Below are 56,105 nucleotides of genomic sequence, written 5' to 3'. Positions count from 1 at the left end.
GCCTGACGCTCGTTGATCGCGGCGCGCAGGGATATCGGTTCGTCTGGACCTATCACCACGGCATTCTCGACGGCTGGAGCGTTTCACTGATCTGGGCAGAAGTTTTTACTGCGTACGAGTCACTTCATGCGGGGTGTGCACCAACACTGCAGGCTGCGCAATCGTTCGGCCACTTCATCGAATGGCGACAGCGCCGATCGCAGGACGAAGACAGACGCTATTGGCGCGGTGTGCTGGGTAATCTGGCAAGCCGGACCACGCTCGGCATTGAACAGCACGAGCTTGAATCCCCTGCCGGCGAGTCGCCAGTACTGCGTCGTGAGCTCAACGAGCAAGACACACGCCGACTCGTTGACACTGCCCGTGCTTGCCATATCACGGTATCGGCAATGCTTCAGGCCGCATGGGCGCTATTGCTCCGCCAGTACAGCGGCGAACAAGACGTGGTGTTCGGCGTCACAGTCTCCGGCCGCTCGATTGATCTACTCGGCGTCGAAACCATCGTTGGGCCATTGATCAATACAGTTCCTGCACGACTGACGATCGACCCTAACCTGAGTCTGCGGGACTGGTTGCGCAGCGTTCACGACGCTCATATCGAGCGCGAAGAACATGCCAGCCTCGATCTGCTCCAGATCCAGCGCGAAAGCGCAATTCGAAACGGTCAATCGTTGTTCGACAGCGTATTGATCGTCGAGAACTACCCCGAAGTGTCGCTCGACTCGAACGAGCTGCTCGGCCTGACTGATTACGGCTACGCCGAAGAGACCCATTACGGCCTCACGGTGTCGGCCAAGCCGGGGACACGCCTCGGACTGGAAATAGCTTTCAACTCTTCGCGATTCCACATCAAGGATGTTCACACTATGGCTGATAAGTTTGAAACGGCTCTCCTCAACATACCCAATCGTCTTGACGAGCCGGTAGGCACAGCCCTTGGTCGTGGCGATACGGCCTTGGCTGCCTACGATATCGAAACTGATGGCGTGGAAGTCAGCCGTACGTTGCGACAGGGCGATCTTCGGTTGGGCAGGCTCCTCGTCCCGCATCTTGTCGAGGATCATGCGGCCGCCACACCGAGCAAGCAGGCGCTGGTTTTCAACGAGTATAGCTACAGCTACGACGATCTCAACTGTGCAGCGAATCGTCTGGCGAACAGCCTTCTGTCGTCTTTCCCGAACCTGGGCACGGACGCATTGATTGGCGTGCGCATCCCGCGAAGCGACAGACTTATCGTCACGATCCTGGCCATTTGGAAGGTCGGTGCGGCGTACATTCCTATCGACCCGGTACTACCGGAGCAGCGTGTGCGCGAGATGTTGCAGATTGCGGAGGCGACGCTGCTAATCGAGGACACGGATGTCGCAGCATTCGCGGCACCGATGACCGACGTTCGCACAGCGACCTACGGCGATCTGATAGAGGGAGCACAAGCATGCGACGAAAACCCGGATATCCATGTTTCCGCCCATGATCTGAGTTACGTGCTATTCACTTCCGGATCGACCGGCAAACCGAAAGGCGCGATGGTCGAGCACATCGGCATGCTGAACAATATTGCGAACAAGGCAATCGATCTGGAGATGAACGACGCGAGTCGCGTTGTGCAGAATGCCTCGATGAGTTTCGATGTGTCGGTCTGGCAGATGTTTATTGCATTGACCCAGGGTGGCACAACGTTTGTGTATGACGAGCGCGTTGTCAACGACATTGCCGGCTTTATCGGCCGTCTTGTGCAGGACCAGATCACGGTGCTGGAAGTCGTGCCAACGTACTTGCTGGTGCTGATCGAGTTCTTGGAGGAGCGGCCGCTACAACGACCCGCGTTAGACCTGCAGTTCCTGTTGGTCACTGGTGAAGCGGTGGATGCATCGCTTCTCAGACGCTGGTTCAAGCTGTTTCCGACCAGTAAAGCGGTCAATGCATATGGTCCGACCGAAGCATCGGACGACATCACACACCACGTGATGACAGCCGATGACGTCATCGTCAATCCAGTTCCGGTAGGCCGGGCACTCGCCAACTTTGACATCTATGTCGTCGATGACGAGTTGCGACCCGTGCCGTTCGGGGTGAAAGGAGAAATCGTCGTCAGCGGTGTCGGCATTGGACGCGGTTACGTAGGGATGGCAGGGGCGACAGCCAAAGCGTTTGTGGAAAGCCCGTTTCCGGATAAGTACAAGGGACGTCTGTATCGCACCGGCGACATCGGCGTGATGCGTCCGGATGGCGTGTTGCTGTATCACGGAAGAAAAGACAATCAGGTGAAAATCCGCGGCATGCGGATCGAATTGGGAGAAGTCGAATCGAATCTGCTCGAAATTGCGGCCGTGCGTCAGGCGGCGGTGCTCGACATCCGGCCCGAAGGACGCGAAGCGTTCTTGTGTGCCTATGTCGTGCCGCACAACGAGGGCGATCGCGAACACATTATCGATGAGCTGAAAGCCAAGCTCCCGCCGTCCATGGTGCCGTCGGTTTTCCGTTTCTCAACACACCTGCCTGAGCTGCAAAGCGGCAAGGTGGATCGCCGGGCGTTGCTCGCTCAGTTCCAAGATGATGCGCCGCGTTCGGAATACGTCGAACCAACGACCGATGTTGAACGGCATCTTGCGGATATCTGGTGTGGGGTGCTGGCCAATCCAGCGATAGGCATCCGCGACGACTTCTTCGAGCTCGGCGGTGATTCGTTCAAGGCGATCCGTATTGCGGCGAAATACGGCCCGCCGCTTGAAGTAACGGATATCTACAATTTTCCGACGATAGAGACGCTCGCCGCGCACCTTGCCTCGCGCAGCAGCGACGCTCAGCGCACTCTGGTGCCAATGAGCGGGGACCTGACGACAGCCGAAGCCGTTGTCGTCTGTTTCGCCAACTCGGCGGGCGGTCCCGTCAACTTCATTGAAACGGGTCGTGCGATGGCTGCACTTCCTCGCAAGTTGGCGTTGTACGCGGTGAAGTTTCCGCGCAACGACGTCGGCAACGAGGCGGCGATGATCGATGAAGTCGCACGTCTGACGAACGAGATTTGCGACGGTCTGCTGAAAGAAACGATGCTGCCGATTATCGTATTTGCCCAGTGCAATGGCTCGGCATTGGCAATCAGCGTGGCGCGCGAACTGAAAAGACGTTCGGCTGACTTGCGCGGATTGTGCATTGGTGGGGCACTAATGCGTACCGCCATTAGCGCCAAGGACTTGCGTACCGACAGGGAGGTCATCAATTTCCTGGGATCGGTAGGCTCAACACTGCCGGTGCAGCCAGACGAATTAGCGTTTTTCATGCACGACTTCCGCTACGACTGCTCGATGGCTGACGGCTACTACAACCACCTGGTCGCAGACATGGGGCGCAATGCTCTGGAGAACCTGCATATTCCAGTGTGGTGTCTGGTCGGCACAGAGGATCAACTGGTACCAAGCTATCAACAGCGATTCCAGGACTGGAACCACCTTGGGACCCAGACCCGACTCGTGGAATACCCCGGCGTCGGGCACTACTTACTGCGTGATTGCCCTGAGCGCGTAGCGAGCTCGCTGCAGGAACTATGGGAAAGCGTCTCCATTGGGGGGGCGCAATGAGCCTTGCGAATCCCCGGATCGCGTTTGTCCACATCCCCCGAACGGCAGGTACGTCGTTCGGCACTATGCTTGACGACCTGTATTGCGGAAGTCAGTCCGCGAAATTCTATGGCGACGAACAGAGCAGCGTGGTGAACGAGAAGATCGATGCGTTCCGTAACCTGAGCGCCAGCGAGAAAGCTGGGTTCGATATGTTGCGGGGCCATTTCGTCTACGGCTTCGATAGCGATCTGCGTGACATCCATCATGTGACGTTGTTGAGGGAGCCGATTCAACGACTGATTTCCTTCTATTTTTACGCGCTCAAAGACCGCAGCAACTATCTGCACTCCTACCTGTTACAGCGGCGCCTGGGGCTTGAGCAATTCCTGCAGAGCGATGCCAGCATCGATTTGGACAACTATCAGGTGCGGGCGATCTCAGGTGCCCGGTTCGGCTCGGTGCGCGAGCGTGTGTCGCAGCGGCATCTGGACGAGGCCAAGTACAACCTTGTTGAGCGCTTTACCGCGTTCGGTCTGACCGAGCAATTCGATCGATCGATGAATCGTTTTGCGCGCGACTTTATGTGGGATTTGCCGCAACTGGAGCGGCAAAACGAAGGTGCTTACGGTCCGGATGTGACGCTGTCCGAGTCGTGTCTGAGCTACGTCACAGAAAGAAATCAGTTCGACATGGAGTTATACGGCTTCGCGAAGGACCTGTTCGAGTCCACCGCTGATGCTGGTGATTGCAGTATCAATCAGGCAACAAGGAGTGCATGAAATGGCAACATTAGATATTCGCCCTCTGAGCGGGACGATTGGCGCGCAAGTTCGTGGATGCAACATTTGCGATCTGGTAGAAAGCGCAAATATAGAAGAAGTTCGACAGGCGATGCTGAAGTACAAGGTGTTGCTGTTCACCGATCAGCCGGCGCTGCCGACGCACACACAAATCGCATTCGGCCGCCTGTTCGGTACGGTAGAAACCGAGTTCCCGTCTTTCGCGGCCAAGCCTAAAGAGACGCCGGAGCTCACCATTTTCGACGGTGATGTCGCCAGTGGTCGGGCTTCTATCTGGCATACGGATCTGAGTATCGCGAAACGGCCTACAGCCATGGGCATTCTCTGTGTAAAAGAAGTGCCAGAGAGCGGCGGCGATACTATGTGGGCGGACTGTGAATCGGCCTATTCGACCTTGTCTGGCTCGATGCAGCAATTCCTTGAAGGACAGACTGCTGTCCACGACATGTTGAGCAAACAATACGCGGAGCGGCCTGGTGCGTTTCAGACCAAGGGTCGTAACGACATTGATTTTTCGAACGTCTTCGGCGCCGAACACCCCGTCGTTCGTGTGCATCCGGAAACCGGTCGCAAGTGCCTGTTCGTCAATCCATTCATGACCTCGCATATCGTCGGCTTCAGTTCCTCAGAGAGTGCCCACCTCCTCAACTTCCTCTATGCACACATGCAGAGGCCGGAGTTCGTCGTACGTTGGCACTGGTCCAAGGGCGACGTCGCGGTCTGGGACAACCGCTGCACGATGCATACGGCGGTGGACGACTACGGTTCGGGGCGGCGTCTGGCGCACCGTGTTTGCGTCAGGGGCGACGTGCCTTTGGGAGTGAGCGGCGTGAAAAAAACGGAACCTGCGACGGCGTAATTCAGCGTTCTTTAGCTTGGCCGCAATACTTGCCCATTCAAGGGAGAAGATGCGGCCAGATACCTGGGCTTTGGCCACTTTATTTAATCCTGTGCGAGTCAAGATATGTCGAGTCAATTGAGTGAACGAAGCATCGATTTTTCCAAATCAATTTTCTTAGAGTCGAGCAACGTCCGCGCGAACGCGCATCGTTTGAACTGGCGATCCGAAGTACTGCTGAGTCGATACGCGGACGCGCTCAAGGGCAAAAAAGTGCTCGATCTGGCGAGTCACGACGGACGCTTCATGCATGCCGCGCTTGCCCATGGCGCGAGTAAAGTCGTCGGAGTGGAGGTGCGGGCCGATCACACGATAAGTGCGCAGGAAAATCTGGCGCAAGGCGGTCACAGCAACGACAGCTATGAAGTGATCTGTGGGGATCTAGTCGAATACCTGAAAAGCGTCGAGCCCGGCGCATTCGATACGATCCTTTGCTTCGGCGTCTTGAGCCACTTGATTGAGCATATCGAGATTATGCGCGAAGTCAGTCGGATCGCTCCGGGCACCTTCATACTCGACACGTGGGTCGCGTTGGAGCAATGGAATCTGCGCGAACGCTTACGAAACTATCGCGTGAACTCGTTCGTGACACGAACCCAACAAGGTGGAACCCGTGGCGCTGGCCTGATGAAGCGGATACAGGGTTGGCTTGCCAATATCGTTCCAAGTTCTCATAGCCGCACAGGTAATCTGGTGTTCCTGTATGAAGACGCACAAGCGCCAGGCGCGACGGCTCGTCCAAGTGGCCTGATGGGCTGGGCAAATCCCTCGCTGGTCGAAATGCTTTTCGATCACTTCGGTCTTGAATACGAGCGCGTAGATTGGAAGTCACAGGGGATAACAGACTGGACCGAGCTCGACGATTACAAACGAGGCGCACGTGAAAGCTGGGTAGCGCGTACGCCGCAAAAGGGTGAAGTGAGCTAAAACCAACACCCGGTGCGTGGCGATTCAGGGACCACGCATCCTGCGACGACAGGAAACCCAGCGGGACAATCACAAACAGGCGTGTAGACGCAGCTCTAGGCGCGGCGGCACGGTCAGTATTGATGCGAAACAAAGCACGAGAAATCAGTCGGGTATACCCGATTGGACTCTTCACGGTGCGTATTATTTGCGGTTTTCAAACAATACGCAGTGATTGCATCAGAGCCGGCGCCCCGGAGTAAATTACAATCATTGGTTCGATATTATGATCAGTAACTCTGCACCTATTGGCGTATTCGATTCGGGTTTGGGAGGTCTCTCGGTACTGGAAGCACTTCGCCGGCGGCTCCCTGACGAATCGATAATTTATCTGGCGGACTCGCGCTATGCACCATATGGCGAGAAGACAAACGAGTTTATCCGCGAGCGTAGCGCGGCGTTGGCCAAATGGCTCGTGGAGCAGGGCGCGAAGATGTTGGTTGTTGCTTGTAATACTGCTACCACACACGCAATTGCGAGTCTGCGAGACCAATTGAAGGTTCCCATTGTGGGAGTTGAACCTGGGATCAAACCCTCAGTGCTGGTGTCCGTTACCGGTATTGTTGGAGTGCTGGCAACAGCCGCAACGCTACGCAGCGAGAAACTGCGGGATCTTCTTTCCTACTATAGCGGTCATTGCAGTTTTATTTGCCAAGCAGGCCACGGCCTTGTCGAGCTGATCGAACAGGGCGATATCAACTCACCGGACATCTCTACGTTACTTCAGAAATATCTGGTACCGATGATACTGGCGGGTGCCGATACGGTTGTGCTCGGCTCCACACACTTCGCTTTACTGGCCCCACACATAAAACATCTGTTCGGTGATCAATTGGAACTTATCGAGACTGGAACTGCGATCGCTAGAAGAGCTTATGATCTATTGACAAAGTCTGGAGTGAAAGCAGAGGAAGGGAGCAATACTTTCCTGCGTTTCTGTTCAACGACGACTGATAGCCAACAAATTGCGCTAATGAAGTTAGCCAATCGACTACTGAGCATAGAATGCCAAGTTCATGCTGTACGCATCGGAGGGGACTGCGAGAGATGATTGATTGTATTCAATGAGCATGGGCATTGCATTACAGCGCGCCCATGACTTTCGTGCGAGCCACGTTAACATGGGTCGGTAATAGACCATGCAAGCTGTGCAGCGTAATTTTTCGGGGCGTCGACAGGAGCAGCCGCATAGCAGCGTGTTACGCCGTTGTTAGGATGTAACCACTTTACACTGCGCTGTGAGCGCGGGTGAACTGATATACGTTTCATACCATACGAAATTCCAACGCCTACGCATTTAAGCAAAGCTTCTTTGGTCGACCAGTAATCGTAAAATGTAGCCAATTGATTCGGTGCATCTAGTTGGTCGATATGAGCAGACTCGTCGGTGCTCAGTGTGACGGCAGCGACTTCACGCCAATCGAGCTTAGTATGCTGCTGTATATCGACACCTACCCGGCGTTTCATTGACAAGGCGATCAGGCCGTACTCACCTGAGTGGGAAACATTGAAGTCGAGAAAGGGGAACTCCGCTTCGCAGCAAGGTATGTTTTTCACGCTCGGCCGCCCGTATGCGTCCACTGTGAACGATATTTGTCCAGGAGGCTTGCCCAGCTTTTCTGACAGCAGTATTCGTAAAGCCGCTCGAGTCGATGCAAAGCGAGCGGCATCAGCCGTTTGGTGGAAAGCCGCAAGGCGCATTTTTTCATCTGCGCAGAGCTCAGAGAAACAGCTGCTGTCTGGTGGTAGATCGAATCTGACATGAGCTAGCCATAGAGAGATATCAGCGGGGCAGTCTTCGGGCAACTTTATGCTTTTGATCGGGATATTCATTGTCTTCTTGCCAAAATTTAGAAGTCTTAAAGTGCTTAAATATTGCAACTCAATAGTGAGTCAATATAAACAGAAGAATTTACAACGCTCATTACCATGAAAGCGGCAATGACTTTTTATTTTGAGTAAACATTGATTTTCATCGATTGCGGTCTCCAGTCTTCGATAGCAGCATCCGGCGAATGCTGCCACGGAATTCAGTCAATATCATGGTAGGCGGCAAGCCCACTGGCACCTGTCCATGCCAGTATATTGCCTGGTTTGAAACGCCGAGACATATACATCTCTTTTGTCCCTGCAATACGCGACCTCACCCAGGCAGGATCATGAGGTGACAGTGATTGCGGTGAGCGATCCAGATACTCGATATCGATCTGCATCTCTCGTGAATCAAAGGCAACGACTCGAAAAATATATTGATAGGTGTTATCCGGCGAGTAGTGCACTCCCGGGATCATGAGCGGATCGATCAGAGAGTTGCAGATTTTTGCGATGTCGCGTGACACACCCTTATGTGCGGCAATGTCCACCCAAATACCTTTATCTTGAAGAGCTTGCACGAGTCTTACAAAATCACCATCTCCGCTCACGAGCACCACTCGCTCCAGTCGATCAGAATGCAGTAAAATATCGACAGCTATATCGACAGTGGTTTTGGTGATCGAAGCCTTTTCTGAGCTTTGATAGAGTTTGGGAGGCTTCGTATGCAACCTGAAACCTGACTCTTCAAGTCTGTATCGGCAACTACGACGCCAAGAAGCGTAATTCGGGTTCTCGTTTTCAGCTACCTCGTCCAATACCAAATAAGAGTGAAGCTGAGTGACTTGTCCGCAGTGCTCGAAATGCTGTTGCATCACCGATGAAGGAGAAGGCCCAAACATAAGGCTGAACGGGTCAGCATCAGAGGATTGGGCGCATCTAGGATCGTATGAGCTAGTTTGCTGGTTAACGCGATAAATCCCTACATCCCTTCAGCCAATCTGCTCAAACCGCCGCCTGGTCACGAACAGCCCCGCGCCCACCGGCACGGCAAGGACCGACATCAATCCCAAGTCAAAGCCCAGCAACTGGGTCTGGCTCAGTGCAACGCCGCCGATTGCGCCTGCCACCACCAGCGTCACCCCTAGCCACTTGCGCAGCGGGTACGGCTTAAGAAGCCGATCAAGTAGAAAGGCCAGCGCCACAGCGATGACCGTCTGGGTAATTTCGGACATGTGCAGCCCCACTCAGGTCTTGATGATCAGGGATTCGGAAGAGCGCTGTGGGCCAATCCCACCATTGACTTGCGCCTGGATGCTGACGATTACGTCGCCAGCATGGTAGGTGGGCAGAGCGTCATTGACGTACGAGCGCACACCCGCCGTTACAACAGTACCTGCGGCGACACTGCCTGCAGGTCCGGCTAAACCGCCCACAGTACCGGCAGCGCCACCGAAGGCGGAGGCGGCCAGGTTGGCGATCTTGGTGCGTTGGGCATTGAGGACATCGCCCTGTTGCCGGGTCAGCGGCTTGGAGATGCCGATCATCATCACGCACGGCAGGCTCTTGGCCTGCATCTTGTCGTACACCTCGACGACCTTGCTGTTGACCTCATAGTGGGCGCTTTTCGCCTCGCCAAAATGCAGCTCGCGCAGGCGTCCGCGTTCGCTGTCGGTAAGGGTGATATGCGAGACGTTGAAGACGATCCCGTGAGTGCCCATGTACTGGAAAGTCCCTTCGAACTTCATCGCGCGCATCCTTTCGAGGCAAAGACGGCGATTCTCTACAAGGAGCGAATTGGATTCAAATCATTTCGCCTTGCTGGCAAGGTGTGTTGGTCGGGCGCTTACACAACAACGTAAGAAAGATATGTCTATTCACGGGAAAAGTTGCTCCGCCGAGTCGTTCGAATTACCACTCCCCGTATTTGTTGATCGTTTCGTCAATCAAGGGTTTTTCCCCGAAATATCCCCTGACATTGAAAGACTTTGCCTCAGAAATTCCTCATCTACTCTGGTTTTGCAGGTCACTGACCTGTCGTAATCAGCCATCGCAAGGAGCGATCAATGTATTTTGAGATTTACAGGCAAACCCGTGGCACCGCACAGACCGGCAAGGGCCAATGGCGCTGGCGTTTGCGGGCGGGGAATCATGAAACGATTGCCAGCGGGGAGGCTTACGTCAACAAGTCTGATTGCGTGCACGCCATCAGTTTGATCAAGGGGACTCACGATCAGACCCCGGTCAAGGAAATCTAGGCTTCAGGCGGTGAAGCTGCTCAGTGAGAGCAGCTTCGTTTTTACCGGGCGGTCTGTGGGATAAGTGTCCCGGGTTTTTATGGAGCAGGTCGTTTGCCTGGCTGCATAGACGCCGATTGCGACACCTCCCTAAACTGTCGGCAGATTTGGGACCGGGGTGCAACGGATGAATCGCAACGAACTGCGCAAGGCCGACATCAACCTGATGGTGGTGTTCGAGACTTTGATGCTCGAACGCAACGTCACACGGGTGGCGGAGAAGCTGTTCCTCGGTCAGCCGACCATCAGTGCGGCGCTGAACCGCTTGCGGACGATGTTCAATGATCCGCTGTTCATTCGGGTTGGCCATCGCATGGAGCCGACGGCACGGGCCGAGGAGATTATTCAGCACCTGTCACCGGCGCTGGATTCGCTGTCGGTGGCCTTGAGCCTGACCCACGATTTCGATCCGCTCAGCAGCACCATGACGTTTCGCATCGGGCTGTCGGATGATGTCGAGTTCGGCCTGTTGCCGCCGTTGCTGCGCGCTTTGCGCCAGGAAGCGCCGAAGGTGGTGTTCGTGGTTCAGCATGTCGACTATTGGCGCATTCCCGATCTGCTGGCGTCCGGTGATATCACCGTCGGTATCAGCCAGACCCGCGGCTTGCCGGCCAACGCCAAGCGCAAATTGCTGCGACACATCCAGCCCAGCGTATTGCGCGCCGATGCCTCCGAGACGCCCCTGACGCTTGATGAGTATTGCTCGCGGCCGCATGTGCTGGTGTCTCACACCGCCAATGTCAGTGGCTACGCCGATGAATGGCTGGCGGAGATCGGTCGTACTCGCCACGTGGTGCTGTCCGTCCCGCAGTACAGTTCTTTGCCGGCCTTGCTCGCCGGCACCGATCTGATCGCCAGCCTGCCCGATTACACGGCCGAGGCGATGGCCGCGTCCGGCCAACTGTTCAAGGAACCGTTTCCGTTCAAAACACCGACCCTGGATTTGTCCATGGTCTGGCTCAGCCATGTTGACAGCGATCCAGCTGAACGCTGGTTACGTTCGCGCCTGGAAGCGTTCATGAGTGAGCGGCCGATCCTTCCGCTGTCCCGGTGAGCAGGGCGGCGCTGTGTTATATGTACGACCTTTCTGCCAATCTTCAGGAGTCCCGTCATGCCTCACCTGCACATGGAATACACCGCCAACTTGCCCGAACTGAATACCGATGTAGCGTTGATGCGACTCAACAATGCGCTGATGGCTTCCGGTCAGTTTGCGGCCGAGTTCGATATCAAGAGCCGTGCAGTGAAGGTCGAAAGCTTCAAGGTTGGCACCGCATTGGGCGAGCGCGCTTTTGTGCATGTCAAGCTGGCGCTGTTGAGCGGGCGTTCGCCGGAGATCAAAAAGCAGTTGTCTGAAAGCCTGCTGGCCGTGGTGCAGGACTTGTGCGAATGGCCGGCCAACGTAGAAGTGCAGTTGTGTGCGGAAATTCTGGATATTGATCGAGAGTCCTACACCAAGACTGCCATCGGCCTCTGACAGGTCAGGTCTTGGGTTCAGAGCAAACCTTGTTCACCACAGGCTTTGACCACTTGCTCGCGAAGCCAGGTATTGGCGCTGTCCTGATCCCTGGCTTCGCTCCATTGCATGTCGAGGGTAAATCCTGGCAAGCCATTCGGTGCTTCGCAATGACTGAATACCGCCTCATTGGCCAGCAGCGTTTGAATGCGCCGCGGTAGCGTCAGGATGAAGTCGGTGCCGGTGATCATCTTGAGGGCTGCCCTGTAGCTGTTGGATCGCGCGATAAGCTGTCGTTTGTGATCGACCCTGTGGGGGTCGAAGGTCTTGTGTGGAGGGGGCGCGTGACGATGTTCAACGAACGATCGCAAACCTGGACGCGATTCCAGCGGGGTTGCGCGTTTATCGAAGACGTAAATCAGCTCGTCTTCGATCAGCCTCCTGGATTTGAAGTCAGAGTGGCTGTGTTGAAAGTCGGGACCGAAGCAGATCACCAGATCGAGACTGCCATCGCGCAGTTCATCGACGGGCAGGGCGGTATCGAGTTTTTGCACATTGACGATCACCGGCAGGTTGGCGAAGTCGAAGTTCCTCAACAGCCGCGGCAGCACCAGCAGTTCGAAGTATTCCGACGCGCAAATGTTGAACGTGACGGCTTTTAGAGTCGGATCAAAGGCTTGAGCTCCGGAATGGCAGAAGTTGATGCCTTCCAGAATCTTCAGCACATGCTCGTGCATGGTGGTGGCTTTGTAGGTCGGACGCATTCCTGATCGGGTGTTGATGAACAAATCATCGTTGAAGCCGGTGCGCAGCTTTTTCAGCGAGTAGCTGACGGTGGACTGGCTGACCCCGAGGGTTTCGGAGACGGCGGTGACGCTGCTTTGTTCATACACGGCGACGAACACCATGAGGTCCTGCATATCGAGCTTTCTAAGTAAATTGCTGTTAAGCATCTGCCCCATCTCGATGAACTCCCTGTTCTGTTTTGAGCGCAACCTATCCACAAAAGGATAACGGAACGATAGTGCCAAGAGAATGCTTTGTAGGAAACTTCATTGTCAGATGTGGGACACAACGTGTAGGTGACACGACCTGCGCGTTCAAATCGCCAGCCATATCGCCCAGCGCGTTCTGGCCTGGAGGGGGTTCAGGGATTATCTGGATCAGCGCGGACCGCGCGAAAGTGATCGGTATCAGGCCACCAGGCGCTGAATATCCCACCCGGCCAAGCACTGAAGTTACGCCCGGACACTTGGCTGCGGTCGATCACTAAACTGAAGTTATATGTTAATAAGTCTTATTACAGAAAGCCGTCTTGCGCGCATACGCTGACAATTTGTTCGCGAAACCAGTTGTTGGCGCTGTCTTGACCTGGTTTCTCGTTCCACAACATGTCCAGTGTGAAGTTCGGTAAACCCATCGGCGGTTTGCAATGGCTGAATCTGGATTCATTACTGATCAGCATATGGATGCGTCGAGGCAGAGTGAGAACGAAATCGGTCCCGGGGATCATGTTGAGTGCCGCAACGTAGCTATTGGCCCGTGCGACAATTTGGCGGGTGTAGTCCCATTTGCTGAGCCAGCCATCCACCATATTGGTGTCTGAAGTCCATGGGGTGGGGAAGATATGCTGGCGTGCGACAAAGGTGTCCAGGCTGAACTCACCCTCTGGAGGCGCGAAGTTTTTATCGACGACGCAGACCAGGTCATCTTCCAGCAGTACTTGTGATTTCAAGTTTTTAGCGCTGTGATGAAAGTTGGGGCCGAAACAAATGACCAGATCGAAGCGGCCATCTATAAGTTCTTCGTTAGGAATGTCTCTGTGGAATTTCTGGATGTTTACAATGACCGGAAAACTACTGCCGATAAAGCGTTTCAATAAATTTGGAAGTATAAGAAGTTCAAAATATTCAGGTGCGCAAATATTGAAAGTGATCTCTTTTTGCGCTGGGTCGAATGAGTGTCGTCCGGAGTGGCATATGTTTATGGTTTTCAGGATTTTGAGAACATGGCTGTACATCGTGGCGGCTTTGTGTGTTGGCCACATGCCATTGCGGGTATTGATGAAGAGCTCGTCGTCGAAACTCGTGCGCAGCTTTTTCAAGCAGTAGCTCACCGTGGACTGGCTGACGCAAAGGGTTTCGGAGACCTCGGTGACGCTTCTTTGTTCATACACAGCCACGAAAACCATAAGGTCCTGCATATCCAGTTTTCTTAGCAGATTGCTATTAAGCATAAAGGTCCATCTCGGTGAAAATCCATGTGTGTCACGTTACGTCGTGTTTTGTGACAAGGTTATTTATTTATATATTAGTGGAAGCAATTGGTTTTTTAAATAGTCTGTGGGAAATTTCCTCAATATATTCTCGTTCCACTTACAGAGAACCCTGAGCAGGGATAGGAGGGCGAAGTGTTGGTACGCGTCACGGAAAGTCAAACGCCGTTATGGATGCAGGCGACTGAAGTTGTGAAAGAAAAGTTTCGCAGCTCTTATAAGGCATCCGTAGAACCGAGCCCGCAGTATTTTGCGGTCACCCAGGACAGTGAGGAACGGATTCTTTCTTGCGCCGGTATAACTTTTGCGGATGACCGCACACTTTTCTCGGAGCAATACCTGTCGCAACCGATAGAAACGATTCTGTCCCAGCGTTTTGAAAAGATGATTGATCGGTCAGTTATTGCTGAAATAGGCAGTTTGATTTCTCATCATCTGACGGCCGGAATGATCATGGTCAACATGGTTCCGTTGTTGGCCTGGTGCATGGGGGCTCAATATTTGCTCTGCACCGTTACGCCCCGGGTCCGGAAAATGATGGAAAGCTGCCAGATCGATTTCGAACCACTACTCACGGCCGACCCTCAGCGTCTGGCCGACGATGGTGGCAAGAACTGGGGTACCTATTACTCGAAATTACCCGTCACCGGTTTTATCCGCGTGGACCCGAAACGTTCGCGATTCGCCGCTATGACACTCGGTACTTTGTTCACCCAGTTGCCGAACAATTTGCCGACGAGGGCGCAGTCATGAGCGGTCGTTTCATTGCGGACCTGCGGCTGGCATTACAGATCAATCGTCAGAAGGTCTGCGCTATCGATTGTGCTCCGACCGGCCTGGAACACGCCGCTGTCATGACCTATGGCGAGCTGGAGTCCCGGGCGCTGAATCTGGCGGCAGAACTGCAGCGGCGTTTCGACACGCCGGCTCATGGCGATCACGTTGTGCTGGGGATTGCGACGCGTAACAGCAGTGACTGGTTGATTGCCGATCTGGCGTGCCTGTTTGCCGGAATTACCGCATTGCCTTTACCGCTGGCGTTCAGTCAGTCCCAGGCCGAGCACCTTGCCGAGCGTTGTGACGGGTTTCTGGTGGATGCCGCAGGTGAGCGGACGCTGGCTGAGCGGTGGAGGCTGGATTTTCCCGACAGCCGCCTCAGACGTATCGACGAACCTGCCCTGGAGCAGCCGTTGTTGCGAGAACCGGACGGCGATAGCGCGTGGATCTGCAAAATCATTCACACCTCGGGGACTACCAGTCGGCCCAAGGGCGTGCGCCTGAGCACGGCGGCGGTGGGGGCGGTGTTGACTTCCCTGCGCCAGTGGATGCCGGTCGATACCCATCGCAGCTACCTGTCACTGGTGCCATTGAGCCTGCTGCTGGAACAAGTGACCGCCGCGTATTTACCGCTGCTGGCCGGTGGGATCGTGCATTTCCTGCCTGAAGGCGAGGCGTTGCTGGGGGAGCCGGGAACGTCACCGCAGCGTTTGATCGAGTGGATCCTGCGGGTCGAACCGACGGCCTTGACGGTACCACCGGTGATGCTCAATCGCTTTCACGAGCTATTGACCGAAGGTGGCGCGCAGGGTGAGCGCCTGTCTCGTTACCTGCATTCGGGGGTGCATATCACGTGCGGCGGCGCTGCCGTCAGCATCGATATCCTGCATGCCCTCGCCGAGGATGGTATTGCGGTGTTCCAGGGTTACGGGCTCTCCGAGAACGCCTCGGTCGTCAGTATGAATACCTTGCAGCACCAACGTCTGGGCAGTGTGGGCAGGCCGTTGCCGCATGTTCAAGTGCGCATCGGCGCCGACCAGACCATTGAGGTCAAGAGCAGTTCGTTGTTCAGCGGCTACTCGGGCAAAGACCCGAGCGCCTGTTCGATGTCCGACGATGGCTGGATGGACACCGGGGATCTGGGGGAGCTGGATGCTGATGGCTTTCTCTATGTTCGCGGTCGCAAGAAAAATGTGATCTGCCTGCCCAATGGCCGCAACGTCAGCCCGGAACAGGTCGAGCTGGAATACCGCGAATATCCTGGTGTGCGCGATGCCGCTGTGTTTTTCGATGAGGCCCATGGTCTGGTGGCGTTGTTGTGTGTTGAGTCGGCACCGGATCGCGATGAGCTGGCCAGCTGGTCAGCCCGGCGCTTTTCCGACATCGAGCGCCCGAGCCGCCTGTGGTTGCTGACCAAGGACGATCCATTGCTCGAGCAACTCTACACCGTCACCGGCCGTCCAAAACGCGCCGATATCGCTACTGTTTTCGCCAATCTGCAAGGGAATGCATCTGATGAACACACCTGCCTATCACTGTGAAAGCCCCGACGTATCCATTATTGAGCCGCGCCATTTCGCAAGCCTGGGCAAGGCCGAGCTGTACGACTTGCTGGGGCATTACGGTGTCGTCCTGTTACGTAACTGCATCCACAATGCCGAGGATTTCAGCGCCTATGTGAAGCAGAACAGCTCGCGGCTGAGCCTCGACCCGGCTCGCGTCATGGTCGGTGGAGCCGCGCAGTTGGTGGATGCGGGCCGCCAGGCGATCGGTCTGCATTGCGAAAATGGTAACTCACCGTTCTGGCCGGACATCACCTGGTTCTATTGCCAGGAAGCGCCGCGCACAGGCTCGCAAACCACCTTGTGCGACGGTGAGAAAGTACTGGCGAAGCTGTCATCCGCCTGCCGCACATTTTTCGAGGACAACCCGATTCGCTACAGCCGCACCGTTGCCGGCGACAAATGGCGTCGGCTGGTTTGCCACTATTCGCCAGCGCTCTCGGACCCGGCGGCGGTCAGGATCGAAGATCTGATGCAGATCATCGGCGACGATCCGCAGACACAGATCTCCTTCAATCCGTTTGATGATTCGATTCATTACGCCTTCAGTACCCCGGCGATTCTGGTCTCCGAATTCAGTCAGCGTCCGGCGTTTGCCAACAGTATTCTCGGGCCGTCCTTCAACTATGAAGTGCCAGTGATCGATACATCGTCCGGGCTGCCCATTCCCGGCGAATTCCTGCACGAAATTGCCGAGGTTTCCGCGCAATACACCTACCCGGTCGGCTGGCGTGACCATGACATGGTGATGATCGACAACCGTCGGGTAATGCATGGTCGTGAGGCCATCGTTGACGAGCGCCGCCGTATCTTCAACGCCCTGAGCTACCGCTGAGACCTATTCATGAAGACCAATAACAAGCAGATCATTTCAGGTCAGTACGAGACGTATATCGACGGTGACGGTCGCCAGATAATCGATCTGGCCGGCGGGTTTGGCTTTCAAGTGCCGGCGGTAATCGACGCGGTCAGCCTTCAGGCGCAAAGCATGGGGCTGTCCAATCGAGTGCTGATGTCCGACCCTCTGATCGCTTTGTGCCGGCGCTTGGCCGAGCTGCTACCGCAGCCGCTGGTCAGCTCTTATGTGTGCAGCTCCGGCGATGAAGCATTCGAAGGCGCCTTGAAACTGTGCAAAGGCCTCAAGCCCAAGGGCAACACCATTGTTGTTGTCCAGGGCGGCGATTATGGCTCGCTGAGTTACGGACGTTGCCTCAGCGCGCCGCAAAACTATCTGCAGATGCAGCGTTTCCTGGGCTTCGAGCTCGTGACGATCAGGTATGTCCGCGACCTGGATAAAGTGGACTGGAACGATTGCTTCGCGGTTTGCCACACCAGCACCGTGATTGATGGAGACGGTCGCTTGCGCCTGATAGAGCAGGTGCTACTCGATCACTTGTATGTCGCGGCGGCCAATGCGTCGGTGCCGGTCATCGCGGTCGACGTGCAAAGTTGTCTGGGGAGCCTGGGCACGCTGTTTGGTTTTCAGCGTTATCGCAATACCCCGGACATTGTGGTGTTGGGCGGCCCACTGGGCGGCAGTGCGATTCCTATAGGCACCTATACCTGCAGCGAACAGATGGCCTATCAAGTCTATGGTCGCAGCAGCCCGGCGAAACATGGCAGCACCACGGCCGGCAATCCGATGGCCTGCGTGGCCGCCATGGCGGCACTGGATTACGTGCAGGCCCACGACTTGCCCAGGGAGTGTCTCAATAACGGCCAGATCCTGGCGCAAGCGCTCGCCTCATTCGGTGCTGTCGCCTGCGGTGCCTGGGTCAGCCTGCCGCTGCCAGCCGACCTCAAACCCGCCGAATTGTGCGAGGAGCTTTATCAGCGTGGCATCTATGTCAGTGCACCCCGTGGCCGCGAGTTGATTCTGCGTTGCCCTATCACCGCACGAGCCGAACACATCCAGCGCGCATCCCGGATCCTCAAGGAGACTTTAAGCCATGTCCTTAACCCTATCGCATGAACAACTGCTGGATGATTGCCAACAACATTGGAGTGCCTCGGCGGCCAAGCTCTATCGTCTGGGTAAAACCAGCGTCGAAAAGGACGCCGATGGCATCTATGTTACCGACCATGCGGGCAAGCGCTTTATCGATTGCGCATGCAGTTATGGGGTCTTCATCGTCGGCCATCGTAATCCGATGGTACGGGAACAGGTGCAGACCCAGTTGAACCAGATGGCCTGGATTCCGGAGGGGCGGGTGCATCCGCTGCAAGGCGCATTGTCCGAGCGCCTTCGGAATCTGGTACCGGGGAATTGGGGGGATGTGCAGTTTATGGTCTCGGGTGCCGAAGCCATCGAACAGAGCATGCGGTATGTGCTCAAGGTGCAGCCGCACCGGCGTGGAATCGTGGTAATGAGTGATTCCTATCACGGCAAGACGCTGGCGGCGATGAGCATTCTTGGGCAGAAACAGCACCATCGCAGCTACGGCACCGCGGCCTCGGAAGTGACTTATGTGCCGTACGGTGACTTCGCCGCCTTGCAGAGAGCGGTAGGCGAGGGTGTGCGTGCGGTGTATGTCGAGCCGATTCTGGGGGGCGCCCACTTACAGGTTCCGCCCGTGGGTTACATGGCGAACATCCGCGCCCTGTGCGATGCCACCGAGACCTTGCTGGTGGCCGACGAAATCCAGACCGGTTTCGGCCGCTGTGGCAAGTGGTTCGCCGTGCAGTATGACGACATCGTGCCGGACATCATGATTCTCTCTAAAGGCCTGACGGGCGGTTACACCTCGTTTGCCTGCGCGATGTACAGCTGGCGACTGACCACGCAATACCCGCTGAGCGAGATCGAGCCTGACCAGCGAACCAATGGCGGGCATCCGGTGGCGTGCGCCTCGGCACTGGCCGCTATCGATTACATCGAGCAGCACAACCTGGTCGAGCAATCACGGATCAATGGCGGTTTGCTGCGCCATGGCCTGCAACGGCTGGCTCAGCGTTATCCGCAGATTGTCGAGGATGTGCCCGGTGTCGGCCTGATGACCGGCCTGCGCTTGCGCGGTTCGGTCTACGAAGCGCTGATGAGCATGGAGTTGGGCAAGCGTGGTGTGCATGCCGGGCATTCCATGAATGAAAAAGCCGCGCACCCGGTTCTGCGGTTTTACCCGCCGCTGAACATCACACCCGAAGCGCTTCGGCATGTCCTGACGATGACCGAGGAAGCCCTTGAGGCGATCGCTCGGCGTCCGAAGCTGGCGGTCAAGGCGTTTTCTCTGGTGGTCAGAAACATGTACCACATCCCCAACAAACTACTGCGCAGCAAAGGGAAGCGCTGAGTATGTTCAATCCCGATACTCTGACCCTGCGCGAAATGGCCGGTCTGCTGCGTCGCGGTGTGCTGACCAGCGTCAACTTGCTGGAGTTCTACCTGCAGCGTATTGCCGAACGCAATCCGCAGATCAATGCCCTGATTCAACTGGAGTCTGTCGACGAACTGCGTCGACAGGCCCGGGAGGCCGATGAGATGGCCCGCATCGGAAAGATTCGTGGCCCTTTACACGGCATCCCCATGACCATCAAGGACGTCTGCCATGTGCGCGGCTTTCGAATGTCGCGAGGCCTGAAGGAGTTGCTGGGCGAGGCCAGTCAGGAGGATGCCACGGTCGTTGCCCGACTTCGCCAGGCGGGAGCGATCATTCTTGGGATCACCAATGTTCCCGAGCTGTGCATGGCGTTTGAAACCGACAATCTGCTGTATGGCCGCACGCTCAATCCTTATGACAGGCAGCGCTCCGCTGGCGGTAGCAGTGGCGGTGAAGCGGCGGCCATCGCGGCCGGTTGCTCGCCGGCCGGGCTGGCCTCGGATGCTGGCGGCAGTGTGCGGATTCCGGCGCACTTCAACGGTATCTGCGGCATGAAACTGACCCAGGGGCGTGTGCCGTTGACCGGCCAGTTTCCCTGTGATCGCTCCGGGCTGTTTCATCTGACGTCGGCGTTTGGCGTGATGGGGCGTTATGTCGACGATCTGGCGTTACTCGGGCAACTGATCAGCGGCGCTGACGGTCACGATCCGGACACCGTCGATGTGCCGTTCGCTGACAGTAAGCCACTGGACCAAATGCGTGTCGCGCTGTCCTGGGAATCCACCAGAACCCGGGTGAGCCCGGCGGTGAAGCAGGTTCTGCAACGGGTCGAGAGTTGCCTGAGCAGTGTGGTGGCGCAGGTTACACCGACGGCTCCGCAGATGCTCGACGAGGCCTGCGATGTGCTCTGGCGGGTTTTCATCACGGGTGGGGATGCCGGGCGTGGCTGGAAGCGTTTGTTCCAGTCCATGGACAAACAGACCTATACGCCCGCCACCACAGGGTTGATTCGCTTGAGCGAAGAGGTCGAGTTGAGCGTGGATGAAATGAAGCGCGACTGGATTCTGATCGATACGTTTCGCTATCACTTGGCGAAGTTCTTCAATCAGCACGATCTGTTCATTTGTCCGGTGTTCCCGGACGTGGCATTCGCTCATGGCGAGTCTTTGCAGGATCGTGATCGCTATTCCTTTGTGTTTCCGTTCAGCCTCTCCGGTTCACCGGCGGTGGTCATTCGCGCCGGGCATGATCCGGCCAACGGGATGCCGATCGGCATCCAGATAGTCGGCCCGCACTGGCAGGAAGAGCGGCTGCTGGCCGTGGCCAATTTCCTTGAGCGCGAACTGGAGCGCTGGAGTCCGGTGGCCCCGTTGGACGCAGTCACTCTCTGAAGGATCTCAAGCCGTAACGGTTTTGGCGTTACGGCTGGTGATCACCAATGCCAGCATGCCGATACCCACCAGCACGGCACCGGTGACTTCTATCAGCACCGGTTGCTGTCTGAGCCAGAACCAGTGAAACAATGTGACAAACAAGGTGTTCAGGTAGACGTAGGAAACCACCGTTGACGGTGAAATCACCCCGATTGCCCGATGCAGCAGCCAGAATGTCCCGAGGGTGCCAAACAGTGCCAGGTATACAAGCCAGAACATATCGCTCGATGACAACTGCGCACCGCTGCGCCAACCGCCGTTAAACAGACAGAACACAAACAGAAACAGCGAACCGAAAAGCATGTTCCAGAAGGTCATCGCCACCGGGTCACGCCCCTTCAAGGTCTTGACCTTGAATCGCTGGCTCAGAGGCGAATAAAGCGCCATCGCCAGGCAGCCGACGCCGAAGAGCAGTACCGGGTACAGTGCAGGCAGTTCGCCTGGAGCCGCCCCTTTGAGAGTCAGCAGCAGGGCACCGATCGCTGCAATCGACATCGGCAACAAGCGGCTCTTCAGGCTTGGGTTCGGCAGCAGTAATACCTCAAAAAATAACGTCATCAGTGGCACCAGCGTGTACAGCGTCGCGGTATTGACCGCGGTGGTATAGCGCAGCGCTTCAAACAGCGAACCAAAATACGTTGCCAGCAGCAGCCCAAGAACTGCATGCGCCAGCAAGCCTCTGGCCGAGATCGGTGACGTGTTTTTCAATAACAGCAGTGGCAAGAACATCAAGGCTGAAAACAACAAACGCAGCCCGGTCAACAGTATTGGATCTATAGATTGGCTGACCTCTGCCGCCGCAAAGAAAGACGATGCGATCAGCATCGCCCAGATCAGCATGCCCCAGTGAGCTTCTGCAAAACCGACTTGTTTCATGAGTTCCTTTCCCAGCGTTTGAGCGGTAAACCGGACATGTAGGAGCCAGGCTTGCCGGCGAAGGCGTCCTTAAGAGCGCCTTCGCCGGCAAGCCTGGCTCCTACGAAAAACAGACTATTGGATATGCTGCGCGTATTGCCTTGGGTTGAAGCGCAGCACCATTACAATCATCACCGCCATCACTGCTGTGAGTGACCACCAGGCCCATTCGAAGCTACCCAATTGGTCGCGAATCATCCCGGCAATCAGCGGCGAGAGGCCCGCGATCAGGTAACCGACGCCTTGCACAAAGGCCGTCAGGCCGCCGGCACGACGCGGGTTATCCAGATGATCAAGGGACACGATCAGGCTCATCGGGAACAGACCGCCAATGCCCAGGCCCAACAGGCACGGCCATAGCAGGCTAAAGCGTTCCGGGCTGAGGATCAGGCCGCAGAAGCCGGCCATGATCAAGGCCAGCAGAACGACCAATACCAGACGCTTGTCCTGGCTGCGGTTGGCAATCGCGGGTGTTATCAGCCCGGAGACAACTTCCATGGCCGTGAGAAACCCCAGCAATAAGCCGGCATTCTGTTCACTCCAGCCTTTCTCCACGTAATACGGGGCTAGCCAGGCCAGTACACAGGTGTAGGAGGCCGTGCCCAAACCGAAGAAAATCGCCAGCAACCAGGCCCGTGAGTTACCGACGAAGGACTCCTGGCGCCCCATCGGCGCCGCCGGCAATGGCGCGATTGCCGAGCGCTGGGCAAGCCAGAAGACCAGGGCAACCAGCGTCAGTAGCGCCCAGATTGCCAGGCCCATCCGCCAACTACCGGTTTGCGCCAGGACGAAAGGCGAGAACGATGCTGCAATCGCCGCTCCGCCCATGATCGAGGTGACATACAAACCCATGAACAGCGAAACGTTGTCGCTGAAGCGTGACTTGATCAGCGCCGGCATCACCGCCTGAATGAGGGCGATCCCCAGCCCGGCCAGTACCGCGCTGAGGATCAGCTCGAGGGCGCTGTCCAGGTACAGCCGCGAGACCGTGGCCACCCCGATGATCAACAAGGACAGGATGATGGTGCGGTGTTCGCCAACCCGTTGCGCAATGCGCATTCCCAGGAACATCGCCAGGCCCATTGCCATGACGGGCAGCATGGTCAGTAGCGAAGCGGTACTGAAACTCAGGGGAACATCCCCGCGAATGGCCGACAACAACGGCCCGACAGCGGCCATCGAAGGCCTCAGGTTCAGTGCCACCAATACCACGCTGAGCATCAGCCATCCGGCATAGGCGCTTGAAGTGCGAACGTTTTCCATAACGGAACCCCAAAAATACAAGTCTGTGATTAGGCCGCTGCATGCCAGCAGGGGCAAACTGAAATGTCGCTGGGGCTATCGAGAAATTAGGTTGGTTACTGGAAGAAATGTTTAGTCAATCTGCAACCAAGGTTCATCAAGTCTGGATTTAACGGCTTATCTGCCCGTGTGACGCTGCTTTGCATCTGTTTACCGCGGTCTTTTCCATGGACGTCTGGCTGATCGGAATCAAACACGAGGGTGCGTCTGGCGCCACTTCAAGCCTTCAGCCACGTCGCCTCTACAGGCCTGCCTGCGCGCCAAGCCTGTCTGCACTTCCTTCTGAACTGGCCTTCTGGGCGCTGTGGCACTGCCGCCACGCGCGCCCGCCGGATTCGTACATGTCCCGTTGAGTATTCTTACAGGTTCCGCGCGGTGCGCCGGAATCAAACTGGCTACGCTTGTGCGTTTGCCTGACGCGGATAAACGAGAATTCCCATGAGCTGTGCGACAACATCCTTTGCCACGAAAGAACAAGCCCTGACCTTCCTGGAACACAATCGCGATATCGAGCTATTCGAGCTGTTCATCCTCGACAACAATGGTGTGCCACGGGGCAAATTACTGCATCGCGATGAACTGCTGGCGGTTTACGAAAGCGGGCGGCCACTGCCGAGTACCATCCTGGGCCTGACTATCAATGGCGATGACGTGGAAAACTCCGGGCTGGTCTGGGACGTGGGTGATATCGATTGTCGCGCTTATCCGCTCAGCGGCAGTTTGCAGCGTATGCCGTGGCGATTGATTCCCACGGCGGCGGTGCAGGTCAGCATGCATCCAAAAGAGGGCATGCCCGCGACCATCGCCGACCCACGGTACCTCTTGGCCAAGGTCATCGAAGGCTTGCAGACTGACGGTTATTACCCGGTGATGGCGGCGGAGCTGGAGTTCTATCTGCTGGATCAGCAGCGCGACAGCAACGGTCGGCCGCAGCCGGCGCGGGATGTCGATGGCGGGCGGCCCCGTGGGACTCAGGTCTACGGCTTGCGTGAACTGGAACAGATCGAACCGTTTCTGGCCGACCTCTACAGCGCCTGCAAGCTCCAGGGCATTCCGGCGCGCACGGCGATTTCCGAATACGCACCGGGGCAGGTGGAAATCACTCTCGAACACCGCACCGACGCTTTGCAGGCGATGGACGAGGCAGTGCGTTACAAGCGGCTGGTCAAGGGCGTGGCCCACAAGCACGGGATGGCGGCTTGTTTCATGGCCAAGCCTTTCGATGACCTGGCCGGCACCGGCATGCACATGCACGTCAGCCTGGCGGACAAGGACGGCAACAACCTGTTCGCCAGCGACGCCCCGGAGGGCACGCCGCTGCTCAAACAAGCGGTCGGCGGGATGCTCGCCACATTGCTCGATTCGTTGCTGCTGTTCTGTCCAAACGCCAACTCTTACCGTCGTTTCCAGACCCATAGCTACGCACCACTGGCGGCCACCTGGGGCGTGGACAACCGCACCGTGAGTTTGCGAGTGCCCGGCGGGCCGGCATTCTCCCGGCATATCGAGCATCGCATCTGTGGTGCCGACGCCAATCCGTATCTGGCGGCTGCGGCGATCCTGGCCGGTATTCATCGCGGCATCCGCGAGCAGCTTGACCCTGGAGTACCGGTAGAAGGCAACGGTTACGCCCAGGCCACGCAACTGTTACCGACCGACTGGCTGACCACCTTGCGAGCGCTGGAAAGTTCGAATTGGGCACGGGAGGCATTCGGCTGTGAGTTTCTTGGTGTGTACCTGGCAGTGAAACGTGCCGAATACCGGCGGTTCATGGGCGAAGTCGGTGAGCAGGACTGGCGCTGGTATCTGCACCAGGCTTGAAACGGGTCTCCAGTGTTGAAAGTTTTGGCCAAATGCCATGAGCCAACTATTCGTTGGCTTCTTTTTCACGAAAAATTGATGGTTGACTGCTTAAGATTTGTGTCGCCTCGGTCAATGAAATTTTCACATTTGCCGCGGGCACTTCTTTTCAGGAACAGCCGATCACATGTTGAAGTTCAAAGCCGTGCGCCCCGAGTGGGTGACGTTGGTTTCCAGTGCCTTTCTATTGGCAGGGTTCAATTTAGTTCTCTGGCAACACCTCTTCGATATCACCGCCGCAGACGGTAAAGGCATCGTCATGCGTGTCGCGTTCGGGGTGATGATCCTGGCGGCCTTCAACATTGTGCTGACGTTGCTGGCATTCCGGCCCGTGATGAAACCCCTGTTGACGCTGATCTTTCTGATCAGTGCCGGTGTGGCGTACTTCATGAGTCAATACGGTGTGCTGATTGACGCCGGCATGTTGCGTAACTTCGCAGAAACCAATGCCACGGAAGTACGCGACTTACTCTCGCTCAAACTGTTTGTTTATATCGTGCTGCTCGGCGTCTTGCCGTCGTGGTTGTTGTGGAAAATCCCGGTCAATTACCGTCGCTGGCACCGTGAGTTATTAAGTAAAGTGCTGGTAAGTGTCGCCTCGGCTGCGGTGATTGGCGGTGTCGCATTGGTCAATTATCAAGGCCTGTCGTCGTTGTTTCGCAATCACCATGAATTGCGCCTGATGGTGGTGCCGAGCAACTACATCGGTGCCTCGGTCGGTTATTTGCGTGAGCAAGTGGTGTCTGCGCAACAACCCTTCGCCAAGCTGGGTGAAGATGCCCGGAAAAATCCTGTCTGGCAGACCCACGGCCGTAAATCCCTGACGGTACTGGTGGTGGGCGAAAGCGCCCGGGCCGAGAACTTCGGCATCCTGGGTTATAACCGCGACACCACACCGGAACTGAATAAGGAAGCCGGCCTTATTGCTTTCACCGATGTGCACTCCTGCGGCACGGAAACGGCTGTGTCGGTGCCCTGCATGTTCTCCAACATGGGCCGCAAGGATTACAACGCCAGCAAGGCGAAGAACCAGGAAGGTTTGCTGGACGTGCTCAAACACGCCGGTCTCGAGGTGATCTGGCGCGATAACCAGTCGGGCTGCAAAGGCACCTGCGATCGGGTCACTGTCGATGACGTGAGTAACCTGAAAGATCCGGTGCTGTGCGCCAACAGCGAGTGCCGCGATGAAATTCTCCTGCAAGGTTTGCAGCACTTCATCGACACGCTGGATAAAGACACGGTGCTGGTACTGCACCAAATGGGCAGTCACGGTCCGGGATACTTCAAGCGCTACCCGAAAGAGTACGAACACTTCACGCCGGTGTGTGAAAGCAATGCGCTGAACAATTGCAGCCGTGAAAGCATCATCAATGGCTACGACAATACGCTGGTGTATACCGACCACGTGCTGTCGAGCCTGATCGACCTGTTGCGTAGCAATCAGGACAAAGTCGATACCGCGATGCTTTATCTGTCGGACCACGGCGAATCGCTGGGCGAATACAACCTGTTCCTGCATGGCACGCCTTACATGCTGGCGCCGGAACAGCAGAAGCACGTCGCGATGCTGGCGTGGTTCTCCGACAGCTATCAAAAGTCGTTCTCGGTGGACACCCATTGCCTGCAACTGAGTCGCGAGAAGCCCTTGAGCCAGGACAACCTGTTCCATTCGATGCTCGGTCTGCTGGAGGTCAACAGCAAGGTCTACAACCCGGGGCTGGACATGTTCTCCGAATGCCGCGGTGCAGTGATCGACGGTGTGCTGGCCAAGAAATGAGTGCTCGACCTTTTTTTCACGTGGCGACCGCTAACCTGCGGCGCCTGGAACGTCCAAACAGAGCCATTGCACATGTCCGCGCAACCCCCTTCCGCCGTCGAACTTGAGTTCGCCCGGCGCTACGATCAGGCACACGCCCGCGTCTGCTCGCAGCCGCGACCGCGTGGCCTGGCGGGGCGTTTGACGTTCTGGCGCGATGAGCAACTGGTGCGTAACGCGCTTCAGGTCGCGGGCGAACCGGGATTGATTCTTGATGTGGCCTGCGGTGCCGGGCGTTTCTGGCCGGTACTGGCCGAGCATGCGAACCGGGTGATCCTCGCAACCGATCCGTCTCAGGACATGCTCGATCACGCCCGCACCCACCATCCACAGAACCTGCTGGATCGGGTCAAGACCTTTCAGAGTTCAGCCTTCACCATCGGCTTGTCGGCGAATGCGGTTGACTGCATTCTTTGCCTGCAACTGTTCCAGCACATCACCAGTCCCGAGCATCGGTTGGCCATGCTGGGCGAGTTCCACCGGGTCAGCCGCGATACGGTGATTGTGGCGGTACGGGTTGAAGCGCATTTCAAGCTCCGGCGATTGGGCTCAGAAGGCGCACAAATCCAGCCGCAAGCCAGCAAAGCCGCGCTTGAGGCCGAGTTCAGGCAGGCGGGTTTCCGCTTGCTCAGTCATCACGACTTCCTGCCGGGTTGCACGAGGATGCGGGTCTACGTGTTGCGTAAGGGCAGCTAGGGGGCGTTCTCAATTAGTTTCCACACCGAGGGGAAACTAATTGAGAGCGCCCCCTAGTCACCATCTATCAGACAATTCTTGCTGTCCGGCAGGTATTTTCGCTAAAGCTCTTGTTCAGTGAATGCGCGGAAATCGCCGGGGGCGATATATACTGCGCGCCATTCTTCAAGGGAGAGCCGTGTGGCCATCGATATTCACTGGATTCGCGACAACGATAGCCTCGGTCAATTTTGCGCCGAGTGGCAGCAGCTGCCATTCGTTGCCCTCGACACCGAATTCATGCGGGTCGACACCTTTTATCCGATCGCAGGCCTGCTGCAGATCGGCGATGGCGTACGCGCTTACCTGATTGACCCTCTGACCATCGACAACTGGCAGCCCCTGGCCGCGTTGCTGGAAAACCCGGCCGTGGTCAAGGTCGTGCATGCGTGCAGCGAGGACCTCGAAGTCCTGTTGCGCCTGACCGGCAGCCTGCCGGCACCGCTGTTCGACACCCAACTGGCCGGCGCTTACCTGAACCTGGGTTTTTCCATGGGCTATTCGCGGCTGGTGCAGGAAGTGCTCGGTATCGACCTGCCCAAGGGCGAGACCCGCTCCGACTGGCTGCAACGCCCTCTATCCGACACTCAAATCAGCTACGCCGCCGAAGATGCCCTGCACCTGGCGGAAGTTTTCGTACAGCTGCGTCCTAAGCTTTCTGACGAAAAATACGCCTGGGTCCTGGAAGACGGTGCCGAGCTGGTGGCCAATCTGCGTCGCGAGGTCGACCCGTATGAGGTCTATCGCGATGCCAAACTGGCCTGGAAACTGTCCCGCGCCCAACTCGCCGTGCTGCGTGAACTCTGCGCCTGGCGTGAGCGCGAAGCCCGCGCCCGTGATCTGCCGCGCAACCGCATTGTCCGTGAACATTCCCTGTGGCCACTGGCGCGCACGCAACCGGACAACCTTGGCGCGTTGGCGAAAATCGAAGACATGCACCCGCGTACCGTGCGTCAGGACGGCGAGTTTCTGCTTGATCTGATCAAGCGCTCGGGCAGTGTGTCGCCTGATCAATGGCCGCCGGCAGTGCCGGAGCCATTGCCGGTGGAAGCCGCCGCGCTGGTCAAACAGCTGCGGGCCATCGGCCAGGCCGAAGCCGAGCGCCTGAACATCGCGCCGGAGCTGATGCTGCGCAAGAAAACCCTGGAAGCGCTGCTCAAGAGCGGCTTTCCCAAGGGGCCCTACCAATTGCCTGATTCGCTGCGTGGCTGGCGCCGCGAATTGATGGGCCGGGCGCTGCTCGACAGCCTGGCCACCGCCGGAGAACAGCCTTGAAACGTATTTGCTCCATTTATCGAAGCTCGAAGAAAAACGAGATGTACCTCTATGTGCTCAAGAGCGATGCACTGGAGCGCGTGCCTGAATCCCTGATGGCGGCTTTCGGCAAAGCCATCCACGCTTTTGATCTGGTGCTGAGCCCCGAGCGCAAGCTGTCGCGCGAAGACATTACTGTAGTACTGGAGAACCTCGACAAGCAGGGCTACCACCTGCAAATGCCGCCGGCCGAAGACGAGTACATCGAACACTTGCCGGAAGAATTGCTGCGCCGCAACGACCCGATGTGATCGCAGACAGGCTCTATTCAGGGCCTTTATGAAAGAAACACTGGAATGATTTTGGCGATGGCCACGACGATGGAGTGATACTCCGTCGGTGGTCGTCTGCACTGTTTTTGAAAGGTTTGAACCATGCGCGTTCTGATTGCTGAACACGACCACCCTGTGTATGCCCAACTGTTGCGTCAGGCAGCGCCTGATCTGGAAGTACTGACCAGCGGTGACTCCGCCGAACTGTCCCGTCAGGCCGCCGATTGCCAGGTCTGGCTCGGCCAGCCGGACTTGCTGGCAACGCTGTTGCGTCAGGGCCACACGCCTGCATGGCTGCAGTCGACCTGGGCCGGTATCACGCCGCTGCTGGCCGACGGCCTGCCACGGCACTATCGACTGACTCGCGCGGTAGGGATTTTCGGTCAGGTCATGGCTGAATACGTGCTGACTTACATGCTCGGCCACGAGCGCGAAGTGCTGGCGCGGCTGGTCAGCCAGGTCGAGCGCAAATGGGACAATCGCCAGGGTCAAAGCCTTGCAGGACGCAAGGTGTTGATTGTCGGCACCGGTGACATCGGTCAGGCGGTGGCGCAGTTTCTGCTGCCGTTTGGCATCGAGTTATATGGCATCGCCAGCACTGCCCGGGAGCAGGCGCCTTTTGTCGAAGTGGGGGCACTGAGCGACTTGCCGCGTCTGGTCGGTGAAGTGGATTACGTCGTCAATCTGCTGCCGAATACCCCGAATACGCATGACCTGTACGACGCCGCGCTGTTCAAGCAGTTCAAGGCGACCGGGTTGTTCATTAATGTCGGGCGTGGCGTGGCGGTGGTCGATGCAGACCTGGTGGAAGCCTTGAAAGAAGGGCACCTGGCCGGGGCCGTGATCGACGTCTGCCGTCAGGAGCCGCTGCCGCAACGTCATCCGTTCTGGACCGCGTGGGGGTTGCTGCTGACTGGCCACAGTTCGGCACCGACTTCGCCGCCGATGATGGCGAAGCTGTTTATCGAGAACCTGCGGGCGTATCAGGCGGGCGAAGCGTTGCGCGGGGAAGTGGATTTCGCACGCGGGTATTAAACTCACCCCCAAACAAAATGTGGGAGCGAGCCTGCTCGCGATAGCGGTGTATCAGTCTCCATCAGTATTGACTGACAGGCCGGTATCGCGGGCAGGCTCGCTCCCACATTGGCTTTATGTTGTGGCTTAGAGGGTGAAATCGCCTTCAGCCGCCAACTCGCTCAGCGGGAGACGCGGGCTTGGCTCTTCGCGCGCTTGCAGGTACTCGGCCAGCGTCGCCTTGTCGCCCAGCTTGCCGATCGCCACGGCGACATGCAGTGCGTAGCCTTCAGGAATGTTCAGCTCCTTGCGGGTCAGGTCCTGATCGAAACCGGCCATGCCGTGGGTGTGCCAGCCGCTGATGCTCGCTTGCAGCGCCAGGTGGCCCCAGGCCGAACCGGTGTCGAAGGTGTGCCACAGCGCCGGGGTTTCTTCGCTGGCGCCGGGTGCCACGAAGGTGGTTTTCGAGATCACGATCACCAGCGCCGAGGCGTGCTGTGCCCAGCTGCGGTTGAACTCGTTCAGCAGGCCCAGGTAACGCTCCCAGTTCGGCGTATCGCGACGGGCATAGAGAAACCGCCAAGGCTGCGAGTTGTACGCCGATGGCGCCCAGCGTGCGGCTTCGAAGAAGCTCAGCAGGGTCTCTTCAGGAATGGTTTCGCCAGTGAAGGCGCGGGGCGACCAGCGATCGGTGAACTGAGGGTGAATGGCGTAGTCGGCAACGCGTGGGTTAGCACTCATCAAGAGATTCCTTTACGGTTGAAAGTGAGGGTCGTCGAAAAAACCGGTGGGCGCAGTTGAGCTGAGCGATAGGGTTTTCCGAGAGCCTGGGCCGTTCACCTGAATGCAACGCGGTTGAGCGTTAATGGCACTTGGGTAGGGCTCTTTGCGACTGGCAAAGCTACCGGGCGGCGCAAAAACTCACAAGTGCCGCGTACCGGCAGTCGCCAATGCTTGGCCCGCCGGTGCCTTGGCACTAGACTGGCGGCCTTTTCACCACCTGATGTTGATGCTTGAGCCATGGCCGCCAAAGTCGAACCGTTCTGGATACGCAAAACCCTCGATCAACTCGATCAAGAGGAATGGGAATCGCTGTGCGACGGCTGTGGCCTGTGCTGCCTGCAAAAGCTCGAGGATGAAGACGACAACGCCGTCTACTACACGCGTATCGCCTGCAAACTGCTGGACCTCAAAACCTGCCAGTGCACCGATTACCCCAACCGCCGCGACTTTGTGCCCGATTGCATCCAGCTCACGCCGGGCAAGGCCGATGAGTTCAAATGGCTGCCGCCGACCTGCGGTTATCGACTGGTCAGTGAAGGCAAGGACCTGCCGCTCTGGCATCACCTGGTGTGCGGTGATCGTGATGCGGTGCATCACGAACGTATTTCCCAGTCCGGGCGCATGCTCGCCGAAGGCAGCGTGGCTGAAGACGATTGGGAAGACCATCTGATTTTCCGCGCGGGTTAATGTGTGGCGAGGGAGCTTGCTCCCGCTTGAGTGCGTAGCACTCACATAATCGGCAGTGATTACAAGAATTTTGGGCTGCTACGCAGCCCAGCGCGAGCAAGCTCGCTCGCCACAATAGGAGTGTGTATGGCTGTGGGAGTGCGGCGGGCGTTGGCTGTCGGGCTGCTGGCCCTGAGTTTGCCTGTGTGGGCGGCCAAGAAAGTCGATCTGGATTATCACGTGCGCCTGTTGCCGCAAAGCGATCAGGCCGAAGTGCGTCTGACCCTGGCCCAGGGCTCGGCGGTGCGCAGTCTGGATTTCGACTTGGGCGATGGCAGTCACTACAGCGATTTCAAGGCCGACGGCCAATGGCAGCTCACATCGGGCAAGCAGGCCCGTGGTGTCTGGCGCCCGGCCACCGACAAGGCCAGCCTGACCTACCGCGTGCGCATCAGCCATGGGCGCAAAAACGGCAGCTTCGACACGCGCACGACGCCAACGTGGGCGCTGATGCGTGGCGATGACCTGGTGCCCGCCGCCAGACTCGATCAGCAGGACGGTATCGAGCTGGTATCACGCCTTGAATTCGAATTGCCCACCGGTTGGAAAAGCGTCGAAACCGCCTGGCCAAGGATCGGCAAAAACAAGTTCCGGATCGATAACGTCTCGCGCCTGTTCGACCGTCCCATTGGCTGGATGCTCGCTGGCCACCTCGGCAGCCGTCGCACGCAGTTGGGGGAAACCGAAGTCACCGTGGCTTCACCCCAAGGCCAGGGCATGCATCGCATGGACGTGCTGACACTGCTGACCTTTGTCTGGCCGCAAGTGCAGGCGGTTTTTCCGCGTCACCCCAGCAAGCTGCTGATTGTCGGCGCCAACGACCCGATGTGGCGTGGCAGCCTGGGCGCGCATGAATCGATCTACCTCAATAGCCGCCTGCCGCTGGTCAGCGAAAGCGGTACCAGTGCCTTGGTGCGTGAATTGGCCCAGGTGTTCGGGCGGATCAATGACAGCCAGCGTAGCGACTGGATCAGCGAAGGGTTTGCCGAGTATTACGCCATCGAACTGGTGCGCCGCGCAGGCGGGATGAGTGATGAGCGGTATGAGAGCCTGCAGAGCAAGTTGGTCAAGGAAAGCCAGAAGGTCAGCACATTGCGCGGGGAGCAGATCAACCCGGCGCAGGTGGCCAAAGCGGTGGTGTTGCTACAGGAGCTGGATCGCGAGATTCGCCTGAAAACCCGCAACAAGCGTTCGCTGGATGATGTGTTGCGCGGGGCGATGCAGTTGGAGAGCGTGGATACGAAGGCATTCATTCAGCTCGCGCAAAGCGTTATTGGCGAGTCTTCCAGGGTGCTTGATACCGAGTTGCTTCAGTAGCGCCGCCATCGCGGGCAAGCCCGCTCCCACAGGGTTTGCGCTGTACACAACAATTGTGATCACCGCCAATCACTGTGGGAGCGGGCTTGCCCGCGAAGAGGCCCGGAGCTTCACCGCAACTTCGGATCAGACCCCGGCCTTCGGCGAGTCCAACGAATCATTACCCGTCACGGTCGCCGTGCGGGTTGCCGCTTCGGCATTGGCTCTCATGCGGCTCAGCTCATCCCCGGCACGCTCAATCCTCGCCCGAACGTTATTCATGTCCTGACGGCTTTTTTCCAGAAAACTTTTCGCCGAACTGTGCCCGGTGATACCTCGGGCCAGGGCCACGCCGCCGATCGCCACTTGAATCAACCCGAACACGCCACCGCGACGCAGGCCCTTGCCGACCATCACCACACCGCCGGCCACAGAACCGATGCGCTCCCAACCCTGGACGTTCTGGTCGGAATGAGTCTGGAACGGGGTGGATTCGATACGCTCTACGCGCTTGAGGTCGCTCATGATCTGTCTCCAGGCTTCAAGAATAGATAATTAAGCTGACTGCCGAGGCGGGCGGCTCGTTCCATCGGATGTGCGGCGATTCAACGGAATTTCGGCCCCGAGCGGGTGTTGTTGCCCTTTGCCATGCGGTCGTACAGCACAACGTTGACGGTGGCCGCCAGGTTCATGCAGCCGGTGGTCGGGATGTAGACCACGTCTTCGCACCAGTCGCGGATCTCTTTATCCAGCGAGCCGTCTTCGGGGCCGAAGATGTAGAGGGCGCGATCCGGGTGAGTGTATTCCGGCAGCGAGCGGGCGCCGTCGACCAGTTCCACGGCGACCGGTACACAGCCCAGCGGCAGGATTTTCTTCAGGTCGTCGATGCCGATCAGCGGAATGTCGTAGTGGACTTTCTTGGTGTCGGTGACGAAATCGGCGGCGCGCTCATAGCGCTTGCCGGTGTAGAACACTGACGCCACGCCATAACAACCGGCGGCGCGCATCACCGAACCGACGTTCTCCGGTGATTTGGGGTTATACAAACCAATGCAGCTGTACCGTTTGTCTGCCACGAGCGGGGTGCCTTCGGGGAAAAAACGGCGATTATACGGGGATTGGGGGAGGGTGGTCAGATTGTAGATTGGTGGTGTCCGGACAAATGCTATCGCGGGCAAGCCCGCTCCCACAGGGGGCTGCGGCGTACACAACATCGGTGCTCACCGCCAATCACTGTGGGAGCGGGCTTGCTCGCGACGGGGCCGGCGCAGGCGCTGAAGATCTTCAGTCTTCTTTTTTCATCAGCCCCGCCAACGCCGCAAACGGGTTATGCGTCGCCTTGGAAATCTTCGGCGTACTCAGCGAGCCCTCGCCAAAATACTGCTGATCGGTATAGCGCGAATGTTCGTTGTCATGGCAATACAGGCACAACAGTTCCCAGTTCGAACCGTCCTGAGGGTTGTTGTCATGGTTGTGGTCGCGGTGGTGCACAGTCAGTTCGCTCAGGCGTTTGCCGGAGAACTCACGGGCGCAGCGGCCGCACACGTGCGGGTACATCTTCAGGGCCTTGTCGCGGTAACCCATTTCCTTGTCGCGCTGGTTGTCGGCGAGGATGCGGTCCAGCTTCGATGTGTTGGTTGGGGTGGACGAACTCATGGGTTCACCTTTGTAAAAAGACTAATGACGGTTATGACGTGAGTTTAGCTCAGCCCTTGAGCTTCTCGGCAATCCAGATGGTGTGGCGGGTGCCCTTGTTGCCGTGGGCGAAGACTTGCACTTCCTCGGCCTTGAAACCGGCCTTTTTCAGCTTGTCGGAAAACTGCCGGTCGGCGCTGGCCGACCACACCGCCAGCACGCCTTTTGGCCGCAGGGCCTTGGCACACGCGCTCAGGCCGCCAGCGGAGTAGAGCCAGCTGTTGGCCTTCTGGGTCAAACCTTCGGGGCCGTTGTCGACGTCGAGCATGATCGCATCGAAACCTTGCGGCTCGGCTTGCAGCACCTTGGCCACGTCTTCCATGCGGATCACCGTGCGCGGGTCGAGCAGCGGGTTGCCGGCTTTCTCGCCCAGCGGCCCGCGATTCCACTCCACCACGCCGGGCACCAGTTCGGCGACCACCACTTCAGCGGTCTTGCCCAAATGCTTGAGCGCCGAGGCGAGGGTGAAGCCCATGCCCAGGCCACCGATCAATACCCGCGAATTCGGCCGGCCGGCGACCTTGCGGCAGGGGATTTCGGCCAGGGCATCTTCAGAGCCGTGCATGCGGGTGTTCATCAACTGCCCGCCGTCGCCGCCCTGTATCTTGATAACGAAGTCCTCGCCGTATTCGAACAGGCACAGGGCACCGCCGTTTTCAGGAATGGGGGTGGTGTCGAGCAGAACGAAACGTTTCATGGGGCTCTCTTGATGAGAAATTGACTACGGAGGAAGGCAAACACGCGCAGTTGGGAGTAGCCTGCAAAAGGACAACAAGGCCAACGGAGCCATTGATGAAGCGCACCATTCTAACGGCCATTGCCCTGGCCGCGCTCTCGATAACTGCAGTGCAGGCCCAAGAGCTGCAAACCATCCCGACCAGCCCCACGCCGATGCCCGGTTCACCCGGCACCGCCACCCCGACGCCGTACCCGCAAATCACCCCGACCAGCGTGCCCAAGGCCGGTTCCGGCAGTGGCGGGGCACCGCTGTTGCCGCCAATCGAAATGCCCAATCCGCCCAAGGACCAGACCTTGCCGGGTCTTGAGCCGAGCACGACCAAAATCAAAGCGCCGGGCGGTTAAACTTGCTGCAAGAGTAATTGCCCGTCGGCCATGCGCAAGCGTTTGGAGAGGGAGACGGCGAGGGCGCGGATGATCTTGGCGGCGATTTTCGGCGCGTCATTGAGCATCTTCTCCAGGGAGTCCTTGCCCAGGTTGAGCAACTGGCAATTGCTCGCGGCCACGCAACTGGCCGAACGCCGTTCGCCATCGAGCACGGCCATTTCGCCGAACGCCCGACCGCTGCGCAAGGTGGCCATGGTGACCCGTTGCCCGTCGCTGTTGGTCTTCTGCACCGCAACCTGACCAGTGTGGATGATGCACATGAAACTGCCGGCATCACCCTCATGGAAAATCTCTTCGCCTTCGGCGATGGTACTGATGCTGAAGTAGCCCGAAGCCGCCACGAAGTCTGCCGGCAGCAGTTGATCGAACAGGCCGCAGTCCATCAGCCAGTCGCGAATTTCTTTGTTCAGTAAGGTCGGTTCTGACATGTCGTCACGGTCTTTTTTTGTGTCTGTGTCTGTTCCGGGCCTTCAGTCACCCATCATCCCCTGTGGGAGCGGGCTTGCCCGCGATGACGATGTCTCAGCCAATGTTGATATTGAATGTGATGGCCTCATCGCGGGCAAGCCCGCTCCCACAGGGGGATGTGTATTGTCTCGGGTCCCGGCGTCTGGTGTTAAGACCGGGACACCGGGCCAAGTTCCTCAGGCAATGCCCAAAACCTTCAAAACAAATGCGTATTCGAGGGCTACGTCACGTAATCCCTGATAACGACCGCTCATCCCGCCATGCCCGGCGCCCAGTTCAGTCTTGAGCAGCAGGGGATGGGTGTCGGTTTTGGTCGCCCGCAATTTTGCCACCCACTTGGCCGCTTCCCAGTACTGCACGCGGCTGTCGTTATAGCCGGCGATCACCAGCGTCGCCGGATACGCTTGCGCGGTGACGTTTTCGTACGGGGCGTAGGCCTTGATCCGCTCATAGACGTCCGACTCTTGCGGGTTGCCCCACTCGTCGTATTCGGTGACGGTCAGCGGCAGCTCCGGGTCGAGCATGGTGTTGAGCACGTCGACGAACGGCACTTCGGCAATCGCCGCGCCAAACAGCTCTGGCCGTTGGTTAAGCACCGCGCCAATCAGCAAACCACCGGCGCTGCCACCGCTGATCACCAGCTGCGATGAGGTGGTGAAACCGTGGGTGATCAGGTGTTCGGCGCAGGCGATGAAGTCGCTGAAGGTGTTGTGCTTGTGTTCCTGCTTGCCGGCGCGATACCAGGCTTCACCCAGCTCGCCGCCACCGCGTACGTGAGCGATGGCAAACGCCATGCCGCGATCCAGCAGACTCAGGCGGGCATGGGAGAACCATGGGTCGAGGCTTTCGCCATAGGCGCCGTAGCCGTACAGATAAAGCGGTGTCGGCTTACCGAGGAATTCGCGTTTGACCACAAGGCTGATCGGCACTTGCGTACCGTCCGGTGCCGTCGCCCAAAGCCGCTGGCTGACGTAAGCATCGGCGTCGAATGGGCCGAGTACCGGGGTTTCCTTGAGGACTTTCTGCTCGCCGGAGGTCAGAGTCAGTTGGCGGATCTGCGCCGGACGGTTCAGTGCTTCGTAGCGCAGACGGATCCTGTCGCTGACAAATTCCAGGCTGTTTTGCACATGCAGGCTGTAGGCCGCGTCCGGCAATTGCACGCGATACGGTACCAAGTCCTGTGGGTGGACTTCGATGATCGGCAGGCCACCTTCACGCAGGCTCAGGGTCATGGCCTCGGCGTTCAGGCTCATGCCGTCGATCATCACCGTGTCGCTGTGGGGAATCAGGTTCTGCCAGTCGGCTTCGGTCGGCGCGACACCGGTATCGACGGCCTGGTACAGGGCGAAGTTGATACCGTCACGGTTGGTGCGGATCAGCCACGTCCACTCGCCATCGAGTTTGCCGTGGTCGACATCGTACTCATGTTCTTCGGCCCTCGGCGCCAGGCAGGTAAAGGCCTGATGCGGCAGCGAGGCGTCGAGTGCCCAGACTTCGCTGGTGGTCTTGCTGCCCAGCGACAGCAACAATTGCCGTTCGGAGCTGGAACGGTAGCAGTGCAGGAAAAATCGGCCGTCGGGCTCATGGAACACTTCTTCGGCCGCCGTGCCGTCCAGCCGATAGCGGAACAGTTTGTGCGGGCGATGGGTCTCGTCGAGTTCGCCGAAGAACAGCGTCAGGCTGTCGTTGGCCCAGGTCATGCTGCCGTCGCAGTCCTGGAATTCCAGTTCGCTGACGCGGCCGTTGGACAATTCCTTCACGAACAGCGTGTAAATCTCCTCGCCACTGGAATCGATGCTGTAGGCCAGACGCTGGTGGTCCGGGCTGATGCTGAACGCGCCCAGGGAAAAGAAACCGCCCTTGGCCAGCACGTTAGGATCAAGCAGCAATAGCTCCTGGCTTTCGTCGATATGCAGGCTGCCGTCGGTCGGACGCGGGCAGCGGTAGTGGCGGGCGTATTCATCGCCTGCGGTGGTGCGGGTGTAATACAGATACGGGCCCCACGGCGAGGGGAGCGACAGATCGGTTTCGAGAATCCGCCCCTTGATCTCTTCGAACAGGGTTTCACGCAGCCCGGCCTGATCGGCGGTTTGCGCCTCTTGGTAGCTGTTTTCAGCTTTCAGATAATTGAGCACCGCGTCGGTGTCGCGCTCCTGCAGCCAGGCATACGGGTCAGAACCGTCGGCCTTGTGGGCAATCGGGGCGCAGGTGACGTTGGCGGATAAGGGCATGAATGGCTCTCGAACAATGTATGAAATAGGGGCTTCGCAACCTGTGGGGGCGGGCTTATGGTGAGGGGGCTATTCTGTGGCGAGGGAGCTTGCTCCCGCTGAACTGCGCAGCAGTTCCTTTTTTGGGGCCGCTTCGCAGCCCAACGGGAGCAAGCTCCCTCGCCACAAAAGCTCGCTCACCACAAAAGTCCCCTCGCCACATAAGCTCGCTCCCACAGGCTCTGAGTCTTGCTCAACTGGTATTGGGACAAGCCTGACGTGCGAAAAGTCGTTACTATAAGCGCCTCTTTGCCTGCCTTGCCATGGACACCATGACCGAGAACGACTATCTGATCGCTTGGGGCCTCTACGCCTTTGCTGCTTTAGGCTGCCTGTTGGTGTGGATGCGCATCACCCGCTGGATGTGGCGTTGGCTGCTTGAGCCGCTGCGGCTGCTGGTGGCGGTGTTGCTGTTCAGCCCGACCATCATCGACCCGGTGAAGGAAAAGGTTGCCCCGGCCATCGCCATCACCGCCCTCGATCTGCTGTTCAAGGTCGGCAACAACGCCTGGCGGGCGATTTCCGACCTGTTCATGTACGCCATGATTGCCTTCGGCATTTACCTGGTATTCGTGGCGATCCGTTTTCCCATCGAGCGCGCCTCCAACGCTCGCAAGGAACGGGCGGCTGCCGCGAAGGTTGCGGCGCGTGCCGACGAACCTGAAAACGATCAACCGTTCGGCGGTGCTGGCGATGATCGTTACGGCCGGCCACCGGTGCCAAGCAACCCTCAGCGTTTGCGGGTCGAACCGCGTCTATAACCGTGCCCCTGTATTGAGTCGAGAGTCCGAGCATGTGTGAGCTATTGGGCATGAGCGCCAATGTCCCGACCGATATCGTGTTCAGTTTCACCGGGCTGATGCAACGTGGCGGTCGCACCGGGCCGCACCGTGACGGCTGGGGCATCGCTTTCTATGAAGGTCGTGGCCTGCGGCTGTTCCAGGACCCGGCGGCGAGCAGCGAGTCGGAAGTGGCGAACCTGGTGCAACGCTATCCGATCAAGAGCGAAGTGGTGATCGGGCACATCCGCCAGGCCAACGTCGGCAAGGTCTGCCTGTCCAACACCCACCCGTTCGTGCGTGAGTTGTGGGGGCGTAACTGGTGTTTCGCCCACAACGGCCAGTTGGCCGACTTCAACCCGACCGCCAGTTTCTACCGCCCCGTTGGCGATACCGACAGCGAAGCGGCCTTCTGCGATTTGCTCAACCGGGTACGCGCTGCGTTCCCTGAGCCGGTGGAGATCGAAGAACTGTTGCCGGAGCTGGTGGCCGCCTGCGCCGAATACCGCAGCAAAGGCGTGTTCAATTGCCTGCTCAGCGACGGCGACTGGCTGTTCTGCTACTGCTCGACCAAATTGGCGCAGATCACTCGCCGTGCCCCGTTCGGCCCGGCGCGCTTGAAGGATGTCGATGTGATCGTCGACTTCCAGGCCGAAACCACGCCCAACGACGTGGTCACGGTGATCGCCACCGAACCTTTGACCGAAAACGAAACCTGGACCCGCTACGAACCGGGCCAATGGAGCCTCTGGCGGCGCGGTGAATGCGTCAGTCAGGGCAAGACCGAATAAGGATTCTCCCTCATGTTGCTCAGTTATCTACGGCTGGTGTTGTTTGCGGCAGGCCTGTTGATTGGTGTCCAGGTGCCTGGGTTCATCAGTGACTATGCCAAGCGAGTCGAGGCGCATCTGATTGAGGCGCAGACCGGTTTGAGCGGTTTTCAGGGCACTGCCAATCAGTTTTTCAAGGGGGATATGCAGGCGCTCGTGGCCCATTACCGTGCCAGCGAAGACCCGATCTTTCGCAGCGATGCCGACAGCCTGAGCACCTTGCTCACCCGTCAACTGGCCCTCGACAAGCAATTCCAGGCCATGCAAGGCCCGTGGTATATCCGAATCCTGCAGGTAGCTCTGGCCGCCGACCCGGATATTCGCAAGGAAACCTGGAACGGCTACAGCTACCAGATCCTGCTGACGCCGGAAGCGATGATCTGGGGCATGAGCGGCGCGTTGCTGCTTTCGTTCGGTATTGAATGCCTGTTCCGGTTGATCGACTGGGTGGTGCTGGGCGGCAAGCGTCTGCGCCAGAGCCGGCCGATCGAAGAGCGGGACTTGCGCGGTTTGTAAGAAAAAAGTCAAAAGATCGCAGCCTTCGGTAGCTCTTACAGCCGGCTTGTCGGCGATTGCCGCGACACGGTATGCCTGGCAGATCGCGTCGCTGGCAAGCCGGCTCCTGTTTTTACCAGTCGACCGAGTAGCTCATGCTCAACGTACGACCTTCGGCGTTGGCGTACGGCGCTCTGGCGTTGGCCTGGGTGAACAGGTTCTGGTAGGTGCGGTTGGTCAGGTTGTACACGCCGCCTTCAAGACGACCGACCGGCAGTTGCACCGAGCCAAGCAGATCCACCAGCGTATAGCCTTCGATCTCACGTCCGTTGTTGTCCTTGGCGGCAGCGTCGTAACTGGACAAATGCATGCCTTGCAGGCGCAAGGTGTAGTCGTCTTCGGTGTAGCCGACGAACAGTGTGGTCTTGGCCGGTGAGATGCGCGTAGCCGGCAGATCGATCCATTTGCCGTTCTGCTCGGTCTCGCCTTTGGCCCAGGCATAAGTGCCACCCACCGACCAGCGATCGGTCGCGCGGTAGGTCAGGCTGTTTTCGATACCGCGAACCCGCTCTTTCTGGTTGATCAGGCGCAATACGCGATCATTGGCATCGTAGAACTGGGTCACGTCCGAGGTGTTTTCGTACACGGTGACGTCGGCCTGCCACTGATCCCAGTTACCGCGCCAGCCCAGCTCGTAACTGTCGACCTTGATGGCCTGGGCGTTGAGACTCTGGATGTCGAAGGTGCTGCTGACGTCACGCATGAAGCGCTGGATATCCGGTAGCGAAAACCCCTGGCTGTAATTGGCGAAGACGTCCTGGTTTTCACTCAGGTGGTAGACCGCCCCCAGGTTGTACAGCGTGGCATCGTATTTCAGAGTGTCGCCGGGCAGCGTTGCGCGTATGCCGGTCTGGACGATCTGCCCATAAGCGATGCTGTCGGAGACGTCGCTTTCGATCCATTCACGGCGTACACCGCCACGCAAGGTCCAGTCACCGATGTCCCAGGACATCTGCCCGAACAGCGACTTGGTGGTGGTTTCGATGTCCGGGCCCAGCTCGTAAGTGGTGCCGGTCTTGGTGTAGTTCAGGCCATTGAGCGTGTATTGATCACCCCGTTGGCGGGAGCGCTCATTATCATAGTCGGCGCCCCAGACCAGATTACCCGTGGCACTCCCGATCGCCGGCAGCGGCGTGTCGATGGCCGCGCGCAGACCGTAGACATCCTGCACGCTGTTGTTGTCGGAGATCCCGGCCCTGCCTCGCGACAGGTCCGGAAAGAACAGCGCATCGGCGCGGCGCCAGTAGCTTTCCAGTTGCAGGCCCTGACCGTAGAAGTCCTTGTCGGTGTAGTTGAGGTTGGCCGCCTGGTTATGGGTATAGGGTTGGTCGTCGAGTTGCAGCCCTTTGACTGCCACGGCTTGCTGCAGGTTTTTCGGGTCTTTGGTGTAGCCAGTGTCCTGCTGGTCCTTGTAGTCCTGCAGCGACAGGCTGAGTTTTTTGTCGGCATCCAGTTCGTAACCGAAACGACCTTGCAGGTCATAGGTTTCGGTATCCATGTTGCTGCCCTGGGAGGTGTCCTGAGGGATGCGGTTGCCGTTGCCATCGTACTGATCGTTACGCTGGGTCAGGTCGGCGGACACATACCAGTCCAAGGCATCCTTGCGCCCGGTCGCACTCTGAAAGGCTTCGTAGGCGAAGCCTTTGCGGTTGAGGTTGTTGCCGCTGGTCAGGCCCAGTTTGCTGCTGTAGGCAATGTCCTGGCCCTGATTGCGCTTGGTGATGATGTTGATGATGCCGCCTGAAGCACCGGCACCGTAGATACTGCTGGCGCCGGAGATTACTTCGATGCGTTCGATGCTGGCCGGGGCGATGCTGTTGAGCTGGCGGTAGTTATCGCGCGTGGCGTTCTGCGAGACGCCGTCGATCAACACCAGCATGTTGCGCCCGCGCAGGGTCTGGCCGAAGTTGCTCATCCCGCCGCTGGACGGTGCAATGCCGGGGACTAATTGCCCGAGGATGTCGGAGACCCGGCGACCCGCGCCGCTCTGCTCACGGATCTGCTGTTCGTCGATGACCTGGACCGAGCCCGGAATCGAGGCGATGCTCGCCTCGCTGCGAGTGGCGGAGACGACGGTGGCTTGCATGTTCAAGGTGCCGGGCTGCTGCTCGGTATCCTCGGCCCAGGTCTGGGCGCTGAAGGTTCCGAGCAGCGGGATCAGCAGGGAGAGTTTGGTTCGGGTCATGACGTGGTCTTTTTTAGTTGTGATAAGTGTGGGGCGATAAGGTCGAACGGTCAGGCGCGGTGTTGAACGACCGCACCCAGCGGATCCCGATGGCGGCCAGGGCGTAGGTCAGCGCCACCAGCCAGAAACTGTGAGCCAGGCCGACCAGGCCCATGCCGATCCCGCCAAGGACGACACCGAGCAGAGCACCAGCTTTTGCCGCGCTGTTGCCCAGGCCCAGCGCGAAGCCCTGCTGGGTGATGGAAATGGTGTTGGCGATCAGGGCATAGGCGACGGGCAGCAGGGCGCCTTGCCAGAGGCCCCAGACGAGTCGGCTGACGAGAAACCCCAGCCATTCGTTGTTCAATGCCGTGGCCGCCAGTGTCAGGGCGCACAGCCAGGCCACGCCTTCGATGACGCGCAAGGTGTAGGCCGGCTGCCAGCGGTCGAACAGGCGGCCCCACAGCGGTGCGGAAATGGCCAGGGTCGCGGCGCTCGCCGCGTAGGTGGCGCCGATCAGCCAGCTTGGGGCATGCAGAATGTTCGCGACGTACAACGCGTAGAACGACTGCGGCATCATCTTCGCGGCCTGAATCAACACGATCACCAACAGGATTCCACCGAGCCAGCCTTTGGGCAGAGCAACCGGCTCGACAGGTTTTTTCTTCGAGGTTCGCGCCTTGTCGGCCGGCAGGAAAAAACTTCCCAGTGCGCACAGCAGGCAAATCACCGTCGCGCCATAACACAGCAAGGCAAACCCCGAGACGTCCATCAGCCAGCCACCCAGCACCGGGCCGATCAACGAGCCGACGGCGGTGGCCGATTGCAGGCGGGCCAGGGTGTGACCACGCCTGGAACTGTCGCAGCAGGCCAAGGCATAGGCTTGCGCGGCAGCGAGAAAGCCGGCCAATGCGCCTTGCATCACGCGAATACCCACCAGCAGCCACGGGTCGAGGGTGATTGCCGCCAACCCTTGGCACAGTGCGAGTGCCAGCAACGCCCGAACAATCATCGGTTTGTGTCCGGTGCGATCGCCCAACCGGCCCCACATGGGCGTCAGGAGCATGGCCGCCAGCATCGGACCGGCATAGACCATCGCCGATAACAGCGCGGTGTAGCTGGCGCCCTCCGGCCCGAGCAGATGCTGGATCTGCAAGGGCCAGAACGGGCCGCTCATTTCCATTGCGCCCATGGAGACAAACTGGATGACGATCAGCAGTCGCAAGGCGCGACCGTCAGCGAGCATGGGTGTTGGGTCGCAGCGGGTTGCTCAGGCGTCCGACGATGTCGGCATGACTGTCGAGCAAGCGCATGCGCATGAACGATTTGGCGGGCCAATCCTGTTCCAGCAAGGCCTGGTGCTCGCTTTCCCAACGTGCCGGTTCAACACGCTCGCGCAAGGTCTCGAAGCACTGTGCAACGTGTGATGCCAATCGGTCCCACAGGATACTGTCCGACACATTCCAGTGGCGGGCACAGAGCAGCGTCAGCTCACCGAGGTGGCACATGAAGGTGGTGTGCAGGAGTTTGTCGCGGACAAAGCCGGAATCGTCATACAGGGTCATTTTCGGATCGTGCAACTGGATATCCAGGCCCTTGGCGTGCAGGGTTTTGCGATCGATACGAACGTCGCCAAAATCACGCAATAGCAACCGATTCAACTGCCCGTCAGCACCCATCACCATGAAACTGTTTTGCTGATGCGCTTCGAACGCCACGCCGTACATCAAGTAAATGCCCAGCAGACTCGGTACGGCAATCGACAGGTAATCATCGAAGAACCTCAGCATGGCCTCGCTGTCGTCACTGCCCTGAGCCAGTCTTACCCAATCACGCAGCAACGGTTGGTCGAATTCGTTGACGGCGAACAGGCTGCCGACCGGCACCGCCAACTCGCCTTCTTGCAGGAGGGTAAGCGGGTTGTCGCGATACAGTACGGCAGCATGCCGGGAGCGCTCGTCATCGGTCGGCAGCGGTGCGTAGTGCACGCCGATGCGCTCTGGAACGATGTTCAGCAGACGCTGAATCTGCGGCTCCTGATCGAGAATATCCAATACCAGCTGGCTGATGCGCGGACCCATCCGGGCGGAGCGCGGCGACACGGTGCGCTGCACGCTGGTCAGTCGCAGAGCCACCGGCAGTTTGACCATCGGTGCCGTGCGGCTGGCCTCCGGCAGGACCGTGCGGAAGGACATGGTCGGGTGGCCGGTAAAAGCCACGATGTCAGTGACGATCAGCAGGTTGTCGGCGATCTCGTTGGCGAACGAATGTGGCAGCTCTTCATGGGCTTGCCATGGGTGCGACGGAAGCGGGAGGTAGTCCGTGACTTCCAGACCCAGCTGCTGCAGATGACGTTGCAGTTGCTCGGCGGCCTGTGGGAAGTGACCTTGCCACCAGTCCCAGTAATCGGTGGTGCCAGCCAGCGCTTCGACGTGTGCGTACTGGCGGTGCAGGGCGCACAGGACAATCGGAAAACTCGCTTCGAATTCTGGCGAGAACGCGATGACCTGAGCAGCGCTCAAGCCCAGTTTGGTCTTGTAGTTCGGGTGCCACGGATGGCCAAGCGTGCCCCATTGTTCGAGCAATGACGTCGGGTTCTGGTGATTGGGGCCGGTTTTGAGCCAGGCGAGCAGATTGTCGTCGTACTCGGTGTCGATTTGCTCTCTCAGGCGCTCGGTCCATCCATGGTGAAACGCCAGGCACAGGGTGTCGTTGCTGAAGCTGTCATCCAGCTCCCGGGCCAGACGTTCCAGTACCTGCGGGGAGGCTGGCGGGTTGAGCTGAGTGCTGAGGTGAGCGAGCAGTTCGCTGGGTAACTGGATTTTTTGCGGCAGTTTGTCGGGGGTGTGCAGGACGATGCTGCCGCGTACGTCCCAGCTGTTCATTCTTGCGCCGGACAAGTGCTCGAAGCAAAGATGCACACCATCGCCAAGTGGCAGCCAGCAACGGTTGGTGTCGTCGTATTCGCAGGCGTCGGGGTTGATCAGATCTTCACGAAACAGCGCCTGGATCAGGCGTTGGAAACAGCGCTGGGCGGCGGGCTCCAGCGCATTGCTCAAATGATCGAGCGTGATGCGGTGGGACTGGAAAGCCTGAGTGCCAAGCGCTTCGCTCCAGTGAGCGAGCAATTGCTGCTGTTTTTGCGTGTAGCCGCGCATCAGGTCCGACTCCTTCTGGACAATTGATTAGCTGAAAGCGCGCAGAGGATACCTCCTTGAAAAATTAATGCAAATGATAGTGGTTCATATTTACACTTTGAAAAAATTCCTTCAGATTCTGGCCTGTGGTTTGCTCAAGACGATGTAGTGCTCGCCCACTTTCTGCGCGTAGTGCTCCACGACTTGCTGACACAACGCCACGATTTCTTCGACCCACTCCACACCTACCCGCCACGACACCACCACCTGCAAATTCGGTGGCCGCTGATCGATGGCCAGCAAGGTCAGTTCCCCCCGCGCCAGTTCCTCGGCCACCAGCACCGGTGGCAGCGCGCCAATGCCGAAACCGTCCCGCAGCAAACGGGTAATCGCCGACACTGAATTTACGCAATTGAGGCGTGGCGCCATGACCCCGTTGGCCTGCATCAGGCTCAAGATGTCCTGGTGCGGACGGGAGTTTTTCGAATAGGTGATGATCCGCTCCCGCGCCAGGTCGGCGACACCTGAATACTCGCGGTTGTAGATGGAATTGCTGGCCACGATCCAGCCCATCGGATGACTGGCCAGCTCCAGGCTGCGCACGCTTTCCTGACGCAGCAGGTCGGTTTGCAGGATCAGATCGAGAAAGCCTTTTTGCAGCTGATCGCAGAGGTTGAGCGCGGTATCGGCCACCAGCTCGATTTCCACCAGCGGGTAGTGATCCATCATCTGCGCCACTAACGGGCTGAGCCAGGTGTGGATCACGGTGTCCATGACGCCGATCCGGACCCGCCCGACCTTGCTTGATCGCGTCTCGATCGACTGCTTGAGTGCCTGCATCGTGTCCATCATCTGCTCGGCATATTCGAGCACTTTCAAGCCTTCGGGGGTCAGGCTCACGCCGCGAGAATCGCGCAGAAACAGCTTCACCCCCAGCTCGCCTTCGAGCACGGCGATACGGCTGGAAATCGACGCTTGGGTGGTGAAGAGCTTGTCTGCCGTCAGGCGAAAACTCTTGAGTCGGGCGACCCAGACAAAGGTCTCGAGAAACTTCAGGTTCATGGGGTCTGCTCGTGGGACTCAGCCCGTCGGATAAGGTTTTCTTATGTCTAGGGCGGGTTTTTATTAGTTGGACGTAGCAGGGCAAGGCGTCCAAAAATCAGGCCATCCGGTTCCCACGATAGGCGTCGTCGGGGCTCAGAACAATACCAATAAAATATGCACGGAGATTTTGCCATGAGTGCGCCCGACACCCTCGATACCCCTAAGGCTACGACTCGCCCGGGACCCTTCGATTGGTACCACAACATCAACAAGCAGGAACGTCGCACGTTCTGGAGCTGCAAGATCGGCTATGCCCTGGACGGCATGGACACCCAGATGCTCAGCTTCGTGGTGCCGACCCTGATTGCCATGTGGGGCATCACCACCGGCGAGGCCGGGCTGATTCACACCAGCACCCTGATCGCCTCGGCCATCGGTGGTTGGGTGGCGGGAATTCTCTCCGACCGCATCGGCCGGGTGCGCACCCTGCAACTGACGGTGCTGTGGTTTGCGTTCTTCACCTTTCTTTGCGGCTTCGCCCAGAACTACGAACAACTGCTGATCGCACGCACCCTGATGGGCTTCGGTTTCGGTGGCGAATGGACGGCCGGCGCGGTGCTGATCGGCGAAGTGATCCGTGCCAAGGACCGTGGCAAAGTCGTCGGCATGGTGCAGTCGGGTTGGGCGTTGGGGTGGGGGCTGACAGCGATTCTGTATGCGCTGCTGTTTTCGGTCTTGCCGCCGGAAGACGCCTGGCGGGCACTGTTCCTTCTCGGCATCGTCCCTGCGATTTTCGTGATCTTCGTCCGCCGCCTGGTCAAGGACCCGGAAATCTACCGCGAAGCCAAAGCCAAACAGGAGCCAGGCAACCCCGCCAAGTTCTATGAGATTTTCGCCCCTGGCATTCTTTTCACCACGATTCGCGCGTCGATCCTGACCACCGGTGCCCTCGGCGGTTATTACGCGATCACCTCCTGGCTGCCGACTTTTCTGAAGAATGAACGGGGCTTGAGCGTACTCGGCACGGGCGGTTATCTGGCCATGGTGATCATCGGGTCCTACATTGGATACGTGATCAGCGCGTATTTGACTGACATCCTCGGTCGTAAAAAGAACTTCATTCTGTTTGCCGTTGGCTCGTTCACCATTGTTCTGCTGTACACCCAATTACCGGTCAGCAACGGTGTGATGCTCTGGCTCGGCTTTCCTTTGGGCTTCTTTGCTTCGGGGATCTTCAGCGGCATGGGCGCGTTTTTGACCGAGCTGTTTCCAACGCGGATTCGCGGTTCGGGCCAGGGTTTTTGCTACAACATCGGTCGGGCACTGGCGGCGTTGTTTCCGTTGCTGATCGGCTTGCTCAGCCAGAAGGTGCCACTGAGCGTGGGAATCGGGGCCTTCGCGGCGGTGTCCTACGGGGTGGTGATCCTGGCGGCGTTGAGTCTGCCGGAAACCCGCGGCAAACAACTTGATGCTCAATAACCGGATATCCGGTAACTGATAATCTGTGGGGCATAAGTCCTTCAGTTAAAAAGACAAAAGCCTACAGGAGCGTTCACCGTGAACCGCCTGCTATTGAACTGCGACATCGGCGAGAGTTTCGGCAACTGGACCATGGGTCTGGACGCCGAGGTCATGCCCTTCATCGACTGCGCCAACATCGCCTGCGGCTTCCACGCCGGCGACCCGAGCATCATGCGCAAGACCGTCAGCCTGGCCCTGAGCCATGGCGTGCAGATTGGCGCGCACCCGGCCTATCAGGATCTGGTGGGGTTCGGTCGTCGATCCATGGCTTACACCGCCCAGGAATTGCAGGACCTGTTGCATTACCAGATCGGTGCCCTCGACGGCATTTGCCGGGCTCAGGGCGGGCGGGTGAGTTACGTCAAACCCCACGGCGCGATGTACAACGACATGATGGCCAACCCGGCGCAATTGCGCGCGGTGATTCAGGGCGTGGCGGCCTACGACCGGACGCTGCCATTGATGCTGATGGCGACCCGCGACAACAGTGCCGCGCAGCAACTGGGCGATGAATATGGCGTGACGTTGTGGTTTGAAGCTTTCGCCGATCGCGCTTACGACAGCGCAGGCATGCTGGTCTCGCGGCAACTGCCGGGAGCCGTGCATCACGATCCAGAGAAAATCATCGAACAGGCGCTGATCATTGCCCGCGGTGACAACCTCACGGCCAGCGACGGCAGTGCCTTGCACCTGCAAGCCAATACCTTGTGCGTACACGGCGACAACGCCAGTTCGGTGGCCGCCGTGCGACGCATTCGCGAAGCCTTGAATCAGCAGAGCGCATCATGAAGCCACGGGTAGAAGTGGTGGCGCTGGATTGCCTGATGGTGCGCCTGTTCGATGACATCAGCGAGGCCAATATGCCGTGGATGCTCGCGGCCAGCGAGCGTCTGCGAGAAGCGTTCGCCCGCCATTTGATCGATCTGGTGCCGTCCTACACGACGTTGATGGTGCATTACGATCTGATGGCACTGAATCCGGGCCAGGCGCGGGAATTGATCACTAACGCCTTGATCGATCTGTCGCCCAACGCTCGGGCCAGGGGTAAATGCCATGTGCTGCCGGTCTGGTATGACCTGAGCGTCGGCCCGGAACTGGCTTTGCTATCTCAGCGCAGCGGGTTAACGGTGGAAGAGGTGATTCGTTGCCACAGCGAACGCGAGTATCAGGTGTTCGCGTTGGGTTTCGCGCCGGGGTTCGCCTTCATGGGGTTGGTGGAAGAGGTATTGGCTGCACCGCGTCTGAGTACTCCACGTAAAAAAGTGGCTGCCGGCAGTGTCGGCATCGCCGAACGCCAGACGGCGGCTTATCCGGTGGTGTCCCCTGGCGGCTGGAACCTGATCGGCCGCACCCCGGCCAGACTGTTCGACCGCGAGCGCGACGGCTATAGCCTGATGCAACCGGGCGACACCGTGCGCTTCGAAGCGGTCAGCCATGCCGAGTTCATCAACCTGGGCGGTGACGATACGCCGATGGAGGCCCTGGCATGAGCCAACTGACGATTGAGGCAAGTACGCCGTTGTGCCTGTTGCAGGATGCCGGGCGATTTGGCGTGCGGCATCTGGGCGTGACCCAGGGCGGCGCGCTGGATTGGCGATCGATGTCGTGGGCCAATTGGCTGGTGGGTAATGGGCTGGATGCATCGGTCATCGAGATTACCCTCGGTGGTTTCAGCTTGATGGCCGAAGAGGATTGCGTGCTGGCACTGGGCGGAGCGGATCTGGGGGCGCAAATCGATGGCGAGGTGTTGGCGCCGTGGCGCAGTTTCAGGCTGCACAAAGGCCAGCGACTGCAATTCACTCAGCCGTTACTCGGGGCGCGGGCCTATCTGGCGGCGCCGGGCGGATTCGATGCGCCCAAGGTGCTGGGCAGCCGGGCGACGGTGGTGCGCGAGGAACTCGGCGGTCTTGATGGCATGGGCCGTCCGTTGGCCAAGGGGCAGTCGTTGAGCTATTCGGGCAACTCGGTGATGCTGCTGCGGGAGTTGCCGGGGGACCTGCGACCGGACCTGAGTCTCGCGGCACCGCTGGACCTGGTGCTCGGTGCACAGATCGGTGAATTCAGCGGGCAGAGTCTGTTTGACGCGTTCAACAGCGCCTGGATCCTCGATAGCCGTGCCGATCGCATGGGGATTCGCTTGCTGGGAACGGCGCTGGAGTACCAGGGCAAACCGATGATTTCCGAAGGCATCCCGCTGGGGGCGGTGCAGGTACCACCGGATGGGCAGCCGATTGTGTTGCTCAATGACCGGCAGACCATTGGCGGGTATCCGCGGCTGGGAGCGTTGACACCGTTGGCGTTGGCGCGATTGGCGCAGTGTTTGCCGGGGGCGAAGGTGCGGTTGCGACCGGTGGTGCAGGATGTCGCGCATCGGGAACAGGTCGAGTATTTGCGCCGGTTTTTAGGCCGTTAAAGCATCGCGGGCAAGCCCGCTCCCACAGGGTGGAGGGTGTTCACAAAATGTGTGAACAACGCTAATCCTTGTGGGAGCGGGCTTGCCCGCGATGGCGTCAGTCCAGACAACAGAGATTACTTGGACAAAAAACGCATCCCTTCCTCCAACCCCCGCAACGTCAGCGGGAACATCTGGTCATCAATCAAATCCCTCACGATGCTGGTCGACGAGGTATAGCCCCAGGTGTCTTTCGGGTATGGGTTGATCCAGATGAGCTTCTTGTACTTTTCCTTGAAGCGCTGCATCCACACATAACCGGCTTCTTCGTTCCAGTGCTCGACGCTGCCGCCGGCCTGAGTGATTTCATAGGGCGCCATGGCGGCGTCACCGATGAAGATCACTTTGTAGTCGGCGCCGTACTTGTGCAGCAGGTCCTGGGTGGCGGTGCGCTCGGAGGTGCGGCGCATGTTGTTCTTCCACACCGATTCATAAATGAAGTTGTGGAAGTAGAAGTACTCCAGGTGTTTGAACTCGGTCTTGCAGGCCGAGAACAGTTCTTCGCAGATCTTCACGTGGGCGTCCATCGAACCGCCGATGTCGAACAGCAGCAACAACTTGACGGTGTTGCGCCGCTCCGGACGCATCTGGATGTTCAGCAACCCGGCATCGCGAGCGGTGTGGTCGATGGTGCCGTCGATGTCCAGTTCTTCCGCCGCACCCTGACGGGCGAATTTACGCAGGCGACGCAGGGCGACCTTGATGTTGCGCGTGCCCAGTTCGACCGAATCGTCGAGGTTCTTGTACTCGCGCTGATCCCAGACTTTCACTGCCTTGCCCTGACGCTTGCCGGCATCGCCGACCCGAATGCCTTCCGGGTTGAAACCACCGGAACCGAACGGGCTGGTGCCGCCGGTGCCGATCCATTTGTTGCCGCCGGCATGGCGCTCCTTCTGTTCTTCCAGGCGTTTCTTGAACTCTTCGATCAGCTTGTCCAGGCCGCCGAGGGACTGGATCGCGGCCCGCTCCTCATCGGTCAGGGAGCGTTCGAACTCCTTGCGCAGCCAGTCTTCGGGGATCAACGCCTGAAGGTGATCGTCGAGTTTTTCCAGGCCATTGAAGTAGGCAGCGAACGCCCGGTCGAACTTGTCGAAATGCCGTTCGTCCTTCACCAGAATCGCCCGTGACAAGTAATAGAACTCGTCCATGTCGGCGAAGGTCACGCGCTGTTTCAGGGCGTTGATCAGGTCTAGCAGCTCACGCACCGAAACCGGCACCTTGGCAGCACGCATTTCATTGAACAGGTTGAGCAGCATGGCGATCGCCTACGACTTTGTGAAAAGAGGGATCAACGAGTGCCGCGACGGCTCATGAACGCCAGGCGCTCGAGCAATTGCACGTCCTGTTCGTTCTTCACCAGGGCGCCTGCCAGCGGTGGAATGGCCTTGGTCGGATCGCGTTCGCGCAGCACTGCTTCGCCGATGTTGTCGGCCATCAGCAGTTTCAACCAGTCCACCAGTTCGGAGGTCGAGGGCTTCTTCTTCAGGCCCGGCACCTTGCGCACGTCGAAGAACACATCCAGCGCTTCGCTGACCAGGTCTTTCTTGATGTCCGGGTAGTGCACGTCGACGATCTTCTGCATCGTGATGCGATCCGGGAAGGCGATGTAGTGGAAGAAGCAGCGGCGCAGGAAGGCGTCCGGCAGCTCTTTCTCGTTGTTGGAGGTAATGATGATGATCGGACGTTTTTTGGCCTTGATCGTCTCGTCGATCTCGTAAACGTAGAACTCCATCTTGTCGAGTTCTTGCAGCAAGTCGTTGGGGAACTCGATGTCGGCCTTGTCGATTTCGTCGATCAGCAGAATCACCCGCTCTTCGGACTCGAAAGCCTCCCAGAGCTTGCCCTTTTTCAAGTAGTTGCGCACGTCGTGAACCTTGTCCACGCCCAGCTGCGAGTCCCGTAGGCGGCTGACCGCGTCGTACTCGTACAGGCCTTGATGCGCCTTGGTGGTGGACTTGATGTGCCAGGTGATCAACTTGGCGCCGAAGGACTCGGCCAGTTGCTCGGCGAGCATGGTCTTGCCGGTGCCTGGCTCGCCCTTGACCAGCAGTGGCCGTTCCAGGGTGATGGCGGCGTTGACCGCCAGCTTCAGGTCATCGGTGGCGACGTAGGCCTGGGTGCCTTCGAACTTCATCTGCTAATCCTCGAACGGTAACGCCGACCTGAACGGGGCAGGGCGGGGCGCAATAGTTGTAATGTCCGACTATAACGCGCTGCCCGGTCGACTGTGAACGCAGACGGGTTATTCAGTCTCTGAATGGGGCGTCACATCTTGACTCAGTCTCGGCTGCTGGCCAGTATTGAGGTATCGCCATTCTGGCGATAGCTTGCGAGACATGTCTACTAAATATCGATTTCGCGATACGTACCGCATTCAGTTGCGCGAGAAGGATCATCCGCCGCCCCATGTGCACCTGACCGGTGGCGGGCTGGACGTTATGCTCAGCCCGGAAACCGTCGAAGTGATGATGGGCAAGGCGCCGCCGCTGATTATCAAGGAAGCGCTGGAGTGGGTCAGGGCCCATCAGGTGCAATTGCTGGAGGATTGGAAACGATGTTACCCATGAAACGACCACGATTGTCGGCCGTGCTGGCATTGCCGGAATACAGGCTGGCGCTGACTTTTATTGATGGGCAGCAGCTGAGCCTCGATTTAAGTCGCGACCTGCGTTCATATTCGGGGCTGCAGCCATTGCTGGAGGGCCGTGCTTTTGAAGGAGCAGCCTTGGGTGACGATGGCTGGAGCGTGGAGTGGCCTGAACTGGATATCCAGATTGGCGCAAACACGCTGTATCTGGATGCCCTTGCGCAAAATGCGGTAGATGAAAACACCCGTATTTTCATCGATTGGCGTGCTCGCACTGGGTTGCCGCTGAATCAGGCGGCCGAAGCGTTGGGTGTGAGTGCTCGTAGCATCAGTCGCTATAGCAGCGGTCGTGAAGCCGTGCCGCGGTCGTTGGCGCTGGCGTGTCTGGGTTGGGACTTTTTGCAGCAACAATTGAGCCCGGCGCGGGCGGCGGAAGAAACCGGTCGTTACACCGTCACACGCAAATCTTAACCGGAATCCGGCTTGGAGCGTTCGTACTGGGCATTGAACGCCTGGATGAAGCCGTTGCGTAAAATCTGTAAAAACGCCTCGAACGCGCTGATATTTTGCTGATGCACGTTGCCCCTGAGTTCGACCCGAGTGGCGAACTGGTTTTTCGCCTGGTTCTTCAACACATTCTGGGTGCCGCCGACGAGTGCTTCCCAGATGGAACGAAAAATCCCTTTTTCTTTGTTCTCCACGTCCTGTTGCCAGTTGAACACTTCGACGTCCCGCAACAGTGGCTTGATGTAGCCGGTGAGTTGACCCTTGTCGGCTTTGGCCTCGATGACCACGTCGCCATGGCCGGCATTGAAGTCGAATTTGCCGTAGGCCGCAGCGAAGTCGTTCAGGCGTTTGAGTTCAAGGTCCCTGGCGCGCAGGCGGAACTCGAAGTCTTCGAAATTGCTCAGCGGATCGAAGGTTGCCGTTGTTTCCAGCGGTGCATTCCCCGGTAACAGCGCCTTGCCATCGAAACGGGCATCGCGTTTGCCTTTGGTGTCGACTACGTTGGTCAGGTTGTAAATGCTGGCATTCACCTGAGTAGCGTTCAGGTTCACGGGCGGTTTTGAATTGAAGTTGTGAAAGGTGACCCGGCCATCGTTGATCCGCACTTCGTTCAGGGTAATCGGCAGCAATTTTTCTAACTGTGCCCGCCAGTCGGTGCCCTGGCCAGTCTGGGAGTTTTTCTTGTTGGCGCCGCCGTCGACGAAGTTCACCTCGAGTTTGTCGAACTGCGCTTTGGCCACCACGGCATGGTCGTACCAGAGCGAATGCCAGCTGACGGAGAGGTCGATCAATGGCGCGTTGACGAAAGGCACCGGGACCTTGCCGTCGACCTTGACGATTTTCAGTCCGTTGATTTTGTAGGCGCCGCGCCACAGGGCCAGGTCCACGTCGGTAATCTGCCCGCGGTAGTCCCCCATGTTCGCCAATCTTTCGTTGAGGTAATCGCGCACCACGTAGGGCAGGGCGATGTGCAGGGCAACCAGCAGCAAAACGAAGCCGGCGAGGGTCCCCAGGGGCCAGCTGTATCGACGCTTCATGGCGGTAAATCTCTGGCGGTGTAAAGCGATTGACTGCGGTGGTGGGCGGACGTTCGACTGACTGGACGACCACGAGTAACAGGCATACCGTGGAGGGCTAATTCAACGCGGTATAAGGACCCAGCCATGAGCCGTATCTATGCTGACAACGCCCACTCCATCGGCAATACGCCGTTGGTGCAGATCAACCGTATCGCCCCGCGCGGTGTCACCATTCTGGCCAAGATCGAAGGACGCAACCCCGGTTATTCGGTCAAGTGCCGGATCGGCGCGAACATGATCTGGGAGGCTGAAAGCAGCGGTAAACTCAAGCCAGGCATGACCATCATCGAGCCGACCTCGGGCAATACCGGTATTGGCCTGGCATTCGTTGCCGCCGCCCGTGGTTACCGGCTGATGTTGACCATGCCTGCATCCATGAGCATTGAACGACGCAAGGTGCTCAAGGCCCTGGGCGCCGAACTGGTGCTGACGGAGCCGGCCAAAGGCATGAAAGGCGCGATCGAGAAAGCCGCCGAAATCCTCGCCAGCGACCCGTCCACCTACTTCATGCCGGGGCAGTTCGAAAACCCGGCCAACCCGGCCATCCATGAAAAAACCACCGGTCCGGAAATCTGGAACGACACCGACGGCGCAGTCGACGTGCTGGTGGCGGGTGTCGGAACGGGCGGAACCATCACCGGCGTTTCGCGGTATATCAAGAATACCCAGGGCAAACCGATTCTCTCGGTGGCAGTGGAGCCGCGGG

The 56,105-nt window shown here is 58.4% G+C and carries 55 protein-coding genes (2 of these 55 cut by a window edge); 33 read left to right on the top strand and 22 right to left on the bottom strand.

Translation table 11 applies throughout. The annotated features are described in order from the left end of the window. From AACY49_RS01540 to murI, 5 genes are all read left to right on the top strand, one after another. Positions 1–3,578, top strand: the final stretch of a protein-coding gene (locus AACY49_RS01540; RefSeq protein ID WP_339521454.1) for an amino acid adenylation domain-containing protein. Its footprint begins 5,374 nt before the window's first position; the window shows 3,578 of its 8,952 coding nt (coding positions 5,375–8,952); the start codon falls outside the window, past its left edge; the stop codon is at positions 3,576–3,578. Continuing rightward, positions 3,575–4,339 carry a sulfotransferase family protein gene (locus AACY49_RS01535; protein ID WP_258697111.1) on the top strand — a complete coding sequence of 255 codons (765 nt, stop codon included), beginning with the start codon at positions 3,575–3,577 and terminating at the stop codon, positions 4,337–4,339. The genes AACY49_RS01540 and AACY49_RS01535 overlap by 4 nt, the downstream gene beginning before the upstream one ends. Position 4,340: 1 nt before the next feature. Continuing rightward, positions 4,341–5,219 (top strand): TauD/TfdA dioxygenase family protein, encoded by an 879-nt coding sequence (locus tag AACY49_RS01530; RefSeq protein ID WP_339521453.1) that lies wholly within the window; start codon positions 4,341–4,343, stop codon positions 5,217–5,219. 105 nt (positions 5,220–5,324) lie between these two features. Beyond that, on the top strand, positions 5,325–6,185 hold the full coding sequence (locus tag AACY49_RS01525) for a class I SAM-dependent methyltransferase (RefSeq protein WP_339521452.1): 861 nt from the start codon (positions 5,325–5,327) through the stop codon (positions 6,183–6,185). A gap of 265 nt (positions 6,186–6,450) precedes the next feature. Then, the gene (gene murI / locus AACY49_RS01520) at positions 6,451–7,275 is read left to right on the top strand and encodes a glutamate racemase (RefSeq protein WP_339521451.1); all 825 of its coding nucleotides are present in this window, start codon (positions 6,451–6,453) and stop codon (positions 7,273–7,275) included. A 65-nt stretch (positions 7,276–7,340) separates the two neighbouring features. Here the strand turns inward: murI and AACY49_RS01515 are convergent, their stop codons facing one another. The 4 genes from AACY49_RS01515 to AACY49_RS01500 all read right to left on the bottom strand — a co-directional run bounded on the left by AACY49_RS01515 (position 7,341) and on the right by AACY49_RS01500 (position 9,784). After that, positions 7,341–8,057 carry a 4'-phosphopantetheinyl transferase family protein gene (locus tag AACY49_RS01515; protein ID WP_258697107.1) on the bottom strand — a complete coding sequence of 239 codons (717 nt, stop codon included), beginning with the start codon at positions 8,055–8,057 and terminating at the stop codon, positions 7,341–7,343. Between the two features lie 197 nt (positions 8,058–8,254). Further along, on the bottom strand, positions 8,255–8,938 hold the full coding sequence (locus tag AACY49_RS01510; RefSeq protein WP_339521450.1) for an NYN domain-containing protein: 684 nt from the start codon (positions 8,936–8,938) through the stop codon (positions 8,255–8,257). A gap of 90 nt (positions 8,939–9,028) precedes the next feature. Further along, a complete protein-coding gene (locus tag AACY49_RS01505) occupies positions 9,029–9,271 on the bottom strand; it encodes a hypothetical protein (RefSeq protein ID WP_258697105.1) in 243 nt (80 codons plus the stop codon). 12 nt (positions 9,272–9,283) lie between these two features. After that, positions 9,284–9,784, bottom strand: a complete 501-nt coding sequence (locus AACY49_RS01500) for a hypothetical protein (RefSeq protein ID WP_258697104.1) — start codon at positions 9,782–9,784, stop codon at positions 9,284–9,286. A 318-nt stretch (positions 9,785–10,102) separates the two neighbouring features. Here AACY49_RS01500 and AACY49_RS01495 point away from each other — a divergent pair, with 318 nt between their 5' ends. The 3 genes from AACY49_RS01495 to AACY49_RS01485 all read left to right on the top strand — a co-directional run bounded on the left by AACY49_RS01495 (position 10,103) and on the right by AACY49_RS01485 (position 11,810). Then, positions 10,103–10,294 (top strand): YegP family protein, encoded by a 192-nt coding sequence (locus AACY49_RS01495; RefSeq protein ID WP_074874292.1) that lies wholly within the window; start codon positions 10,103–10,105, stop codon positions 10,292–10,294. A gap of 166 nt (positions 10,295–10,460) precedes the next feature. Continuing rightward, positions 10,461–11,387, top strand: coding sequence for a LysR substrate-binding domain-containing protein (locus tag AACY49_RS01490; protein ID WP_339521449.1), 927 nt, complete (start codon positions 10,461–10,463; stop codon positions 11,385–11,387). A 57-nt stretch (positions 11,388–11,444) separates the two neighbouring features. Further along, positions 11,445–11,810: a 5-carboxymethyl-2-hydroxymuconate Delta-isomerase gene (locus AACY49_RS01485; protein WP_223484436.1), complete on the top strand. Its 366-nt coding sequence runs from the start codon at positions 11,445–11,447 to the stop codon at positions 11,808–11,810. A 17-nt stretch (positions 11,811–11,827) separates the two neighbouring features. On the opposite strand, the gene AACY49_RS01480 is transcribed toward AACY49_RS01485, so the two are convergent. Beyond that, positions 11,828–12,742 carry a LysR family transcriptional regulator gene (locus tag AACY49_RS01480; protein ID WP_223484435.1) on the bottom strand — a complete coding sequence of 305 codons (915 nt, stop codon included), beginning with the start codon at positions 12,740–12,742 and terminating at the stop codon, positions 11,828–11,830. A 347-nt stretch (positions 12,743–13,089) separates the two neighbouring features. Beyond that, a complete protein-coding gene (locus tag AACY49_RS01475) occupies positions 13,090–14,025 on the bottom strand; it encodes a LysR family transcriptional regulator (protein ID WP_339521448.1) in 936 nt (311 codons plus the stop codon). 174 nt (positions 14,026–14,199) lie between these two features. On the opposite strand from AACY49_RS01475, the gene AACY49_RS01470 reads away from it, so the two are divergent. From AACY49_RS01470 to AACY49_RS01445, 6 genes are read left to right on the top strand one after another with little or no spacing between them, the layout of a single operon-like run. Further along, on the top strand, positions 14,200–14,817 hold the full coding sequence (locus tag AACY49_RS01470) for a thermostable hemolysin (protein WP_007898678.1): 618 nt from the start codon (positions 14,200–14,202) through the stop codon (positions 14,815–14,817). Next, positions 14,814–16,382: an AMP-binding protein gene (locus tag AACY49_RS01465; RefSeq protein ID WP_339521447.1), complete on the top strand. Its 1,569-nt coding sequence runs from the start codon at positions 14,814–14,816 to the stop codon at positions 16,380–16,382. The genes AACY49_RS01470 and AACY49_RS01465 overlap by 4 nt, the downstream gene beginning before the upstream one ends. Then, on the top strand, positions 16,357–17,238 hold the full coding sequence (locus tag AACY49_RS01460) for a TauD/TfdA family dioxygenase (protein WP_339521446.1): 882 nt from the start codon (positions 16,357–16,359) through the stop codon (positions 17,236–17,238). Before AACY49_RS01465 ends, AACY49_RS01460 begins: the two co-directional genes overlap by 26 nt. A 9-nt stretch (positions 17,239–17,247) precedes the next feature. Beyond that, on the top strand, positions 17,248–18,375 hold the full coding sequence (locus AACY49_RS01455; protein ID WP_123721935.1) for an aminotransferase class III-fold pyridoxal phosphate-dependent enzyme: 1,128 nt from the start codon (positions 17,248–17,250) through the stop codon (positions 18,373–18,375). After that, positions 18,353–19,693, top strand: coding sequence for an aspartate aminotransferase family protein (locus AACY49_RS01450; RefSeq protein WP_201059766.1), 1,341 nt, complete (start codon positions 18,353–18,355; stop codon positions 19,691–19,693). The genes AACY49_RS01455 and AACY49_RS01450 overlap by 23 nt, the downstream gene beginning before the upstream one ends. A 2-nt stretch (positions 19,694–19,695) precedes the next feature. Further along, positions 19,696–21,111 carry an amidase gene (locus tag AACY49_RS01445; RefSeq protein ID WP_201059764.1) on the top strand — a complete coding sequence of 472 codons (1,416 nt, stop codon included), beginning with the start codon at positions 19,696–19,698 and terminating at the stop codon, positions 21,109–21,111. Positions 21,112–21,117: 6 nt separating this feature from the next. On the opposite strand, the gene AACY49_RS01440 is transcribed toward AACY49_RS01445, so the two are convergent. After that, the gene (locus tag AACY49_RS01440; RefSeq protein WP_123721932.1) at positions 21,118–22,029 is read right to left on the bottom strand and encodes a DMT family transporter; all 912 of its coding nucleotides are present in this window, start codon (positions 22,027–22,029) and stop codon (positions 21,118–21,120) included. 114 nt (positions 22,030–22,143) lie between these two features. After that, a complete protein-coding gene (locus AACY49_RS01435) occupies positions 22,144–23,331 on the bottom strand; it encodes a cyanate transporter (protein ID WP_339521445.1) in 1,188 nt (395 codons plus the stop codon). A 477-nt stretch (positions 23,332–23,808) separates the two neighbouring features. Between AACY49_RS01435 and AACY49_RS01430 the strand changes: the two genes are divergently transcribed. The 6 genes from AACY49_RS01430 to AACY49_RS01405 all read left to right on the top strand — a co-directional run bounded on the left by AACY49_RS01430 (position 23,809) and on the right by AACY49_RS01405 (position 30,402). Further along, the gene (locus AACY49_RS01430) at positions 23,809–25,191 is read left to right on the top strand and encodes a glutamine synthetase family protein (protein ID WP_339521444.1); all 1,383 of its coding nucleotides are present in this window, start codon (positions 23,809–23,811) and stop codon (positions 25,189–25,191) included. Between the two features lie 166 nt (positions 25,192–25,357). Then, positions 25,358–27,007, top strand: a complete 1,650-nt coding sequence (locus AACY49_RS01425) for a phosphoethanolamine transferase (RefSeq protein ID WP_339521443.1) — start codon at positions 25,358–25,360, stop codon at positions 27,005–27,007. 72 nt (positions 27,008–27,079) lie between these two features. Continuing rightward, complete coding sequence (locus AACY49_RS01420) at positions 27,080–27,742, top strand: class I SAM-dependent methyltransferase (protein ID WP_339521442.1); 663 nt, start codon at positions 27,080–27,082, stop codon at positions 27,740–27,742. A gap of 180 nt (positions 27,743–27,922) precedes the next feature. After that, positions 27,923–29,056, top strand: coding sequence for a ribonuclease D (rnd, locus tag AACY49_RS01415; RefSeq protein ID WP_339521441.1), 1,134 nt, complete (start codon positions 27,923–27,925; stop codon positions 29,054–29,056). Further along, entirely contained in the window at positions 29,053–29,346 is a 294-nt protein-coding gene (locus AACY49_RS01410; RefSeq protein WP_253419765.1) for a YcgL domain-containing protein, read from the top strand. The genes rnd and AACY49_RS01410 overlap by 4 nt, the downstream gene beginning before the upstream one ends. A gap of 123 nt (positions 29,347–29,469) precedes the next feature. Then, entirely contained in the window at positions 29,470–30,402 is a 933-nt protein-coding gene (locus AACY49_RS01405; protein ID WP_339521440.1) for a D-2-hydroxyacid dehydrogenase, read from the top strand. 126 nt (positions 30,403–30,528) lie between these two features. Here the strand turns inward: AACY49_RS01405 and AACY49_RS01400 are convergent, their stop codons facing one another. Further along, positions 30,529–31,122 carry a nitroreductase family protein gene (locus tag AACY49_RS01400; protein ID WP_258697093.1) on the bottom strand — a complete coding sequence of 198 codons (594 nt, stop codon included), beginning with the start codon at positions 31,120–31,122 and terminating at the stop codon, positions 30,529–30,531. 279 nt (positions 31,123–31,401) lie between these two features. On the opposite strand from AACY49_RS01400, the gene AACY49_RS01395 reads away from it, so the two are divergent. After that, complete coding sequence (locus AACY49_RS01395) at positions 31,402–31,851, top strand: YcgN family cysteine cluster protein (protein WP_007942199.1); 450 nt, start codon at positions 31,402–31,404, stop codon at positions 31,849–31,851. A gap of 126 nt (positions 31,852–31,977) precedes the next feature. Beyond that, the gene (locus AACY49_RS01390; protein WP_339521439.1) at positions 31,978–33,207 is read left to right on the top strand and encodes a hypothetical protein; all 1,230 of its coding nucleotides are present in this window, start codon (positions 31,978–31,980) and stop codon (positions 33,205–33,207) included. A 126-nt stretch (positions 33,208–33,333) separates the two neighbouring features. Here the strand turns inward: AACY49_RS01390 and AACY49_RS01385 are convergent, their stop codons facing one another. From AACY49_RS01385 to AACY49_RS01370, 4 genes are all read right to left on the bottom strand, one after another. Continuing rightward, entirely contained in the window at positions 33,334–33,711 is a 378-nt protein-coding gene (locus tag AACY49_RS01385; protein ID WP_258697091.1) for a YgaP family membrane protein, read from the bottom strand. Between the two features lie 80 nt (positions 33,712–33,791). Next, positions 33,792–34,262, bottom strand: a complete 471-nt coding sequence (locus AACY49_RS01380; protein WP_007942196.1) for an RNA methyltransferase — start codon at positions 34,260–34,262, stop codon at positions 33,792–33,794. 208 nt (positions 34,263–34,470) lie between these two features. Beyond that, entirely contained in the window at positions 34,471–34,842 is a 372-nt protein-coding gene (locus tag AACY49_RS01375) for a YajD family HNH nuclease (RefSeq protein ID WP_339521438.1), read from the bottom strand. A gap of 49 nt (positions 34,843–34,891) precedes the next feature. Continuing rightward, entirely contained in the window at positions 34,892–35,578 is a 687-nt protein-coding gene (locus AACY49_RS01370) for a spermidine synthase (RefSeq protein ID WP_007898703.1), read from the bottom strand. A 95-nt stretch (positions 35,579–35,673) separates the two neighbouring features. On the opposite strand from AACY49_RS01370, the gene AACY49_RS01365 reads away from it, so the two are divergent. Beyond that, positions 35,674–35,964: a hypothetical protein gene (locus tag AACY49_RS01365; protein ID WP_339521437.1), complete on the top strand. Its 291-nt coding sequence runs from the start codon at positions 35,674–35,676 to the stop codon at positions 35,962–35,964. Here AACY49_RS01365 and AACY49_RS01360 read toward each other — a convergent pair. After that, a complete protein-coding gene (locus AACY49_RS01360; RefSeq protein ID WP_258697089.1) occupies positions 35,961–36,434 on the bottom strand; it encodes a cyclic nucleotide-binding domain-containing protein in 474 nt (157 codons plus the stop codon). The genes AACY49_RS01365 and AACY49_RS01360 overlap by 4 nt on opposite strands. A gap of 216 nt (positions 36,435–36,650) precedes the next feature. Then, positions 36,651–38,705 (bottom strand): S9 family peptidase, encoded by a 2,055-nt coding sequence (locus AACY49_RS01355; RefSeq protein ID WP_339521436.1) that lies wholly within the window; start codon positions 38,703–38,705, stop codon positions 36,651–36,653. A 302-nt stretch (positions 38,706–39,007) separates the two neighbouring features. Here AACY49_RS01355 and AACY49_RS01350 point away from each other — a divergent pair, with 302 nt between their 5' ends. From AACY49_RS01350 to AACY49_RS01340, 3 genes are read left to right on the top strand one after another with little or no spacing between them, the layout of a single operon-like run. Further along, positions 39,008–39,505: an MFS transporter gene (locus AACY49_RS01350; RefSeq protein WP_339521435.1), complete on the top strand. Its 498-nt coding sequence runs from the start codon at positions 39,008–39,010 to the stop codon at positions 39,503–39,505. 32 nt (positions 39,506–39,537) lie between these two features. Beyond that, positions 39,538–40,314 (top strand): class II glutamine amidotransferase, encoded by a 777-nt coding sequence (locus AACY49_RS01345; protein ID WP_339521434.1) that lies wholly within the window; start codon positions 39,538–39,540, stop codon positions 40,312–40,314. Positions 40,315–40,326: 12 nt separating this feature from the next. Further along, positions 40,327–40,869 carry a DUF2937 family protein gene (locus AACY49_RS01340; protein WP_258697085.1) on the top strand — a complete coding sequence of 181 codons (543 nt, stop codon included), beginning with the start codon at positions 40,327–40,329 and terminating at the stop codon, positions 40,867–40,869. 112 nt (positions 40,870–40,981) lie between these two features. Here the strand turns inward: AACY49_RS01340 and AACY49_RS01335 are convergent, their stop codons facing one another. From AACY49_RS01335 to AACY49_RS01320, 4 genes are all read right to left on the bottom strand, one after another. Further along, entirely contained in the window at positions 40,982–43,093 is a 2,112-nt protein-coding gene (locus AACY49_RS01335; RefSeq protein WP_339521433.1) for a TonB-dependent receptor, read from the bottom strand. Between the two features lie 13 nt (positions 43,094–43,106). Beyond that, entirely contained in the window at positions 43,107–44,318 is a 1,212-nt protein-coding gene (locus AACY49_RS01330; protein ID WP_339521432.1) for an MFS transporter, read from the bottom strand. Then, positions 44,308–46,230, bottom strand: coding sequence for an IucA/IucC family protein (locus AACY49_RS01325; protein WP_339521431.1), 1,923 nt, complete (start codon positions 46,228–46,230; stop codon positions 44,308–44,310). Before AACY49_RS01325 ends, AACY49_RS01330 begins: the two co-directional genes overlap by 11 nt. 111 nt (positions 46,231–46,341) lie before the next feature. Next, positions 46,342–47,271: a LysR family transcriptional regulator gene (locus AACY49_RS01320; RefSeq protein WP_258697081.1), complete on the bottom strand. Its 930-nt coding sequence runs from the start codon at positions 47,269–47,271 to the stop codon at positions 46,342–46,344. Positions 47,272–47,445: 174 nt separating this feature from the next. Here AACY49_RS01320 and AACY49_RS01315 point away from each other — a divergent pair, with 174 nt between their 5' ends. The 4 genes from AACY49_RS01315 to AACY49_RS01300 all read left to right on the top strand — a co-directional run bounded on the left by AACY49_RS01315 (position 47,446) and on the right by AACY49_RS01300 (position 51,187). Continuing rightward, positions 47,446–48,732, top strand: a complete 1,287-nt coding sequence (locus tag AACY49_RS01315) for an MFS transporter (protein WP_339521430.1) — start codon at positions 47,446–47,448, stop codon at positions 48,730–48,732. Positions 48,733–48,810: 78 nt separating this feature from the next. Then, positions 48,811–49,563, top strand: a complete 753-nt coding sequence (locus tag AACY49_RS01310) for a 5-oxoprolinase subunit PxpA (protein ID WP_320391615.1) — start codon at positions 48,811–48,813, stop codon at positions 49,561–49,563. Next, positions 49,560–50,264 carry a 5-oxoprolinase subunit PxpB gene (gene pxpB, locus AACY49_RS01305; RefSeq protein ID WP_339521429.1) on the top strand — a complete coding sequence of 235 codons (705 nt, stop codon included), beginning with the start codon at positions 49,560–49,562 and terminating at the stop codon, positions 50,262–50,264. The genes AACY49_RS01310 and pxpB overlap by 4 nt, the downstream gene beginning before the upstream one ends. Then, the gene (locus tag AACY49_RS01300) at positions 50,261–51,187 is read left to right on the top strand and encodes a 5-oxoprolinase subunit C family protein (protein ID WP_339521428.1); all 927 of its coding nucleotides are present in this window, start codon (positions 50,261–50,263) and stop codon (positions 51,185–51,187) included. The genes pxpB and AACY49_RS01300 overlap by 4 nt, the downstream gene beginning before the upstream one ends. Before the next feature lie 116 nt (positions 51,188–51,303). Here AACY49_RS01300 and AACY49_RS01295 read toward each other — a convergent pair whose 3' ends face one another. Next, complete coding sequence (locus AACY49_RS01295; RefSeq protein ID WP_258697076.1) at positions 51,304–52,482, bottom strand: vWA domain-containing protein; 1,179 nt, start codon at positions 52,480–52,482, stop codon at positions 51,304–51,306. A 32-nt stretch (positions 52,483–52,514) separates the two neighbouring features. Continuing rightward, the gene (locus AACY49_RS01290; protein ID WP_258697075.1) at positions 52,515–53,360 is read right to left on the bottom strand and encodes an AAA family ATPase; all 846 of its coding nucleotides are present in this window, start codon (positions 53,358–53,360) and stop codon (positions 52,515–52,517) included. A gap of 202 nt (positions 53,361–53,562) precedes the next feature. Between AACY49_RS01290 and AACY49_RS01285 the strand changes: the two genes are divergently transcribed. Next, entirely contained in the window at positions 53,563–53,793 is a 231-nt protein-coding gene (locus AACY49_RS01285) for a DUF4160 domain-containing protein (RefSeq protein WP_339521427.1), read from the top strand. Next, complete coding sequence (locus AACY49_RS01280; protein ID WP_258697073.1) at positions 53,781–54,284, top strand: DUF2442 domain-containing protein; 504 nt, start codon at positions 53,781–53,783, stop codon at positions 54,282–54,284. Before AACY49_RS01285 ends, AACY49_RS01280 begins: the two co-directional genes overlap by 13 nt. Here the strand turns inward: AACY49_RS01280 and AACY49_RS01275 are convergent. Beyond that, positions 54,281–55,357: a DUF748 domain-containing protein gene (locus AACY49_RS01275; RefSeq protein WP_339521426.1), complete on the bottom strand. Its 1,077-nt coding sequence runs from the start codon at positions 55,355–55,357 to the stop codon at positions 54,281–54,283. The two genes, AACY49_RS01280 and AACY49_RS01275, sit on opposite strands and share 4 nt — an antisense overlap. A 126-nt stretch (positions 55,358–55,483) precedes the next feature. Between AACY49_RS01275 and cysK the strand changes: the two genes are divergently transcribed. Next, positions 55,484–56,105 carry the 5' portion of a cysteine synthase A gene (gene cysK / locus AACY49_RS01270; protein WP_258697071.1) on the top strand. Its footprint extends 353 nt past the window's final position, so 622 of the gene's 975 nt are visible here — the first part of the coding sequence; it begins with the start codon at positions 55,484–55,486; the stop codon falls past the right edge of the window.

This window comes from Pseudomonas sp. EL_65y_Pfl2_R96 (assembly GCF_963970905.1).
In the GTDB taxonomy this organism is placed as follows: domain Bacteria; phylum Pseudomonadota; class Gammaproteobacteria; order Pseudomonadales; family Pseudomonadaceae; genus Aquipseudomonas.
The sequence above is the reverse complement of the archived record's forward strand: the minus strand, read 5'-3'. Positions and strand labels throughout refer to the sequence as shown.

Excerpts from the sequence above, each read along its gene's own strand:
- AACY49_RS01535 (WP_258697111.1), top strand. The coding sequence starts at position 3,575 with ATGAGCCTTGCGAATCCCCGGATCGCGTTTGTCCACATCCCCCGAACG.
- pxpB (WP_339521429.1), top strand. The coding sequence starts at position 49,560 with ATGAAGCCACGGGTAGAAGTGGTGGCGCTGGATTGCCTGATGGTGCGC.
- AACY49_RS01320 (WP_258697081.1), bottom strand. The coding sequence starts at position 47,271 with ATGAACCTGAAGTTTCTCGAGACCTTTGTCTGGGTCGCCCGACTCAAG.
- AACY49_RS01450 (WP_201059766.1), top strand. The coding sequence starts at position 18,353 with ATGTCCTTAACCCTATCGCATGAACAACTGCTGGATGATTGCCAACAA.
- murI (WP_339521451.1), top strand. The coding sequence starts at position 6,451 with ATGATCAGTAACTCTGCACCTATTGGCGTATTCGATTCGGGTTTGGGA.
- AACY49_RS01480 (WP_223484435.1), bottom strand. The coding sequence starts at position 12,742 with ATGCTTAACAGCAATTTACTTAGAAAGCTCGATATGCAGGACCTCATG.
- AACY49_RS01360 (WP_258697089.1), bottom strand. The coding sequence starts at position 36,434 with ATGTCAGAACCGACCTTACTGAACAAAGAAATTCGCGACTGGCTGATG.
- AACY49_RS01315 (WP_339521430.1), top strand. The coding sequence starts at position 47,446 with ATGAGTGCGCCCGACACCCTCGATACCCCTAAGGCTACGACTCGCCCG.
- AACY49_RS01330 (WP_339521432.1), bottom strand. The coding sequence starts at position 44,318 with ATGCTCGCTGACGGTCGCGCCTTGCGACTGCTGATCGTCATCCAGTTT.
- AACY49_RS01465 (WP_339521447.1), top strand. The coding sequence starts at position 14,814 with ATGAGCGGTCGTTTCATTGCGGACCTGCGGCTGGCATTACAGATCAAT.
- AACY49_RS01405 (WP_339521440.1), top strand. The coding sequence starts at position 29,470 with ATGCGCGTTCTGATTGCTGAACACGACCACCCTGTGTATGCCCAACTG.
- AACY49_RS01475 (WP_339521448.1), bottom strand. The coding sequence starts at position 14,025 with ATGCTTAATAGCAATCTGCTAAGAAAACTGGATATGCAGGACCTTATG.
- AACY49_RS01510 (WP_339521450.1), bottom strand. The coding sequence starts at position 8,938 with ATGTTTGGGCCTTCTCCTTCATCGGTGATGCAACAGCATTTCGAGCAC.
- AACY49_RS01375 (WP_339521438.1), bottom strand. The coding sequence starts at position 34,842 with ATGAGTTCGTCCACCCCAACCAACACATCGAAGCTGGACCGCATCCTC.
- AACY49_RS01460 (WP_339521446.1), top strand. The coding sequence starts at position 16,357 with ATGAACACACCTGCCTATCACTGTGAAAGCCCCGACGTATCCATTATT.
- AACY49_RS01425 (WP_339521443.1), top strand. The coding sequence starts at position 25,358 with ATGTTGAAGTTCAAAGCCGTGCGCCCCGAGTGGGTGACGTTGGTTTCC.
- AACY49_RS01345 (WP_339521434.1), top strand. The coding sequence starts at position 39,538 with ATGTGTGAGCTATTGGGCATGAGCGCCAATGTCCCGACCGATATCGTG.
- AACY49_RS01395 (WP_007942199.1), top strand. The coding sequence starts at position 31,402 with ATGGCCGCCAAAGTCGAACCGTTCTGGATACGCAAAACCCTCGATCAA.
- AACY49_RS01455 (WP_123721935.1), top strand. The coding sequence starts at position 17,248 with ATGAAGACCAATAACAAGCAGATCATTTCAGGTCAGTACGAGACGTAT.
- AACY49_RS01495 (WP_074874292.1), top strand. The coding sequence starts at position 10,103 with ATGTATTTTGAGATTTACAGGCAAACCCGTGGCACCGCACAGACCGGC.
- AACY49_RS01430 (WP_339521444.1), top strand. The coding sequence starts at position 23,809 with ATGAGCTGTGCGACAACATCCTTTGCCACGAAAGAACAAGCCCTGACC.
- AACY49_RS01490 (WP_339521449.1), top strand. The coding sequence starts at position 10,461 with ATGAATCGCAACGAACTGCGCAAGGCCGACATCAACCTGATGGTGGTG.
- AACY49_RS01365 (WP_339521437.1), top strand. The coding sequence starts at position 35,674 with ATGAAGCGCACCATTCTAACGGCCATTGCCCTGGCCGCGCTCTCGATA.
- AACY49_RS01280 (WP_258697073.1), top strand. The coding sequence starts at position 53,781 with ATGTTACCCATGAAACGACCACGATTGTCGGCCGTGCTGGCATTGCCG.
- AACY49_RS01515 (WP_258697107.1), bottom strand. The coding sequence starts at position 8,057 with ATGAATATCCCGATCAAAAGCATAAAGTTGCCCGAAGACTGCCCCGCT.
- AACY49_RS01285 (WP_339521427.1), top strand. The coding sequence starts at position 53,563 with ATGTCTACTAAATATCGATTTCGCGATACGTACCGCATTCAGTTGCGC.
- AACY49_RS01275 (WP_339521426.1), bottom strand. The coding sequence starts at position 55,357 with ATGAAGCGTCGATACAGCTGGCCCCTGGGGACCCTCGCCGGCTTCGTT.
- AACY49_RS01420 (WP_339521442.1), top strand. The coding sequence starts at position 27,080 with ATGTCCGCGCAACCCCCTTCCGCCGTCGAACTTGAGTTCGCCCGGCGC.
- AACY49_RS01340 (WP_258697085.1), top strand. The coding sequence starts at position 40,327 with ATGTTGCTCAGTTATCTACGGCTGGTGTTGTTTGCGGCAGGCCTGTTG.
- AACY49_RS01350 (WP_339521435.1), top strand. The coding sequence starts at position 39,008 with ATGGACACCATGACCGAGAACGACTATCTGATCGCTTGGGGCCTCTAC.
- AACY49_RS01500 (WP_258697104.1), bottom strand. The coding sequence starts at position 9,784 with ATGAAGTTCGAAGGGACTTTCCAGTACATGGGCACTCACGGGATCGTC.
- AACY49_RS01435 (WP_339521445.1), bottom strand. The coding sequence starts at position 23,331 with ATGGAAAACGTTCGCACTTCAAGCGCCTATGCCGGATGGCTGATGCTC.
- AACY49_RS01355 (WP_339521436.1), bottom strand. The coding sequence starts at position 38,705 with ATGCCCTTATCCGCCAACGTCACCTGCGCCCCGATTGCCCACAAGGCC.
- AACY49_RS01400 (WP_258697093.1), bottom strand. The coding sequence starts at position 31,122 with ATGAGTGCTAACCCACGCGTTGCCGACTACGCCATTCACCCTCAGTTC.
- AACY49_RS01440 (WP_123721932.1), bottom strand. The coding sequence starts at position 22,029 with ATGAAACAAGTCGGTTTTGCAGAAGCTCACTGGGGCATGCTGATCTGG.
- AACY49_RS01295 (WP_258697076.1), bottom strand. The coding sequence starts at position 52,482 with ATGCTGCTCAACCTGTTCAATGAAATGCGTGCTGCCAAGGTGCCGGTT.
- AACY49_RS01370 (WP_007898703.1), bottom strand. The coding sequence starts at position 35,578 with ATGAAACGTTTCGTTCTGCTCGACACCACCCCCATTCCTGAAAACGGC.
- AACY49_RS01390 (WP_339521439.1), top strand. The coding sequence starts at position 31,978 with ATGGCTGTGGGAGTGCGGCGGGCGTTGGCTGTCGGGCTGCTGGCCCTG.
- AACY49_RS01325 (WP_339521431.1), bottom strand. The coding sequence starts at position 46,230 with ATGCGCGGCTACACGCAAAAACAGCAGCAATTGCTCGCTCACTGGAGC.
- AACY49_RS01445 (WP_201059764.1), top strand. The coding sequence starts at position 19,696 with ATGTTCAATCCCGATACTCTGACCCTGCGCGAAATGGCCGGTCTGCTG.
- AACY49_RS01485 (WP_223484436.1), top strand. The coding sequence starts at position 11,445 with ATGCCTCACCTGCACATGGAATACACCGCCAACTTGCCCGAACTGAAT.
- AACY49_RS01385 (WP_258697091.1), bottom strand. The coding sequence starts at position 33,711 with ATGAGCGACCTCAAGCGCGTAGAGCGTATCGAATCCACCCCGTTCCAG.
- AACY49_RS01525 (WP_339521452.1), top strand. The coding sequence starts at position 5,325 with ATGTCGAGTCAATTGAGTGAACGAAGCATCGATTTTTCCAAATCAATT.
- AACY49_RS01530 (WP_339521453.1), top strand. The coding sequence starts at position 4,341 with ATGGCAACATTAGATATTCGCCCTCTGAGCGGGACGATTGGCGCGCAA.
- AACY49_RS01335 (WP_339521433.1), bottom strand. The coding sequence starts at position 43,093 with ATGACCCGAACCAAACTCTCCCTGCTGATCCCGCTGCTCGGAACCTTC.
- AACY49_RS01300 (WP_339521428.1), top strand. The coding sequence starts at position 50,261 with ATGAGCCAACTGACGATTGAGGCAAGTACGCCGTTGTGCCTGTTGCAG.
- AACY49_RS01505 (WP_258697105.1), bottom strand. The coding sequence starts at position 9,271 with ATGTCCGAAATTACCCAGACGGTCATCGCTGTGGCGCTGGCCTTTCTA.
- AACY49_RS01290 (WP_258697075.1), bottom strand. The coding sequence starts at position 53,360 with ATGAAGTTCGAAGGCACCCAGGCCTACGTCGCCACCGATGACCTGAAG.